Below are 55,766 nucleotides of genomic sequence, written 5' to 3' on the forward strand. Positions count from 1 at the left end.
GCGAGCCCGCGTCCTCCGGGTGCCACTGCACGCACCAGAGCGGCGCGGACTCGTGCTCAAGGGCCTCGACGGTGCCGTCGTCGGCGCGGCCGACCACGACGAGGCCCTCGCCGGGACGGTCGACGGCCTGGTGGTGGGAGCTGCGGACGTCGAGCTCGGCGGCGCCGAGGATGCGAGCGAGGGCGCTGCCCGGCTCGAGCGCCACGCGGTGGTCGACCATCCCCGACAGGTGCTCGCCGGGGACCGACCGGCCGACGTGACCCGCGCCGGGCAGGTGCTGCACGAGGTCGCCGCCGAGAGCGACGTTGACCAGCTGCATCCCGCGGCAGATCCCGACCAGCGGGGTCCGCGTCTCGACGGCACGGCGGACGAGCGCGATCTGCGCGCGGTCGGCGGCGGGGAAGGACTGGCCGCGGTGCGGGTCGTCGGGCCGGCCGCCGTAGAGGGACGGGTCGACGTCCTCGCCCCCTGTGACCACGACGGCGTCGGCGGCGGCGAGCCGGCGCTCGAGCTCGGCGGCGCCAGCCTGCTCGGCCGGGACGCGGTCGACCACGAAGCCCGCGGCGGTGGCGGCCGAGACGACGCTCGCGGTCAGCAGCTGCAGCTCGATCTCGAACTCGGGATCCTCGCGGCCGCCGTCGGCGACGTCGACGACGAGCAGGACGGGGCGGTCGGAGGCCATGCGGACATCGTGCCACCCGGCCGGCTCCTGCAGAACGTCGGCGGAGAGGAGGGCCTGTGCGTCGGCGGGCCAGGGATCGCGCTCTCGGCGGGCGTTCTGCACGAGCCCGCAGACCTCTCCCGGGGTCTGGTCAGGATCCGGTACCGCGATCTAGGATGTTCACTTTCACATCCCGTGCGAAGACGCACACCTCCGCGGCCCTGCGGATCGTGCCTCGACGCCGCACCCGATCACGAGGGCCTATCTGCATGAGACGATCACGATCGGCGGTGAGGACCGCTCTGGCGGTCGCGACCGTCGCCGCCACGGCGCTGCTCGGCGCCACGGTCCCCAGCTCCGCCTTCGGAGCCACCGAGACCCCGCTCCTCCACTACACGTTCGACACCGCCCCCACCGGCACCACGGTCGCCGACACCAGCGGCAACGGCTACAGCGCGACGCTGCGCGGCTCCGGGGCCCAGTTCCGCAACGGGCTCATCAGCCTCCCCGGCGGATCCGCCGCGGCCGCTCCCTACCTCGAGATCCCCACCGCCGGCCTCGTCGGCAAGAAGGACCTGACCTTCTCGACCTGGCTCGCCCACAAGGGCGGGACCGGCAACGTCGCCGCCGCGTTCGTCGGAGCGCCCGTCGCCTCCGGCGCCTCGTTCTCCTCCGGCTACTGGCTGCTCAACCCGAGCAACCTCTCCGGCTACACCAAGTCGGTCGTCACCAACTCGGTCAACGCGGGCGCTCCCTACAACACCGAGGTCGGAGCCGGAGCGACGGGCACCCCGACCGTCGGCGCGCGCACCCCCTCGGGCCTCTCGCTCTACACGACCGTCATCGACGGCTCGACCGGCAAGCTCACCGTGTACGTCAACGGCGCGCAGATCTCGCAGAGCACGATCGCCCGCGACGTCTCCTCGTTCGGCCCGTCGCTCGTCGCGTACATCGCGCGCTCGACCTACAACGACCCGGGCTGGAACGGCGAGATGGACGACTTCGCCGTCTACGACAGCGCCCTCAGCAGCAGCTCCGTGCAGGCGCTCTACTCCTCGCAGGCCCTCGACCGCGCCGTCGCGTCGGTCACGGTGCCCACGGAGGCGACCGCCGGCTTCACGGTGCCCACCACCGCCAGCGGCGTCGGCATCACCTGGACGTCGAACAGCGCGGCCGTGGCCATCACCGGCGGCACCGCGACCGTCACGCGCCCCGCCGCGGGGCAGCCGGACGCCACCGCCACCCTCACCGCCACCTACAGGGTCGGCACCGAGACCCGCTCGGTCGACTACGCGGTGCGCGTCGCCGCGCAGCTGGACGACGCGACGAAGGTCCAGCGCGACCTCGCCGCGATCGCCATCCCGAACGTCGGCGACATCCGGACGAACGTCTCGGTGCCCACCACCGGCACGCTCGGCTCGAGCATCGCCTGGAGCGTCGTCAGCCCGAGCGGAGCGACCGTCCGCGACGGCAGCGCCGCCGGCACCCGCACCATCGACGTCGACCGCCCCGCGACCGGGAGCCCCGCGATCGACGTGGTCGTCCGCGCGACCGCGACCAGCGGATCCACCACCCGGACCCGCGACTTCACCCTCCGGGTGCAGCCGCTCCCCGCCGGCACCGACGACACCGAGGCGTACGTCTGGGCGTTCTTCACCGGAGAGGGCGACGGCGCCGAGCGCATCAGCCTCGCCGCCTCGAAGGGCAACGACGCGCTGAGCTGGAACACGCTGAACGGCGGCAAGCCGGTCTTCACCTCGAACCTGGGGACGATGGGCCTGCGCGACCCGTTCATCATCCGCTCGCACGAGGGCGACAAGTTCTTCATGCTCGCCACCGACCTGAAGATCGACGGGCTCCCCGGCGGCTTCGACACCGCGCAGAAGTCGGGCTCGAAGTACATCGAGGTCTGGGAGTCGACCGACCTGGTGAACTGGTCCGCCCAGCGCCACGTCAAGGTCTCCACCGACTTCGCCGGCAACACCTGGGCCCCCGAGGCGTACTGGGACGACGAGCTCCAGACCTACGTCGTCTTCTGGGCCTCGAACATGTACCCGACCACGAACACGGCCGATCGCGCCTCCGTCACCTACAACCAGATGATGTACGCGACGACCGAGGACTTCACCTCCTTCTCGGAGGCGAAGCCGTGGATCGACGTCAAGCGCGGCGCCGGCAAGGGCACCATCGACTCGACGGTCGCGAAGGACGGCGACACCTACTACCGCTTCACCAAGGACGAGGCGTCGATGACCCTCCGCGAGGAGAAGAGCACCGACCTGCTGGCCACCGTCTCGGGCTCGCTGCCCGGCACCGGCGGACCGGCGGACGAGTGGTCGCTGGTCAAGGAGAAGGTGGCCTCGGGCCTGCCCAACGGCGAGCCCGGCAAGACCTTCACCAGCGGTGAGGGCCCCAACGTCTTCCCCGCCAACGAGGGCGACGTGAACGGCCTCGACTGGTTCCTCTTCATCGACCAGCCGAACTACCACGACGGGCCGAACCACTACATCCCGTTCGGCACCGACGACCTCGCGAACGGCGACTCCTGGCAGCCGCTCGGAGCGAAGCTCCGCACGGGCCTGCCGCAGAACGCCGACGGCGGCAAGCCGCGCCACGGCACGGTCATCCCGGTGACGCGCTCCGAGTACCAGAAGGTGCTCGAGGGCTACGCCCCCGGCCTGGCCGTCGCCTCGGTCGCTCCGCTGACCGCGACGACCACGGCCGGCACCGCGCCGGTCCTGCCCCGCGCCACGATCACGACCGCCGCCGGCACCACCAGCACGGTCGACGTGGCCTGGGACGCCGTCGCGCCCGCCGCCTACGCCACGGCCGGGACCTTCACGGTCTCGGGCGTCGCGCAGGACGCGTCGCGCATGCCGGCGCAGGTCACGGTCACCGTGCAGTCCTCGCTGAAGGTGAGCGCGACCGCCACGTCGCGCTGCGTCGCCGGCAAGGTCGTGCTGACGGTCGTCGGCAAGAACGGAGACACGGTGCCGATGGACGTCTCGATCAGCACCCCGGAGGGCGTGAAGACGATCGCCGGCGTGAAGCCGGGCGCCTCCGGCTCCGCCGCGTTCACGGTGCGCTCGACGCAGCTCGCCGCGGGCGAGGCGACGGTCACCGGCACGGCCACGGTCGGCGGCAAGACCGTCACGGCCACGGCCACCGCGCCCTACAGCGCGCGCAGCTGCGGCTGACGCACGGCACTCCTCGGGAGCCCGTCGCACCTCACCGGTGCGGCGGGCTCCCGTCGTCGTGCGGGGGGAGCCGGGAAACCGCCCTGACGCCGAGACGCCGCCGCCTCGGCCGCGCTTCGACGGACGGCGCGGCGCCTCGTCACGCGGGCGGGCCCGGGGCGGCCCGCCCGGCGTCATCCGGTGACGGCTGCCGGTCCGGCTTCGAGCAGGTCGCGGACGCTGCGCGGCTCGCGTCCGAGGAGGCGCCCGAGCTCGGGGCCGGTGCCCGCGAAGAAGCCGCGCTCGGCCGCCCGGTGCATCCCGAGGGTGAAGCGCACGAGGAACTCGGACTGACCCGCCGCGACGCGCGCGGCGACCCACTCGTCGTCGCCGAGGACGCGCAGCTCGACGGGCCGCCCGCCGACCTCGGCCGCGATCCCGGCGATCTCCTCGAACGTCGGAGCCTCCGTCGCGGTCAGCATGATCGGCCCGTCCTGCGGGCTCCCCGAGAGGAGGAGCCGGGCGGCCGCCTCCGACTCGTCCTCGCGGGCCGTCCACGAGACGCGACCGTCCGAGGGGACCTCGATCACGCCGGTCTCCCGCCACGGTCCGAGGAACAGACCCAGGCTGTGCGCGTAGAAGCCGTTGCGGAGCGACGTCCAGGCGAGTCCGGACTCGGCGAGCAGGCGCTCGGTCGCCGCGTGGTCCCGGCCCGGGCCGAAGGGGGTGTCGGCGGCGGCGCCCTGGTGACTCGTGTAGAGGACCCGTCCGACTCCGGCCGCGACGGCCGCCTCGACGGCGGTGCGGTGCAGGGCGACGGCGTCGGCCCGCGGATCGCTCGAGGAGACGAGGAGCAGCTGATCCGCTCCGTCGAAGGCGCCCGGGAGGGAGGCGGGGTCGGCGTAGTCGCCGACGCGCACCTCCACTCCGCGCTCCGCGAAGCGGGCGGCCTTCGAGGCGTCGCGGGCGACGACGGCGATCCCGGAGGCGGGGACGGAGTCGAGGAGGTGGTCGACGGTGGCGCCGTTCAGAGCGCCGGTGGCACCGGTCACGATGATCATGGGGAGAGCCTTCCGATGAGGGGTGTCAGCGATACCACGACGAAGATAACCACGGAATTCCCTTGATAGCAACCGTGCGCTACCGTCGATACGTGACCAGCCCCACTCCTCCGACCGACACGCGCCTGCGCATCGTCGAGGCGGCCGCCGGCCTCCTCCGCGATGAGGGCCCCGCCGCCGTCACCACGCGAGCGGTCGCCCAGGCGGCCGGACTGCAGGCTCCGGCGATCTACCGCCTCTTCGGCGACAAGGACGGCCTGCTCGAGGCGGTCGCGGAGCACGTGCTGGCCAGCTGGGTCGACTCCAAGGCGCGGACGGTCGAAGCGGCCGTCGCCGGCGGCGTCGACCCGGTCGAGGACCTGCGCGCGGGCTGGGCCGCGCAGGTGGAGTTCGGCCTCGCCAACCCCGCGCTCTTCCGCCTCCTCAGCGATCCGGGCCGCGCCTCCGGATCACCGGCCGCCCTCTCCGGGCGGCGGGTCCTCGCCGCCCGCGTGCAGCGCGTGGCCGCCGAGGGCCGCCTCCGAGTGCCGGAGGAGCGCGCCGTCGGCCTCATCCAGGCGGCGGGCACCGGCGTGGTCACCACCCTGCTCTCCACCCCCGCCGCCGACCGCGACCCCGGTCTCGCCGACGCCGCGCTCGACAGCGTGCTCGCGGGGATCCTCACCGACCCGCCCTCCCCCGGCGACGGCGGGCGGCTCACCGCCCTCGTCGGCGTCCGGGCCCTCGCACCGGAGCTCGCCGGCCTCACGCCCGCGGAGCGCCTGCTGCTCGCGGACTGGCTCGACCGTGCCCTCGCGGCGGCCGCGCAGGAGTGACGGGCACGCAGGAGTGACGGGCACGCAGGAGTGACGGGCGCGCTTCCACCACAGGAGCGACGAGCGCCGTCCCGCCGTGGAAACGAAGGCGCCTCCGTCCCGCAGAGACGCGGGCTTCGCGGCTAGGCGCGCTTGCCGTCGGGCGGGAGGATCGACGCCTGGATGAGCGGCACGGGGAAAGGAGGGCATGTTGAAGCTGTGGAGCGCGTCGAACGCGTTCCTCTACCTCGGCAGCGTCAAGGAGAACGACTTCCTGCAGAACGTCTCCGAGCTCGTCAGTGACTACGACCGCGAAACGACCTCCGCCAGCTACAACAAGGGCGTCCGCTCAACCTCGACCGCCTTGAAGCGCGAACGGATCCTGACCGTGGACGAGCTCGGAGCGATGCCCCGCGGCCGCGCCGTAATGCTCTCCACCGGATCGAGGGCCGCGCTGCTGCGCACCGTGCCCTGGTACGAGGGCACGAAGGAGAAAGTCGCAGCGATCAAAGCCAGACGTGTTCTCGGGCGCGGACCGGCTCGTCGCTGACGAATGTGCTTGTGCTACGCGCTGCGGCGGGAGATGAGCGAGTGCTCGACGACGATCTCGCTCGGGTGCGCCGGAGGGCCGTTCCGGATGCGCTGAGCGAGGAGGTCGACGGCCGTCTTGGCGATCTGGCGGCTGCCGGGATCGATCGTGGTGAGGGCGGGTATCGCGTAGGCGGCGGCGGTGACGTTGTCGAAGCCGACGACCGCGATGTCCTCCGGTACGCGGATGCCGCGAACGTGCAGCGCGTGCAGTGCCCCGAAGGCCAGGGTGTCGTTGAAGCAGAAGACGGCGTCCAGAGGGACGCGGGAGTCGAGCAGCTGCGTCATCGCGACGGCGCCGTCGGCGTGGTGCCACTCGGTGGCGACCGCGACGAGGGCGGGGTCGAACGGGATCGCGTTCGCCTCGAGGGCACCGCGGTATCCGTCCAAGCGGAGTGCTGCGGCGCTGACGGATCCGCCGGCGGGGTTGCTGCCGATCGCGGCAATGCGCCGGTGTTGGCGGTCGATCAGGTACTGCGTGGCGGTGGCCGCGGCGGCTGTGTTCGCCATGGTCACGTGATCGACCGGGCCGTCGAAGATCCTGTCGCCCAGGAGAACGAGTGGGCGGTCCCCGACGAGTACTTTCTCGTCTCCGGGGCCGAGTGCGTGAGGCTGGAAGATCAGTCCGTCCGACAGCTGGCGGCTGGAGCCGGAGAGGACGGCGATCTCGGCGTCTCGGCGCGCTCCGGTCTGCTGGATGATCACGGTCCAGCCGTGCCGCTCGGCCTCCGACATGATGACCGTCGCGAGCTGGCCGAAGTACTCGATCGCGAGATCCGGGATCGCGAGGGTGATGAGCCCGGTCTGGCCGGTGCGCAGTCCGCGCGCGGAGACGTTGAGTTGGTATCCGAGATCGCGGACTGCCTTGAGGACGAGATCGCGGGTCTCGGGTCTGACGTTGGCGTTGCCGCTGAGCACGTTGGAGACCGTGCGAGCGGTGACGCCTGCAGCAGCGCCGACATCGGCCATGGTCACCGGGCGGGTTCGCGATCGCGGCATCGGCATTATTCCTCCCATGAGCGTTCCCCGATCATCCCAGGTCGACGGTCGGCGAGAGGCGCACGGTCACCCAGGCGATGGCGGGGATCCGGAACGAGAGGACGCCGTCGGACAGCGCAACGGCGAGGAGTCGCGGAGTGACGGTGTCGGGGAGCTCCGCCGAGTTCGTCGCGAACGGGTCCTCGTGTCGGAGGATCAGCGCCTCCGTCACGGTGAGGGCGGGGAACGCGGTGAGGTCGACCGTGGTCTCCGTGACGCCGTCGGTCGCGCGGTTGACGATCATCAGGTCGAGGGAGCCGTCGGCGTGTGCCGCTGCGGCGAAGGCGAGGACGGGAGCGGAGTCCTCGCCCCCTCCCGTGCTGTCCGCCTCGACGACGGTCCGGAGCGCGGTCGCGCCGGCGGAACGCCGTGCCTGGGCGAACGGCCAGAAGGTGCTCTGCCGCCAGGCGGGGCCGTCCGGTTCGGTCATGATCGGACCGATGACGTTCACCAGCTGAGCCATGCTCGCTGCACGGACGATGTCGGCTCTGTTGATCATGCTGATGAGCATGTCGCCCACGACGACGGCGTCCGCTGCCGTGTAGCGGTCCTCGAGGAGTCGGGGCGCCTCCTCCCATTCGAGCCCTCCGGCGACGCGCTCGTCGTGGGCGACGAAGTCCCACACGTTCCACTCGTCGAAGGAGATGGCGATCGGACGCTCTGATCGCGTCTGTGCGCGCACCTGTCCGATCGTGTCGGCGATGGCGGTGATGAAGCGGTCCATCGCGACGCCGGAGGCGAGGAACGCGGCCAGGTCGCCGTCGTAGCGGAAGTACTGGTGGCAGGACACGAAGTCGACGTGCTCGATCGTGTGCAGCAGTACCTCCTGCTCCCAGGCTCCGAAGGTGGCCATCCGGTCGTTCGAGCTGCCGCAGACGATCAGTTCGAGGCAGGGGTCGAGTGCGCGCATGGCGGCGGCGGTGCGGGCGGCGAGACGCCCGTACTCGTCGGCGCTCAGGTGGCCGATCTGCCACGGCCCGTCCATCTCGTTGCCGATGCACCAGAGACGGATGCCGTGCGCCTCGTCGGCGCCGTTCGCGCGCCGCTCGTCCGAGAGAGTGGTGCCGCCGGGGTGGTTCGCGTACTCCAGCAGGTGCAGGGCCGAGCGGATTCCGTCGGTCCCGAGGTTCAGCGCCATCATCGGCTCGACGCGTGCCGCCCGGCACCAGCGGACGAACTCGTCGACCCCGAAGCGGTTCGGCTCGACGGTGTGCCAGGCAGGATCGAGCCGGACGGGACGGTCCTCGACCGGACCGATGCCGTCGCGCCAGTCGTACGCCGAGACGAAGTTACCGCCCGGGTAGCGGACGGTCGTGACCCCGAGCTCCTCGACGAGCGCGAGGACGTCGGTGCGGAATCCGTCGGCGTCGGCACTCTCGTGCGAAGGATCGAGCAGGCCGCCGTACACGCCTCGGCCCAGGTGCTCCACGAACGATCCGAAGAGCCGCGGATCGATCGTCCCGACCGTGAAGGCGGGGTGCACGATGCCGTGCGCTCGGTGGACGGGGTGCGAGGTCATGGCCATTCCGTTTCATCGATGAACTGGTGCGCACAGTATGCACGCCTCGACCAGCACACCGCGATCCAAAAGGGATGGTGTCGAATGTTGACGGGGTCGGCCCGGCGGCTCTACTATCGCCGACAGCGGTCCTCGATTTCATCGATGAAATGCCTGCACCAGGTGGCCGAGTCAATGAAGACAGTGAAAGCGAGGCACGTCGTGAGGCGTCACAGCACCCGGATCAGCATCGTCGCAGCGGTCACAGCCGCGACTGCGGCCCTTCTTCTCAGCGGCTGCACGCCGTCGTCCGCGGGAGGCGCCTCGGCCGGGAACGGCGGCGACACCTTGACCGTCTGGCACTACTACTCCGTCGACGGCCAGACCGCCGGACTCGAGGAGCTCGCGTCGGACTTCGAATCGACGCACGAGGGGGTCGCGGTCGAGAACGTCTACGTTCCGTTCGACCAGCTGACGAACAAGCTCGTGCAGGCCGCGGGAACGGGCACCGGCCCCGATGTGGTCGTCTACAACGCCGCCGATACCTTCACCCTCACCGAGGCGAAGGCCATCGAGCCGATGAACGAGTGGTGGGACCAGTACGCCGACGCCGGGCAGTTCCCCGACGCCGTCGTGCAGAAGGTCGGCGACGACGTCATGGGCGTGCAGGGCTTCGTGAACCTGATCGGCCTCTGGTACAACCAGGACATCCTCACCGAGCTGGGTGTCGAGGCTCCCACCACGTTCGAGGAGCTCGAGGCGGATCTCGCCTCGGCCACGGCCGCCGGCAAGGACGGCATCACGCTGACCGGCAAGGCGAACTCCGAGGGCGAGTGGCAGGCGTTCCCGTGGCTCTCGCGTGCCGGGTGGGACTACGCCGCACCCGAGCAGCAGCCTCTGCAGGACGCGTTCGCGATGGTGCAGGACTGGACCGCGAAGGGCTACCTGACCAAGGAGGCGGCGACGTGGGACCAGACGGTCCCTTTCCAGCAGTTCGCCGCGGGGAACACGGCCTTCGCCGTCAACGGCAACTGGCAGATCACCTCGGCCGAGAAGGACGCCGCGTTCGAGTACGGGGTCGTGCCGATCCCCGTCGGTGAGGGCGGCTCGGTCTACCTCGGCGGTGAGGTGCAGAACGTGGGCGCCTTCTCCGAGAACAAGGCGCTCGCGCAGGAGTACCTCGAGCAGGAGTTCTTCTCGAAGCAGGGGCAGCTGACGCTGCTCGACGCCTTCGGCTCGATCCCCGCCCGTGCCGATGCAGCTGCCGACGACAAGGTCGGCAGCGACCCGATCCTTTCCCAGTTCGCGGCGATCCTCCAGGACGACGGCCACACCTCGCCTGACCCGGCGATCCCGTCCGAGAACGTCGCGAAGGTGCTGCAGACCGTCGGTGAGTCCTGGAGCGCGGCGGTCGCCGGCAGCGGGACCCCCGAGCAGCTCTCGAGCGACCTGATGACGACCCTGACGCCGCTGCTCCAGCAGTAGCAGACCCCGACGAGAGAATGGAGCGACCGTGAGCAGCACCTCGACCACGACCCGGAGACGATCCGGCGTCGGCGGCGGCCGACTGGGCTTCGCCGCACCGGGAGGAGTGCTGCTCGCGGCGCTGTCGCTCTACCCCATCTACCTGCTGATGAGGATGAGCGTCAGCGAGGTCAGCTCCGGAACCCTCAACGGGGACTGGCCGTTCGTCGGCGTCCAGAACTTCCTCGCGCTGCTCGAGGGCTCCGACCTCGGCGGCGCCACGCTGCGCACCGGGGCCTTCGTGGTCCTGGTCACGGTCGTCGGGGTCGTCGGAGGACTCGGAGCGGCGATCGCCCTCCGGTCCTCCCGACTGGGCAGTGCCTTCCTCCTCGGGATGATGGTGTTCATCTGGGCCATGCCGCCCGTGGTGAACGGCAGCATCTGGAAGTTCCTCCTCGCCGATCAGGGTCTGGTCAACACGCTCGTGCGGGCGACCGGCCTCTCGGCGGAGGGCGTCCCCTTCCTCTACGACGCGAGGTTCGCGCTGCTCTCGGTCGCGATTGTGAACGCCTGGGCCGTCATCCCCTTCAATGCGCTGGTCTTCCGGTCGGCTCTGCTGGGCATCGACCCCGAGATCCTCGAGGCGGCCTCGGTCGACGGCGCGAGCCGCTGGCAGGAGATCCGGAGCATCCTCATCCCCGCGGCGCGGCCGACCGCCGTCATCCTGGCGATCCTGACCGTCGTCTACGCCTTCCGCAGCTTCGACTTCATCTACGTGATGACCGCCGGCGGCCCCGGAGACGCGACGTCCACGCTGCCCTACCTCAGCTACTCCCAGGCCTTCGTCCAGCACGACTACGGACTTGGTTCCGCGACGGGCATCATCGCCCTCGCTATCGTGGCGGTCCTCGCCGTCGTCTACGTCCGATCGACCAGGAGCGAGTCCTGATGAGCACCCTCACCGCCCCCCTGACCCGCCTGCGAGGCGGCGCTGAGACCCGCGTCGCGCGACCGTCCCGCACCCGGGAGCCGGTCGCCTTCACCGTACGCGTGGTGCTCTACGTCCTGTACGGGCTGCCCCTTGTCTGGATCGTGCTCACCTCCCTCAAGCGCCAGGGCGACGTCGTCGGCGGAGCGATCCTCTCGGCGCCCTCCTTCGACGCCTATGCGGAGGCGCTCGCGAACCCCGCCCTCGCGACGGCGCTCGCCCAGTCGGCGCAGATCGCCCTCGGGACCACTGCACTGGTGCTCGCGCTCGGCGTCCCGTTCGCCTACGCGCTGCGCCGCGTCGACGGCGTCGTCGCCGGTCTCGTCCTCGGGCTGCTGATCTTCCTGCAGATGGTGCCGCAGACGGCGAGCATCATCCCTCTGTTCGCGATCTTCAGCAGGCTCGGTCTTCTGGACACCACCGCCGGTCTCGTCCTCGCCGATACGGCGATGTTGCTGCCGTGGGCCGTGCTGCTGCTGCGACCGTTCTTCGCCGCGGTGCCCGACGCCATCGAAGAGGCCGCCTCCATCGACGGGGCCGGTCGGCTGCGCACCTTCTTCGCCGTCGTCGTCCCGATCGTTCGAAACGGCATGGCGACGGTCGGCTCGCTGATCTTCCTCGTCGCCTGGGGTGAGTTCCTCTTCGCGATCAACCTCTTCCCCTCTCCGGTCAACTACCCGATCAGCGCTCTCATCGCGCAGCAGACGTCGGGGTACGGGATCGACTGGCCCGGGCTGATGGCTCTCGCGGTCATCTCCTCGCTGCCGCTGCTGGCCGTCTACGTGCTGTCGTTCCGGCTGCTGCGTGAGGGCCTCGCCGTCGGCAGCGTCAAGTAGCAGTCGTCCTTCCTCTCGTCCCGCGCCACTCGTGAAAGATCCCGTCATGACCTTCTCCCCAGCCCTGCCCGTTGACCCGGCCGCCGGGACCCTGACACCCCTCGCCATCGACCGGGTCCAGCTGGACCCGGAGGGGTTCTGGGGACGTCGGGTCGCCGTCAACGCGACCGCCACCTTCGAGCACAACCTCGGCTGGCTGGAGCGCGCCGGATGGCTGCGCAATTTCGAGCTCGCCGTCGGGGGCGGACTCGCCGAAGGCCGTCGCGGACGCGAGTTCGCCGACTCCGAGGTCTACAAGACCCTCGAAGGGCTCTGCTGGCACACCGCCGGACGTGAGGACCCGGAGACCGAATCGATCATCCGCGCTCTCACCGCCCGCATCGTCAGTGCGCAGGAGAGCGACGGCTATCTCGGCACCCGCTTCGGCCGGCACGGTCAGGCTGAGCGTTACAGCGACCTCGAGTGGGGCCATGAGCTGTACAACGCCGGACACCTCCTCCAGGCCGCGGTCGCGCGACTGCGCACCCACGGTGAGGACGGGTTCACGCAGGCCGCGCGCCGTCTCGCCGACCACATCTGCTCGGAGTTCGGGGCGGACGGCCGCCAGACGGTCTGCGGACATCCGGAGATCGAGGTCGCGCTCACGGAGTTCGCCCGCGCCACGGGGGAGGAGCGCTACCTCGAGCAAGCCCGCGTGTTCTTGGACCGCCGCGGTCACCAGAGCCTGGAAGACGTCGAGTTCGGTCGCGCCTACTTCCAGGACGACGTCCCGATCCGCGAGGCCAAGGTCCTCCGCGGACACGCGGTGCGCGCCCTCTACCTCACGTCCGCGGTGGTCGACGTCGCCGTGGACACTGATGACGCCGAGCTGCTCGCGATCGTCGAGCGGCAGTGGGAGGCCACAGTCGCACGCCGGACCTACATCACCGGTGGAATGGGCTCGCATCACCAGGACGAGGCGTTCGGCGCCGACTTCGAGCTACCCAACGACCGCGCGTACTGCGAGACCTGCGCCGGCGTGGGCTCGATCATGCTCTCGTGGAGGTTGCTGCTCGCCACCGGCCGCCCGCGCTACGCGGACCTGATCGAACGCACTCTGCACAACATCATCGCCACCGCCGTGTCCGAGGACGGCCGCTCCTTCTTCTACGCGAACACCCTCCACCGGCGCGAGCCGGGCGTCGCGTCCTCCCCGGAGGAGCAGTCCAAGCGCGCGGACTCCAGTCAGCGGGCGGCGTGGTTCGACGTCGCCTGCTGCCCCAACAACCTCGCCCGCACCTTCGCCTCGCTGTCCGGCTACCTCGCCACCACCGATGCGAAGGGTGTGCAGCTGCACCAGTACGCGTCCGCCACGATCTCCGCCGCTCTCCTCCAGGGAGACGTCTCGATGGAGGTCTCCAGCGACCTGCCGGAGCGGGGGCGAGTCGCCGTGACCATCACGCGCACACCCGTCGAGCCGTGGACTCTGACGCTGCGGATCCCGACCTGGGCGACGAACGCGGACGTCGTCGTCGTCTCCGCCGACGGGGATGCTGCCGAGACGCCGACCGGACCGTTCCACGGCACGCTCCACCTCGAACGGCGTTTCCGCGTCGGCGACCGGATCGAACTCGACCTCCCCTTCGAACCCGTCCTCGTGCAGCCCGACGAGAGGATCGATGCCACCCGCGGCACCGTCGCCGTCCAGCACGGACCGGACATCCTCTGCCTCGAGTCCGTCGACCTCCCCGCCGGCGCCCACGTCGACGACATCGCCCTGGACGCCGGAGCGGTCCCGATCGCACGAGAGGGGCGTGTGACGCTCGCCGGCAGCGTCGCCGAACGCGACGAGCACGAATGGCCCTTCTCCAGAATCCCTCGAACCCCGCACCGACGGCCGTTGACCGTGGCGCTCACCCCGTACCGGTCGTGGGGATCCCGAGGTCCCGTGTCGATGCGCATCTGGCTTCCCGTGAACCACTCCTGATTCCCGGGCGAGCTCCCACCGCCGGGCGGATCCTCGCTCCTCTGCGGCGGCCGCCGGTCACCGCATCCGCACTTCGACGAAGAAGGCAGGACATGTCCCTCCTCTCACGCAGAGCCTCTCGGCTGCTCGCGGCACTCACGATCGGCGTCATCGCCGCAGCAGGATCGGTGGTGGTCGGCCAGACCGCCGACGCCGCCACCAGCTACCCCTACACGCTCGCCTCCGACAAGATCCGCGCGAGCTTCGCCGCGGACGGGTCGATGCAGTCGCTCAAGATCGTCGGCGACCTACACGACACCGAATACCTGATGAACCCGGACAGCGCTCCGGAGCAGGCCCGCGAGACGAACAGCAAGTACCGCCAGTGGTTCGGGAACCTGATGTTCTCCTACGCGAACGGCACGGGAGCAGTGTCGACCACCGGTGTCGGCGCGAACCCCTGGAAGACCGCGTGGACCTCCCAGTCGGCCGACGGCCGCACCGTCTCGGCGACGTCGAGCAGTGTGACGGTCACCCACCAGAACTCCACCAACGCGGAAGGCGTGAAGGGCTTCACCGTCACCGAGACGTACTCTCTCGCCTCCGACGGCTCCCTGGTCTGGAAGCAGGACGTCAAGAACACCGCGGCCACGCAGCTCGTCATCGGCGACTGGGGTGTCCCCGTTCCCGGCAACGAGCTATGGAGGCAGGGCGACTCGATCTACGAGACCCGGGTCCTCACACACTCCTACGTGGGTAAGAACGGCTCCTACGTCACTCTCGAGCGTCCCAGCGGCCAGGGCCCGTTCATCGCCATGACCGCCGACACCGCATCCGGCTCCGGCTTCGAGTACCAGGACCGCTGGCGCACCGAGGAAGTCGGCAACACCTCCTGGGCCTGGAACTCGGCGAACGAGAGCTCGAACATCAAGGGCCTCAACATCTACTACCCGCACTCCACCGCGATCCAGAAGACCAACCGCGGCTACCTCAGCTCCACCAGTGTCGCCATCGCGCCGGGCGCGACGAAGAGCTACACCTATCGCATCGGCAAGGTCGATGACGACGCAGCACTCAAGCAGACGATGTTCGATCGAGGGCTGCTCGACACCACGGTCGTCCCCGGACTCATCGTGCCCATCGACCGGCGCGTAGAGATGGCGTTCCGGATCAAGGGCACCATCACGTCAGTCACCGCGCGCAACCGCAACGACCTCAAGGGGTCAGCGCCCACGAACCCCGTCGTGACGTTCTCCCGGAGCAACGGCGACTACCGGATCTACGGGATGACCTTCGACCGCACGCAGCTGGGCGCCAACGACGTCACCGTCTCGTACACGGACCAGACCGGCGCCGCGCGGCAGTCCGTCCTCCAGTTCTCCGTGATCGACAGTGTCGCGGGACTCCTCGACACGCATGCGAAGTTCATGGTCGAGAAGACCCAGTGGAAGCCGTCCGACGGACTCTCCGCGAGCGACATCCGCAACTACACCTTCGACGACTGGATGATGAACGCCCCCGACGGCAGCCTCGCCACCACGACGAACGCCCCTCAGTGCCGCCGCAACGAGTACGCCGGCTACTACGGGCTCGGCGACGACTGGGGACTCCCGCACGGCCAGTTCCTTGCGGAGAAGCTCGTCGCCCTGCCCGACGCCACCCAGATCAAGGCCCTCGACGACTACCTCCAGAAGGCCGTCTGGGAGAACCTGATGGGGAACACGTCGCCCAGCGCCGCGCCGAAGTACACCGTCTACGACTTCTGGGAGCAGGGGAAGCCCGGCAGCCTGAACACCACGCCCGGCTACCGCGGCTACGCCTACCCGCACGTCTACAACACGTTCTTCGGCATGTACAACATCGCCAAGCAGAACCCCTCCGCGATCGCCTACGCCCACCCCGCTCAGTGGTACCTGACGACGGCCTACGGGATCTTCAAGGAGCTCTACGAGGGACCCGTCGCCTACAACTGGGAGACCGGACTCATGGGTGAGCTCTCGACACCCGATCTCATCGCCGCATTGCGCGCCGAGGGACTGGACACGCAGGCCAACGACATCGAAGCGAAGATGGCGATCAAGTACGCCAACTTCTCCTCCAACGCCTACCCCTACGGCTCCGAGTACAGCTACGACAACACGGGGGAGGAGGCGGTCTACACCCTCGCCAAGCTCAATGTGAACGACGACAAGACGAACGCCCTGCGCGTCATGCGCGACATCGTCGCCAAGACGGAGGCCGCCCGCGGACGCATGCCCGTCTGGTACTGGTACTCCGACCCCACCACCATCACGGGCGAGAACTGGTGGCAGTTCCAGTACAGCGCCTCCCTCGCCGGCTACACGATGGACGACTACATCAACCACACCGCAGCACTCGAGACCGGAACCACGGCCATCACCGCCGCGCGCCGCGCCGAGCTGCAGCGCCTGAACTACGCCGGCAAGGTCGCAGGACTCGCGACCATCAACTCCGGCCAGATCAGCAACGCGCCGGCCAACATCGGAGCCGCATCGTGGTCGTACCAGGCCGAGCGCGGCAACCTCGGCACCCTCGGGGTCGGCGGAGGCGCGAACGTCAAGCTGAACAACGGCTGGCGGGGCATGACCGGCGAGAGCGATCTCGGACTGTGGGGCACCCTGCAGACCCTCAGCGCCGACGTCGTCACCGATGACCCGATCTTCGGAGTCGTCGGATACGGAGCGGACGTCTCGCGGGACGCCTACTCCACCACCGTCATCCCGAAGGACGGCCTGCAGCGCCGCCTCAACCTGGTGACCCAGCAGCTGTCGGTCGACCTCGAGAACGACGCCTACTCGCAGGCGATCGTCGGCTCGAACAGCGCCGACCTGCGCCTGGACATGCTCAACCGCACCGGCACCGCACACTCCGGCATCGCTGAGGTCAGCGGCCTCGCGCAGGGCAGCTACGCGGTCATCGTGAACGGCGTGCGCCAGCGCACCGTCAACGTCTACCGGCCCGCCTCTCTCGCGGGAACGCTTCCCGCGCCGGTCCGCGTCCCGTTCGATGCGCCCGCCGGCAGCACGTACATCGTCCACCTGGTCTCGACCGCCCCGGGCGCGAATGCGGCGCCGACCGTCAACGCCGGACCCGACCAGGCCGGGCTGTCCCTCGGACTCGATCCGATCCAGCTCAGCGGATCCGCCTCCGACGACGGACTCGGCTCGCCGAACGGAACCCTGACGACGCAGTGGAGCGTGCAGTCTGCTCCTGCCGGTGCCACCGCGACCTTCGCGTCGCCGACTGCTCGCCGCACGTCTGCGTCGGTGAGTACCGCCGGCAGCTACGTGTTCGCACTCCGGGCAAGCGACGGCGTCCTTGCGACCACCGACACGGTGTCCGTGACCGTTCAAGCCCTGCAGCCGCTCCCGGCCGACTGGGTGACCTACACCTTCGACTCATCGTCGAACGGCACCGTCCCCGACGCCTCCGGCAACGGCAACGCGCTCGCGCTCAAGGGGACGGCGGCAACCGCCACCGACGGCACGGCGAGCGTGCTGCGGCTGAACGGAAGCGACGGGGCCTTCGCCCAGCTGCCGTCGGACATCCTGTCACGCTCGAAGGACCTGACCATCTCGATGAGGGTGAAGGTCGATTCGATCTCCACCTTCAGCCGGCTGTTCGACTTCGGCAGCAGCACCCAGAAGTACGTGTTCCTCACGCCGAAGTCGACTGACGGGAAGCTAGGGCTCGCCCTCACGACCTCCGGTAATGGAGCGGAGACACGGATCTCGACGAACTTCACGATGCCCGCTGGGCAGTGGACCGACATCAAGGTGACCTTCAAGGCGAATACGAACGGCACGACGACGGGAACGATCTTCGCCAACGGAGTGCAGGTCGGGCAGAACACCGCCATGCCGCTCGCTCCGAAGGACCTAGGCCGCACCAGCGGCAACTTCCTCGGCAAGTCACAGTTCCCCGACCCGTACCTCGCCGGCAGCTTCGACAGCTTCGAGATCGACGGAGTCGTGCGCTAACGACACCCGAAAGACCAGCGCTGAACCGCTCGTCGCCCCCTCCTCACGCGGCGACGAGCGGTTCAGCACCTCTTCCCGCGCACAACTTCTGCGCATCAGCCCTCGCCCGCTGGCGCCACCGAGGGGCGAGCTGGTTGAGGTTGCTCGAGACGTACCCGATCGTGCTGCGGATGTTCATCAGATCCGCGGCAACTGACTTGAACTCCGCGTCCGTGATGACCGCGTCCTCGGCCGTCGCGGACTCGAACGGGGAAGTGCGACGCCCGCAGCGGGTCGAGCAGGCTGTCGCCGGCGACTACTCGCCGTCCTTCGCCCTCGCGCTGATGCAGAAGGACGCGGGGCTGATCCAGACCTACGCGGACAGCGTCGGTGCGCCCGTCCCCGGCGTCGCGACGGCCCGCCACTACATCGACGAGGCGATGGCCGCCGGCTTCGGCGGGGAGAACGCCTCGGCGCTGATCAAGGCGATCGCCGCGGAGGCCGACGTCGACCTGACCCGGCGCTGACCCTCCGCCCCGGGGTGCCCCTGCCCGGCCGTGACGGCCGCCGCAGGGGCTCCCCCGGCACCCTCCCCGTCCCGGCCGCGCCGCGTGCTTCACTGGAGGGATGACCACGCGTGACGACCACATCGCCGACTTCGCCGAGTTCCTGACCGCCTCCCCCTCCTCGTACCACGCGGCCGCCGAGGCGGCACGGCGCCTCGAGGGAGCCGGATTCACGGGGCTGGACGAGACGCAGGCGTGGCCCGCGGGGCCCGGCCGGTACTACGTCGTCCGCGACGGCGCGATCATCGCCTGGCACCTGCCCGAGGGCTCCGGGGCGACCACGCCCTTCCGCATCCTGGGCGCCCACACCGACTCCCCCGGCTTCATGCTCAAGCCCCGGCCGACGATCGGTTCGAAGGGCTGGCTGCAGGCCGGCGTCGAGATCTACGGCGGCCCGCTGCTCAACTCCTGGCTCGACCGCGAGCTCGAGCTGGCCGGGCGCGTGGTCACCCGCGACGGCTCGACGCGCCTGCTCCGGACCGGCCCGCTGCTGCGGATCCCGCAGCTCGCGATCCACCTCGACCGCACGGCGAACGAGGGCCTCACCCTCGACCGCCAGAAGCACACCGTCCCCGTGTTCGGCATCGGCGACGCCTCCGAGGTCGACCTGCTCCAGCTGCTCGCCGCGCACGCCGGGCTCGACGACGCCTCCGACATCGCCGGCTACGACCTGCTCACCACCGACACGCAGGCGCCGCGCCGCTTCGGGCTCGACGAGATGTTCCTCGCCGCCGGGCGGATGGACGACCTCAGCTCCGTGCACGCCGGCCTCGTCGCGCTCCTCGCGGCGAGCGCCGATCCCGCGGCGCCGCCCGCGCACATCAGCGTGCTCGCCGCCTTCGACCACGAGGAGCTCGGCTCGGCGAGCCGGTCCGGAGCGAGCGGGCCGTTCCTCAAGGACGTCCTCTCGCGCATCGGCACGGCCCTCGGCGCCGGCGTCGACGAGCGCGCCCGGGCGATCGCCGCCTCCTGGTGCCTGTCGGCCGACGCCGGCCACTCCGTGCACCCCAACTACTCCGAGAAGCACGACCCGTCGAACCAGCCGGTCGCCGGGAAGGGGCCGCTGCTCAAGATCAACGCGACGCAGCGCTACGCGACGGATGCGCGCGGCGCGGCGATGTGGGCGGGCGTCTGCGAGCGCGCCGGGGTCGGGTACCAGGAGTTCGTCTCGAACAACTCGGTGCCGTGCGGATCCACGATCGGCCCGCTGACCGCGACCCGGCTCGGCATCTCCACGGTCGACGTGGGAGTGCCGCTGCTCTCGATGCACTCGGCGCGCGAGCTCGCCCACGTGGACGACCTGGTCGCCCTGACCGCGGCGATCGAGGCGTTCTTCACTCCCTGAGCCGGGTCGGGCGCGACCGGGGCACCGCGGCCTGGCGCACCCGCCGGACGGACCCCCGGCTCCGCTCAGTCGCCGGGCGGCCGCCGGCGCTGCTGCTTCGTCTCGGAGCGCTGCTGCTTCGCGGCGAGCCGGCGGCGGGTGGAGCCGCGCGTGGGCCGGGTCGGGCGCCGCGGGGCGGAGGGAGGCGCGAGGGCCGCGGTGATGATCCCGCGGAGCAGCTCGAAGGCCGTCTCGCGGTTGCGCAGCTGCGAGCGCTCCTGCGCCACCGTGACAGTGACCGCTCCGGAGACGAGCCGCCGCCCGAGGCGCTCGAGCAGGCGCGAGCGCTGCTCGTCCGAGAGTGCCGTCGACTCCTCGACGCTCCAGGTGAGCTGCACGCGGCTGTCGGAGGTGTTCACGTGCTGCCCGCCGGGCCCGGAGGAGCGCGAGAACCGCCACTGCAGCTCCGATGCGGGGACGACGAGCCCCGGCCGCACCTCGAGATCCATGCGGCAAGCCTGGCACGCGCCCACCCCGGAGCGGCAGCGCCGACGATCCGCTCCCGGGTGCGGTGTCCTCTTGCGGACGTGTCCGCTACAGGCTCTTGTCCCCGCCGTGGTCACGTCCCGACACTGGAGAGGTGCCCGGGCGGGCGCATCGGCCGACTCCTCAGTGCCACCCGAAGGCGTCGAGGGGTCGGCCGCACGGCTCGGTCCCGCGGGAGCTCAATCGCGCGGCACCGTCTCGGCGAGGTCGATCTCACCGTCGTCCAGCGCTCCCGGCTCGAGCGCCTCCGGATCATCGAGCACCGGCTCTCCGGCACCGGCGTCGCCGTCGCGGGTGCGCGAGTCCGCCGCCCACGCCGTGCCGAGCGCGAAGAGCGTCGCCACTCCGTAGTGCTCCATCGCGGCGGCCACGCGGCGGCGGCCGGTCCGCGGATTCATGCCGAGCCGGTGCGACGCGGTCTCGAGCGTGACGCCCTGGCGCATCAGCCGGAGCAGCGGCAGCCAGCTCTGGTCGACGGCTCCGATCGGAGCGGCCTGCCGCCACAGCACCTCGAAGTACGACTCGACCAGACCGGCCAGCGCCGCATGGCGCACGCCGAGCACACTGGTCGGCTTCGTCTCGCCCCACTCGAACGGGACGGCGAGGTGGTCGCCGTCGACCCAGAACCAGCTCGGCGGGCTCTCGAGGAGCCGGTACTCGACGCCCGCCGCCTGGTACGCCTCCACCCGGGCGAGCACCCGCGGGTCGCGCGCGCCGGCGGCCGGCATGATGACGCGCACCCGGTCCTTCGCCGCGAGCGCGTGCCCGAAGCGGATCGCCCGCTCCGTCGGCGGGTCGAGGAACCGCTCCACGTTCGGGAGCACCGCCACGAGCGAGCCGGAGTCGCGGCGCACCAGGTCGAACCAGAGGTCCTCGGAGGCGTGCGGCCCGTGGCGGAGGAGGGTCGGCACGGGATCCGACGTGTCCTCGCCGACCCGCCAGGCGCCGAGCAGCATCGGCAGGCCCGCGACGACGCGCTCGATCCCGTCCAGGGACTCCCTGCCCGCCCGCCGCGCCGACTCCGTGTGCCGGGCGATGGCCGCGGCCGCCCACTCCATCGGCGCCGGGAAGTCGAGCTGCTCGCCCTCGCCGCCCATGAGCCCCCGGCCGCGGAGCCGCTCGATCGCCGCGGCGACCTCGGCCGCGTCGATGTGGGTCAGCTCCGCCGCGTCGGCCAGCGTCGCCGGCCGTCCCCGCAGCAGCGCAGCCAGGAGTCCGTCGTCGTCCATGCGTCTCCTTCGCCGTGGGCCGTCACCCGAGGGTGCCGTCTCCGCGGTCGAGGAGCAAGGGACGCGCGGCGGACGGCGGGGAGCGGCCAGGCGGGGGCGGGGGATGAACTCGTGACGGGCACGGACCTCGGCTCACCTGAGGACTTCCAGCGGAGACCTTCTTCTTCGCTCTCGATCGCACTCTTTCGCCGTGGCGGCTCGTCACCGGGAAGGCGGTGGTCACTGCGGACGTCCGGGATCGATCAGGAGCGCGGTACTGCGGTCACTCGGACAGCAGCGGGATCGAGCGGCCCACGCGCCTGCCGTACTCGGCGATGGCGCGGCCGACGGGGAGCCGCTCGGCCTCGTAGCGCTGGAGCGCCTCGTCGACCGGGTGCCGCGCGAGGGAGCCGGCGAGGGCCAGCGCGTCGCCCGCCGCCTTGGCCGCGCCCATGGCCGTGTGCGGCCGCACCGTCACGGCGGCGTCACCGAGGAGGGCGACCCGGCCGCGGACCGTCCGCGGCGGGACGTAGTCGACGATCGCCTGCAGGAAGGGCTGCGGCTCGGCCAGGACGGCGGCCGCGAAGGCCGGCGGCAGGCGGTCGAGCGCGTCCTCCTCGAGCCGGCGGCGGAGATCGGGAGCGAGGTCGCCGGGCGCGAGGGACACGCTCTCCGGTGGACGGCCGGACGCCGTCATCACTCCGCGGAGGGCGTCCTCGGAGAGGGGCCGGTACCAGACCCAGTTGTAGCGCCGTCGGCCGGGCTCCACCTCGCCGGCTGGTCCGGGGACGAGGTAGCCGAGCATGTGCTCGCCGGGCGCGGTGTAGAAGGCGAAGCGTCCGAGCAGAGTCGCCGCGGCCTCGGCGGAGAGCGCCGACTCCGGGATCAGCCCGCGCCAGGTCGAGTAGCCGGCGTAGCGGTTCCCCGGCGCCTCGGGCGCGACCGCCGCGCGCATGACGGATCCGAGGCCGTCGGCTCCGATGACGACGTCGAACTCCAGGCCGCTCCCGTCGCGCAGCTCGACGACGACCGGGTCCGTCCCGGTCGAGGGGCGCACCCCGGCGACGGCGTGACCGAGGAGGTAGCGGTCGGCGGGGAGCCGCGAGCGGAGCGTGTCGTCGAGGTGGTCCCACGACACCTGCGTCTGCGGGGAGGGGTCGCGGCCGATCACGCGCCCGGAGCGGTCGAGGGTGATCCGCTCGTGCGCGACGACGCCGACCCGCGCCTCGTCGTCGCGGCCGATCGCGTGCAGGAGGTCGATCAGGTCCTGCTGGGCCACCAGCCCGGCGCCTCCCGCGACAGGCCCGTCGCCGACCGCTCGAGGACCGTCACGCGGTGCCCGTCGCGGACGAGCAGTGCCGCGGCGAACAGTCCGCCGATCGAGCCGCCGACGATCCCGACGTCGAGCGGGCGCACCGCTCCTCCTGCTGCCATGAGCGCGACCGTACCGGCGAGCGCGCGGCGCCCGTTCCTACAGACGGCGGAACAGCGCGGCCTCAGGTGCGGTCGTCCGCGCGCAGCGACCGGATCATGCCGCGGAGCAGGCGCGCCGCCGCCTGCCGCTCCTCCTCCGCGAGCCCCTCCAGCATCCGCAGCTCCACCCCGCGGACGGCGGAGGAGGCCTCGGCGAGGCTGCGGCGTCCGCGCTCGGTGAGCCGGGCGGGGAGCGCCTTGCCGACCGGAGCCGCGTCGGGGCGGGTGACGACGCCGTCGCGCTCCAGAGTCTGCAGCAGGACGTTCATCGACTGCCGGGTGACGAAGGCGCCCCGCGCGAGCTCCGAGTTCGAGAGGCCCGGCCGCTGGGCGAGGAGCTCGAGGCAGGAGTAGTGGGTGACCGTCATCCCGAGCGGGCGGAGCACCGCCTCCATCGCCGCGCGCAGGGCGCTCGAGGCCTCCTTGAGGAGGTAGCCGAGCGAGGTCTCGAGGTCGATGCCGTCTTGACTCATGTCAGTATTCTGACATACGCTCCAATGTGTCAGAAAGCTGACACAACCGAGGAGGAACCCCATGCCCGTCACCGGCCCCGACTTCGTCTCACTCCAGGTCCGCGACCTCGCGGCGTCCCAGGCGTTCTACGAGCAGTACCTCGGCCTGGTCCGCTCGCCCGCCGGCCCGCCGCACGCCGTCGTCTTCGCGACGACTCCGATCGCCTTCGCCCTGCGCGACCTCGCGCCCGGCACCGACCTCGACTCCGCCTCCCGCCCCGGTATGGGCGCCGCGATCTGGCTGCACGCGACCGGCGTGCAGGAGATCCACGACGCGCTCGTCGCCGACGGGCACCCCGTCGTCGCGGCTCCCATCGACGGCCCGTTCGGGCGCACCTTCACCTTCGCCGACCCGGACGGCTACCACGTCACCCTGCACGACCGCGCCTGAGCGGGACGGTGCGGACCGCGCCTGAGCTGAGCGGGGCGGAGCGGACGGGACGAGGCCGGGCGCCTCAGCCCATCGCGCGCAGCTGAGCCGCGAAGAGATGCAGCGAGCGGTCGACCTCGGGCAGCGCCGGCGTCCGATTGAGGTGCCCGTGGGGCATGCCGGCGGCCAGGTGCCCGGTCACGGCGACGCCCGCCTCCGCGAGCTGGCGCAGGAGCAGCTCCGCTGACCCCCGCAGCTCGTCGTACTCGTTCACGAGGACCGTGACCGGAGGCAGACCCGCCAGCGGCGCGGAGCCGGGCAGCGCCTCGACGGGGAGGTCGGAGATCCGCCCGAGGTAGGTGCGCACCATGCCCTCGATGCTCGACGGAGGGAAGCGGAGGACCGGCGGCAGCTCGCGCAGCTCGGCCGCGATCGCGTCGTCGACGGCGGGGTTGGGGAAGTGGGCGAAGGGGTAGGCCAGGAGCACGTGCTCCGGCAGCCGCGCACCGGCGTCGCGCTCGCGGAGGACCGAACCGAGGGCCAGGGCCGCTCCCGCGCTCGCGCCGCCCATCGCGACGGGTGTGGATCCGGACTCCGTGCTGCGGAGGTGCCGCCAGGCGGCGTGCACGTCGTCGAGCGGGACGGGGTAGCGGACGTCGGGGCCGGCGAGCCGGTAGTCGACGGAGACGACCCGGGCCCGCGCCCGGTGGGCGAGCTCCGCCGCGACGACGTGCGACTCGCGCATGTCGATGCTCCCGGCGGCGAACCCTCCTCCGTGCACCCAGAGCAGAGCGCGCTCGGGCGCGGCGGGCGAGTACACGCGCAGCGGGACCGGTCCGTGCGGGCCGGACGCGGTCTCCGTGACGACGTCGATCCCCTCGGGCAGCGACCAGGCCCCCGGATCCTCCTCGAACGCGGCCATGCGGGCGGCCTGCTCGGCGTCGAGCGGATACGCGAGGCCGGCCAGGAGGGGCAGCCGGGCGGCGAGGTACGGATCGAGCGGCATCGGCGCCTCCTGCGGGGTCGGGGTCGCGGACCACGCTAGCCCGGCCGCGGGTCCTCGAGCGGCGCCTGCTCAGCCGCGTCGCTGCAGGAGCATCACGCCGTCCAGGAGCACGGCTGCCGTGCCATCGGGAGCGGTCACGGCGCGCTCCCTCGTCTCGACGAGCTCCGCGGTCCACTCGGCGGGGTCGAGGGCCAGCTCGGCGAGCTCCTCCTCGGGGCCGAGGAGGTGCATCTCTCCGTGGCGGTGATCGTCGCCGCTCGCCCACGGCGGGGGTGCGGCGTGCGAGACGACGGCGAGGCGGCCGCCGGGAGCGACGACGGAGGCCGCCCGCCGCAGCACGTCGATCCGCGGGAACTCGGCCATCGAGTGCAGGAAGCTCGCCGTCACCAGATCGAACTCCCCCACGACCGGCCAGTCCTCGGCGAGGTCGGCCTGCACGAAGTCCACATCGGCGCCCCGCTCGGCCGCGGCCGCGCGCGCCCGGCCCAGCGCCGTCTCGGAGAGGTCGAGCCCGGTCACGCGCCAGCCGAGCGACGCCAGCCACAGCGCGTCCGCCCCCTCACCGGCGCCGAGGTCGAGGGCGCGGCCCGGCGGCAGCGAGCCGACCAGCCCGACCAGCGTCGCGTTCGGGCGGCCTGACCAGATCCGATCGGAGTCGGCGTAGCGCGCCTCCCACTGCTCGCGTGCGGTGCTCATGCTGCTCCTCGTCCCCGGGCGCAGGGGGCACCCGCGTCGAGGATGCCGCGCCGCCGCTCCGGCCGCCAGCCGTCGTGCCGAACCGGCACGGGCACCCGTCCCGCGGACGACACGGCCGGACGGAGCCGCGGCGCCGCGCGGACCCGCCGGACGCACTTCCCCGACACGCCCCGCGCCGATTAGCGTCGGTGCATGGCCCTCCGACTCGAAGAGATCATCGTCGACTGCACCGACTTCCGGACCCTCGGGCACTGGTGGCAGGAGGCGCTCGGCTGGGACGTCGTGGACGAGGACGAGGACGGCATCGAGCTGCTCGCCCCGTCGGGCCGCGGGCCGAGCCTCCTCTTCCTCGACGTACCCGAGCGCAAGACCGTGAAGAACCGCCTGCACCTGGATTTCGTGCCGGACGACCAGGAGGCGGAGGTCGCGCGGCTGGTCGGCCTGGGGGCGACGCGGTCCGATGTCGGGCAGGGCGAGCAGTCCTGGGTCGTGCTCGCCGACCCGGAGGGCAACGAGTTCTGCATCCTCTCGGCGCGGGAGTGAGAGCGCTTCCACTTTCCAGGACGGTTGTCGGGAAAGCGCTTCCATGCGCACGCATCGAAAAAGATTCCGAGAAGTCAAGGGTAGAACGATCGTTCTCGACTCCCTAGCATCGCCTCCGACGCGTTTCCCGACCGGGAGCGCGCGGAGCCGAGGAGTCACCGTGACCACCTACGACAGACCCGTCGCCGCCGTCGGCATGACGCAGTCGCAGCAGCAGGGCGAGCTGCTCGCCGGCCGCGCCCTCGAGAACCGCGCCCTCGGCCTCTACGCGTACGCCTACCGCCTCACGCTGTCGGACTCCGCGGCGAGCGCCGCCCTCCGCCACGCGGCGGTCACCGTCCGCAGCGGACGGCCGCAGGGACTCGACGACACGGGCGCCCTCGACCTGATGCGCTCCGAGGTCGGACGCGCGAGCGTGCAGCGCGGCGGCTCCGCGATGGAGCGCGCCGAGCAGGCCCCGCCGGCGATCCGCGAGGACGACCTGCTGCGCTCGGGCTTCCACCGCCGCCTGCACGCCCTGCCGACGCTCGAGCGCCAGGCCTGGCTGCTCCGGCACACCGGCGGCCACGACGTCGACGCGATCGCGGCGATGCTGCAGGAGCCAGCGGAGCGCATCCGCTCGGCCCTCGCCTCGGCCGCCCGCACGCTGGTCGAGGGCGAGCTGGCCGAGAGCGAGTCCGCGGAGTAGCGCGGCACGAGGTGCCCGAGAGACGCCGGGTCCAGCCGGCGGCGCCCCTCAGGCGTCTGGGACCCGGCCGCGACTCGGCGCGACCGGGAGGACGGGGTCAGTCGAGGTAGTCGATGTCGTCCCACGGCTGGTGGACGTCACCGGTGTCGCGGTCGTCGTCCGGCACCTCGAGCTCCTCGAAGATCACCGGAACACCCGTCGAGATCAGGACGCTGACCTGGCGGTTGCCCACGATCACGAAGTCGACGAGGCCTCCTCCGGCCTGCGTCGCCTCGGTCGCCGACCGCTTCAGCTCGGCGACGTCGGTCCCCTGGGACAGCCCGTAGGTCTTGCCCTCGATGGTGACGGTGGTGCGGATCATGTGGCGCTGCTGCTCCTCGGCTCGATGGGTTCAGCGTACGAATCGCGACAGAGCGCTGCCAGGCCTTGCGGTGGACGCCCGCGGCTGCCACGGGTGAAGGGGCCGGCTGAGGCGAGCGGCGTCCGGAGCCGAGGCCGGAAGCAGCGTGACGGGCCGCTCGGGCGGATCCGCCGCTCCTGACCTCGGTTCCGGACACCGGGCGGCGGAGTCAACCGGGCGCGCTCCACGGAGCTCCCGCCGTAGCGTGGAACCTGTCCGCACGTTCCGCATCCAGCGACAAGGAGGATCCGATGACCGAGAAGAACACTCCCGAGGACCCGCAGACCACCGACCCCGAGCACGTCGACCCCGAGACGGCCACCGACCCCGAGGGCGACCCGGTCGAGAACCCGTCGGGCTGACGCCCGCACCGGAACGGCCCGCGGCCACCGGGACACCGCTGAAAAGGCGGAGTCCCGGGGGTCGCGGGCCGTTCCCGTGTCCGGCGCCGCCATACTGACGGAGTGCAGGCCGAGGACGACGAGCGCAGGGATCTCGAGCGGATCCTGTCGGCCCGACCCCGCGACGACGGCGCCGACCGGGACGAGCGGCGCGAGGCGCTGCGACGGCTCGGCGAGCTGGAGGCGGAGGACGCGCCTCCCGGAGTGACGCGGTCCGGCGCGCAGACCGGCGCCGCGCCGTCCGGAGCGCAGCCGGCCGCGGCGCATCCCGCGACGGCGACCGACTCGCGCGCCCCCCTGCCGGCGACCGCACTCCCGCTGTCGGCGACCGCCGGCTCCGGGACTCCGGAGTCGCCCGCCGAGCACCCCGACGGGCCGGCCCCGCGGACGCCGCACCCCCGCCGCCGCCGCCTCGTGCTCGCCGCCGCGATCGTCGGCGGAGCCGCGGTCGGCGCGATCGTCCCCACCGCGCTCCTCCTCCCTCCGCCCGCGGACCCCGTCGCCCCGCCGACCGCCTCCGCGGATCCCGCCGACCGCTTCGCCGCGCTCGTCGAGGGCTGGGAGCCGACCACCGACGTCCCGCCGGGCCTCGCCCTGCTCGCCGGGGAGGCCACGGTCTACGGCTCCGGGTTCGACACCGCCGAGAACGACCGCCTGCTGATCACCGAGCCGAACGGCACCACGGTGTGCCTCGCCGTGCAGCGCCCGGACGCGTCCTTCTTCGCCGGCTGCACCGGCTCGGAGGCGTTCTTCGCCGGGGAGCCCCTCCGGGTCAGCGGCACGACGCTCCGCAGCGGCGCCCCGGTGTACACGCAGATCCTGCTCCGCCCGGACGGGACGATCGAGGGCGGCTACCAGCTGGTGCCGGAGCCGCCGCAGCCCGAGGCGGAGGAGTCCGGAACGGTGGAGTCCGGGTCACCGGACCCCGCGACCAGCGAGCCCTGAACCGCCGGGCCCGCGACCAGCGAGCCGTGAGCCTGCGGCCGGCGAGCCGCTAGGCGCGCGTCGCCTCCGCCGCGTCCGCGATCACCTCGGCCGCGGACGCCGTCCGCTCCCACACCGCGCGCTGCCGCTCGGCGCCCGTGCCCCGCGCCAGGACCCGCTCGACGCCGCACGCCGCGACCTCCTCGTCGCCCGACTCCGCCAGCGCCCGACCCGCGTGGTCGAGCAGGCGCGCCAGTACCGCGGAGGCGGGGGCCGGGCAGCCGTCGACCGGATCGATGAGGTCGCCGGTCGTGCCGTGGCGGCTCGCCAGCCACGAGGAGACGGCGATCACCGGAGTCGGCAGCGGCACGGGCGGGACCCCGGCGCCCGCGTCGCGCACGGCCGTCTCGGCGAGCGCCCGGATCAGGACGGCGATCAGCGCCGAGTCCTCCGCGTGCAGCGGGACGTCGGCGATGCGCACCTCGACGGTCGGGTGCGCACGGGAGAGACGGGCGTCGAAGTAGAGCATCCCCTCGTCCAGCAGCACGCCGCAGGAGGTGAGGGAGGCGACGACGCTCCGGTACTGCTCGAGGTCGCCCCAGATCCCGACCGGGCCGGCGGTGGGCCAGCGCCCCCACGACTGGTAGCGCCAGCTGGCGAAGCCGGTGTCGACGCCGGCGCTCAGCGGGGAGTTGGTGCTCAGGGCGAGGAGGGCGGGCAGCCAGCCGCGCAGCCGGTCGAGGACCGCGATCCCCTCCTCCGGCGACCCGATCCCGACATGGACGTGCAGGCCGCAGGTGAACTGCTCGCGGGCGACGAGGCCGAAGCGCTCGGCCATCCGGTCGTAGCGCTCGTCGGCCGAGAGGTGCGGCTCGAACGCGGCGGGGCTGGTCGCGACCGCGACGGCGCGGGCACCGACCTCGCGGGCGGAGTCGTCGGCCAGGCGGCGGCCTTCGCGCAGTCCGGCCAGCAGCGCGTCGTGCGTGCGGGCGGGCGAGCCGACCGCCTCGATCTGCTCCGCCTTGAGCTCGGCGGCCAGGGCGACCGCCGCGGAGCCGCGGACGGAGCCGAGCAGCAGCGGCGCCGCGGGCGTCGGGAGGAACGTGCCGGCGTCGACGAGGAGGTACTCCTCCTCCACCCCGAAGGTGCGGGCGCTCATCGGAGCGCCTTCCGCCCGAGTCCCCCGCCGCAGCCCACCCGGTCATCCCACCGTGCCGGGCGCCCGCCGGGCAACCGTCCTCGGCCGATGTTCAGCGTCGGGACGCCCGCGACGCCGGTCCGCGGGCGGGCTGTCAAGGCCGGGTGCAGCGGGGCGCGGAGCGGCAGGATCGGAGCACACCCAGAACCGGAGGTCCCCGTGCCCGACAGCACTCCCGAGCAGGCCGAGTACGACGTCGCCGTCATCGGCGCAGGACCCGCGGGGACGGCCGCCGCCCTCCGCGCCGCGGAGCTGGGAGCGCGCGTCGTCGTGCTCGAGGCCGCGCGCGTCGGCGGCACCTGCGTCAACACCGGATGCGTGCCCACCCGCGTCCTGGCGAAGACGGCGCGGATGATGCGCGAGACCCGCTCCGCCGGCGACTACGGGATCGAGATCGGCACTCCCGTCCTCGACTGGGCCGCGACCGTGCGCCACGTGCACGAGCGCGTCGACCTGGTGCGCTCGATCAAGCGCGAGGCGCAGCGGTTCGAGGAGGCGGGGGTCGACCTGATCCACGAGGGCCGCGCCCGCTTCGTCGACGAGAGCACCCTCGTGCTCGACAGCGGGCGGCGGATCCGCGCGCGCTCGATCATGGTCTGCGTCGGCGGGCACTCGCGGCGGCTGCCGATCCCGGGCGCCGAGCTCGCGACCGTGCCGGAGGACGTGCTCGGGCTGACCGAGCTGCCGCGCCGCGTCGCCGTGATCGGCGGCGGCAACACGGGCGCCCAGCTCGTCACCGTCTTCAACGCCTTCGGCTCCGAGGTGACGCTCCTCGACGTCGCCCCGCGGATCCTGATGACCTCCGACTCCAGCATCTCCGAGCACGTCGGCGCCGCCTTCGAGCGCCAGGGCGTCCGCGTCCGCACCGGGATCGAGACGGTGTCGGGCATCGAGCGGCAGGACGACGGCTCGCTCGCGATCGCGTGGCGCGAGGGCGGCGAGGACCGGACGGCCGAGGTCGACGTGGTGATCATGGCCACCGGCTGGCCCGCCGACGTCGAGGACCTCGGACTCGAGAACGCGGGCATCGAGGTCGTCCGCTCGGCGATCCCCGCCGATCAGTACTTCCGCACGGTGGTGCCGCACATCTTCGCGGTCGGCGACGCGAACGGGCGCGACATGCTCGTGCAGGCGGCGCAGTTCGAGGCGGAGGCCGCCGCCGAGAACGCGGTGCTCGGCGCGAACCGGCGCACGCCCCAGTTCCTCCTGCCCGCGGGCGGATTCACGGACCCTGACTACGCGGGCGTCGGCTTCACGCAGGAGCAGGCCCGCGAGCGCGACCCGCAGTGCGTCGTCGCCTCGGTGCCGTTCTCCAATTTGGACCGCGCCGTCATCGACGACCGCGAGAACGGGTTCCTCACGCTGATCGCCGACCGGCGCCGCGAGCTGCTGCTCGGCGCGCACGCGGTCGGCGAGAACGCGATCGAGGTCGTGCAGTCGGTGACCACGGCGATGGCGGCCGGAGTCGACCTCGCGACCCTCGCGAACGTCCGCTTCGCCTACCCCACCTACAGCGCGGTGATCGGGATGGCGGCGCGCGCCCTGCTGGCCGAGCCGGCGCGCCCGACCGAGCTGGACTGACGCGCTACTCGATCCTCGGAGGCGGCGCCAGCCCCGAACCGGCGGCCCGCCGCCTCCGAACCACTGGAGACGGGCACTCCGCCCGCCCCGCCGAGAGGAACCCCTGTGCCGATCCCCGCTGTCGACTACAACCACGTCCGACTCACCGTCCGCGACATCGCCGTCTCGCGCCCCTTCTACGACTCCGTCTTCGGCTTCGACGTCGCCTTCGAGGCGCCGCCGGCCGACGCGTCGCCGGAGGAGAAGGAGCAGCTGGCGTTCGTGTTCGGCGGGGTGATCTACCAGTTCCCGGGCGGACTGCTCGGCCTGCGCCCCGTCGCGCCCGGCGACGACCGCTTCGACGAGGACCGGGTCGGACTCGACCACGTCAGCTTCACCGTCCCCGACCTCGACGCGCTGAAGGCGGCCGCGGCCGTGCTCGACGACCTCGGCATCGCCCACGAGCCGATCAAGGACGCCGGCGGCATGAGCCTCCTCGAGTTCCGCGACCCCGACAACATCGCGCTCGAGATCACGTCCCCGAGCTGATCGGAGCAGCGCGCGTATCGAGATCTCCACGCACGAACGGGCAGGTCTCGATACGCCGCTTCGGGCTACTCGACCAGCAGAAGTCCCCGACATGCTGATCGAGTAGCGCGCTCAGCGCGCGTCTCGGGATCCCCGCGAACCCACGGAGCGCGGACTACGGACGACGTCGACGGTACGGAGTCGTCGTCGACACCCGGACCAGGCCCGCGCGCTCCAGGATGGACCGCGAGTACTCGGTCGAGTCGCTGTGCACGAGGGTCTTCCCGAGTGCCTGTGCGGAGGCGGCGCGGGCGGCCGTGACCAGGCCGTAGAGCCCGCGTCCGCGGTACTCCGGCAGCGTCGCTCCGCCCCAGATGCCGGCGAAGGCGGTGCCCGGGACGGGCTCGAGCCGGCCGCCGGACGCCATGCGCCCGTCGACCTCGGCGACCCACAGCTCCATGCCGTCGCCGCGCGCCAGGCGGGCGACGAGCGAATCGGCGATCGACACGTCGACCTCCTCCTCGAAGGCGGCGTCGATCATGGCGCTGAACGCGCGGACGTCCGGCTCGTCGACGACCCGCCGCAGCACGACCCCCTCCGGGACCGGCCGGTCCGAGAGCAGCGCCTCGACCGGGCCGATCATGATCGACTCGGCCTCGTCCGGCGCGAAGCCGTTCGCGACGAGCGCGTCGTGCAGGCCGGGGGCCTCGTCGTGGCCGCGGGTCTTCCACTCGACGCGGGTGACGCCGGGATCGGCGTCGAAGTGCGCGCAGGCCGCGGCGACCAGGCGGGCGATCTCCGCGGAGGAGGCGCCGGCGAGGTCGCGGTAGGTGACGAAGCCGCGTCCGCCGGCGAAGGTCACCAGACGCAGAGGCCCTTCGCGCGTCACGGAGACGGCGCTCGGGGTCTCGGCGTCGGAGCGGAGCTGGTCGTCGTAGGCGCGGAGGTAGTCGGAGCTCATCGCCCCGACGCTACCCCCGGACCCGGGCGATCAGGTCCTGGATGAAGGGGATGACGTCCTTCGCCTGGTCGACGCTGGCGAATCCGGTCGCGACGAGCGGCCAGATCGAGCCGATGAGCGTCGCGATGACGGCGGCGACTGCAGCGACCCAGGCGAGGGCCGCGTTGCGGGAGAGGAACGCGACGGCGAGGCAGGCCAGGCCGACCGCGTAGCTGAGGACGATCGAGAGGACGATCGCGCCGACCGGGACGTCGAGCGCCCCGGCCGTGGTGCCGTCGGCCGCGCCGATCAGCCCGAGGACGGGCAGCAGCACGGCGACGACGACCACGAACGAGAGCACGACGCCCGTGCCGAGCGCGATCCAGGCCGCGCGCGGCTTGCGTCGCGCGCCGTACGAGCGGGTGCGCACGGGACTACTCCCGACCGGCGGCGGACGACGCGCGGTCGTCCTCGGAGCGGTGGGCGTCGGCGTCGTCGGACGCGGCGTCGCGATCGGCCGCGGCCTCGTCGCGCTCGACGTGCTCGGACTCCTCCGCCGGAGCGACCTCGACGGTCGCGGTGCGGGGGTCGCCGTCGTCGTCCACCGGCTCGACCTGGACGCGGACCACGAACTCCGCGGTCTCGACGACGGCCGGAGCCGCGTGCGTCTCGACGCGGGGGTCGTCCTCGTCGCGCTCGGCGGCGCGCTCGTCGTCGGCCGTCTTCTGGGCGGCTGCGCGCTCGTCGCGCTCGTCGGCCGCACGGTCCATCGCGTCAGCGGCGTCGTCGGCGGCGTCCGCCAGACGTCCGCGGGCGGAGTCGACGGCACCGGAGACGGCGTCGCGAGCGTTCCCGGCGGCCTCCTTGGCGGAGTCGCGGGCGTCGGACGCGGCGCGCTTGGCGGTGTCGACGAGCGGCTCCTTGTCCTCCTCCGGCTTCTCGATCGGGTCGAACGGGCCGTGGACGTCGGTCGCCTCGACGTTGACGACGACGTGGCCGCCGGCGACCGGCTCCGCCACGCGCTGCACCTGATCGCGCACGGCGTCCAGGACCTCGCGGACGGGGTGGGGGTACTCGACGACGAGGTCGATGTCGACGGTGGTGACGCCGTCGGCCTTCGAGACCGTGACTCCAGGGACGGTGCTGGTGCCCAGCACGCGGCGGGAGGCGCGGTCGAGGCCGCGGGCGACGGCTCCACCGAGGTGGTGGACGCCGGACACGCGCTGGGCGCTCTCGCCGGCGGCGGTCGCGACCCGGCTCTCGGTCGACTCGGGCTCGGACGGCTTCCCGTCGCGGCGGGCGGACTCGCGCCGGCTCTGCTCGTTCGGGGTCGGCTGCTCATCGGTGCGGATGAGCTCGACGGTGCCGGGCTCCATCGGATCGGACATGGGGTGCTCCTTCAGAAAGACTTCCATCCCGCCTGAGCGGGGCTCTCCGGCCCTCCCGATCGGGAGGGCCGGACGGTGGTGCCGGCGGCTACTGCACGCGGGCGGTGCCGCTCATCTTCGTCCGCAGACCACTGACGATCTGAATGACGACGGGCGTCTCCTCGCCGAGGAGGGCGTCCCACTGGCGGACGGCCTGGTCGACCGTCTGCCGGGTGCGGGCGGGCGAGGCGCCGCGGCGGGTGTGCGCGGTGACGCGCAGCACCTTCTGGTGCTTGATCTCGAACGCGGTCACGTCGACCGCGACGATGGACGGCTCCTGCGACAGGGCCTCCTCGAGGACCTGCTCGGCGACCTTCGCGTCGATGGTGACGGAGCCGCCCGTGGGCGTCCCCGCTCCCTCTCCCGAGCCGACGCGCAGCAGCGTGGAGGTGCGGCCGCGGCCCTGGCGCACGATGAAGCGCACCAGCAGCAGGATGAGGACGAGCGCGACGACCGCGATGGCCCAGAGGATCCACGGGGTGCCGCCCGAGAGGGCCTGGCTCGTGGGGTCGGCCGCGTCCTGCGCGGCGGTGGACACGTTCTCCTGGACCTGCGGGAGCAGCGACCCCACCGCGACGGCGCCGCCGGCGAGGAGGAGGACGAGGCCCACGACGAACAGGAGCAGCCGGTTGAGGAATCGGTTCGTGGTGGTCATCAGCGGACCGTTCCCTTCTCGGACAGGCGCACCTTGGAGCGCAGGCGCGGGGTGCAGTCGAACGTGGCGAGCTCGGCGTCGACGGCCTCGCGGATCGGCGTGACGTCGACGCTGCGGCCGGAGGTGCGGGAGACCGTCACGTCGACGACGCGGGATCCGACCGACACCGACACGTTGTCGGGGTCGACGTCACCGGCGTAGCCGGCGGTGCGGGCGACGGCCTGAGCGATGACGCGGTCGTCGACGATCGCCGCGGTGCGGTCGGTGCTGACGGCGCGACGGCCGCGACGGCCGGGCTTGAGCGACACGACGATCAGGACGAGCCCGATCAGCGCGAGCACGGCGCCGGCGGCGGCGGTCAGCGCGATGGGCGCCGCGGCCGCGTTGAGCAGCGAGGACGCTCCGTCCTGCGGGGCCACGAGCAGCGCGGGCTGGCCGAGGACGGCGAGGACCGCCTCCGTGCCCAGCCACGCGAACAGGAGGATGAGCAGGACGGCGAGGACGATCGCCGATCCGGAGCGGGACGAGTGCGTCTCGCGCCGCACCAGGCGCGGGTAGAGCGCCCGTCCGGCAGTGGTGGGAGTCGTCACGACACCCTCCTTCGTTCTCGGAGGTCGGCACCGGTGATCCGGAGGTCGACCCGGCCGATCGTGGAGCCCGTCAGTTCGAGGCAGCGCGAGCGGATGGTCGTCTGCGCCCGGCTGAGTCGGTCCAGCAGCGTCCCGGAGGAGCGGCGGCCCGTCTCGCCCAGGGGCGTGACGTGGATGGGGGCGTGCGCGACGACGTGGAGGCGTCCTCCCTCGTCGTCGAGCTCGACGGACACGTCGGACGAGTTCACGTCCAGCGCCTCCGCGGTGACGGCCGACACGACTCGGCGCACGGCGCGCGAGCTGATCGTCGTGCGGCCGTGGCTGGCCTCGTCGGCCATCACCGCCGCGGTCACGAGGACCGCCGCCCGCGGAGGGTGTCGCCGAGGGAGCGCAGGTCGAGCTTGCCCTCGACGACCCGCCCGACGCCGTAGCCGATCGCCATGGCGAGCGCGACCCAGAGGAGCGCCCAGAAGCCGAAGACGAGGGCGGTCAGCGCGAGGACCGCGCCGAGGACCAGGCCGATGTGGGACGGAGTCACTTGACGCGGCTCTCGGTCTCGTCGTCCTTGTCGTCCGAGGGGATGAAGACGTCGGAGATGGTGACGTTCACCTCGGCGACCTCCATGCCGACGACCGAGGAGATGGCCTCGGAGACGGCGGAGCGGATGCTGTCGGCGAGCTTCTGCAGCGCGACGGGGTACTCGGCGACGACGGTGATGTCGGCGGCGACCTGCTTCTCGCCGACCTCGACGGAGATGCCCTGGCCGCGGTCCTGCGCGTTGATCGCGTTGCGGATGGCGCCGATGGCGCGGGCGGCGCCGTTGCCCAGGTCGTGCACGCCGGGGACCTCGCGGGCCGCGATGCCGGCGACCTTCTCGACGACGCCGTCGGCGATCGTGTTCTTGCCGGCCTTGGTGGCGGTGCCGTGCTTGGCCGAGGAGGCGTTGGCGAGGCTGGTGGGGGTGACGTTGGTCATGATCTTCTCCAGATGGTCAGAGGTCGTGGCCGGGGCCGCGGTGCTCACGATCCGTGGCACATGATGAAGACGTGGCCCGGGGCCCGGACGTCCCGGTGGCTCAGCCAAGGTGCAGGGAACGTCGAGCGGAGATGCGTTTCGCGGCCACCGGCGTCCACAGGCCTCGGCGGCGCACTCGCTGAGCGGCCAGCGGAGTGCACAGCCGCGTCAGGCCGCGGTCGCCGTCCCCGCGGGGAGCCGGCGGTCGCGCCGGCGGGTGAGGGCGCGGCGCCAGGCGGGGCTCCACCGCTCCTCGGCGACCGCGTTGAGGCCCCAGGACAGCAGGAGGACGACGACGAAGGCGACGAGTCCTGCTCCGTCGCGGCCGATCAGCGGCCAGAGCGCGCTGACGATCGCGCTGCCCACGACCAGATGGAGGATGTAGAGCGAGTAGCTGATCCGCCCGAGCCAGAGCAGCGGCGCCCATCGCAGCACGGCGGTCCGGCGCCGCATCGCGACGACCGCGACGGCCGCGCAGACGCCGAGGACGACCGCTCCGTCCGGCCCGCCGTGGAGGAGCTGGGCGTTCAGGGCCGCGATCAGAGCCGCCGGCACGGCGAGGAGCTCGAAGCGCCCCTGGCGTCGCGAGAGGAACAGCAGCATCCCGACGCAGAAGAGCGGTCCGTACTCGGCCAGCGTCAGGTTCGCCAGGACCCGGACGGCGACCGGCGCCGAGACGACGTCGACGCCTCCCGAGGCGAGGTGAGCGGCGACGGAGGCGGTCACGGCGACGCCGAGCCAGACGACCACCAGCACGCGGACCAGCCGATCCGTGAACCGGCACTTCGTGAGGACGAGCACGAGCAGCACCAGCAGGTAGAACTGCATCTCGACGGCCAGCGTCCAGAACGCGCCGTTCACATTGGGTACCAGCAGCAACCGCTGCACCATGGTGAAGTTGAGCAGCAGCTCCAGCGGCGTGAGGTCGGTGCCGGGGACGCGGGCGAGAGCGCCGACGACGATCGAGACGACCACCGCGATCCAGTAGGCCGGGTAGAGGCGGCTGACGCGGGAGATCGCGAAGTCCGACGGCCGCCGCGCGCGGTCCGCGGACATCAGGATCACGAAGCCGCTGATGACGAAGAAGAGCTGGACGCCGAACTCGCCGAACGGGAGCGCGAAGGATCCCGGCGGTGCATCGGGATGATCGAGCGAGAACGCGGTGGTGAAGTGGTAGACGACCACGCCGAGGGCGGCGAGGCCGCGCAGACCGTCGAGCTCGACGAAGCGTGACGCCACGGCTCCCCCGCTCCGGAGCCCCCGCCCCTCGCTCGAGTGTTCCAGAGCGCTCCGGCCGCCCGCGCGTCGTCCTTCCGTCGTTCCGCGCCCGGCACCCGCCTCGACCCGCATCCCGTCGGCGGAGGCGCGGAGAGGGCGGCGCTACGCTCCCGGGATGGATGCGGAGCGCGCGGGCGAGGGTATGCCGAGCGGTTCGTCGCGGATGCGATCGCGTCGGCCTCGCGCATGACCGAGCGCGGGCTCCTCCCCGCGGAGGAGCAGCGCGTCAGGCCGAGTGCAGGTGACGGTCGAGCGTCATCCAGTTCTCCCGGCTGAGGCGGGCGGCGCCGTCGGTGTCGCCCGCGCGGAGGGACCCCACGATCGCGCGGTGCTGCTCCACGGATCCGCGGGCCGCGAGGGAGGCGAAGCGCTGGCGCTCGGCACGGCGGATGAGCGGAGTGGCCTGCTCGAGCACGTCCTCGATCATCCCGTTGCCGCTGAGCCCGGTGAGCACCGCGTGGAACGCGTCGTCGGAGCGCAGCGCCAGCTCGACGTCGCCCTCCGCCAGCGCCCGCGCGAAGTCGTCGTTCGCCGACTCCATTGCGGCGAGCGCCTCCGGAGTGACGGCCGGGCCGGCGAGGCGCGTGGCGAGCTCGTGCATGGCGGCGGCGATCTGCTGGGCGTCGCTGATGCTCTCGGCCGTGGCGGGGGTCACGATCGTCGCCCGGCCGGGCTTGGCCGAGACGAGGCCGACGCGGGCCAGCCGGAGCAGCGCCTCCCGGATCGGCGTCCGGCTGACCCCGAGCCAGGCCTCGAGCTCCTGGTCGCGGAGGCGCTCCCCCGGCTCGAACGTCCCGTCGACGATCGCGTCGCGCAGGGCGCGGTAGACGTCGTCGCGGAGGAGTGACCGGGGGGTGACGGCGGTCGTCGTCGGGATGGGCATACGGCGACGATAGCACCGCGCGATATATTGCATATGCCACTCGACCGCCGCCACCGGTGTCACTCCACCGACACCGCACCCGCTCCGCTCACCGCGAGCCGGGTGTCGAGCGGGAGCGGCTCCCACCGGTCGCCCGAGCAGAAGTCGGCGCGGTCCCGGTCCAGTCCGCTCGTCGACACGACTTCGCCGCCGTCGAGCACGACCAGCGTCTGCACCCCCTCGTCCTCGGACCGGTCGGGCCCGGACCAGGAGATCCCGGTCCGCTCCTCGACCGACTCCGGCGACTCGTAGGGGCAGACGACGAGGAAGTCCGAGCCGTCGACGCCGTCCACCTCCGCGAGGGCGAACGATCCGCCCTCCGCGGCCTCGGCGGCGTCCTCGACGGCGGGGCCGGGATCCGCCGCGCCCGCGCAGCCGACGAGCAGCAGCGCCGACGAGAGGACGACCGCGGCAGCCCGGGTCCGGCGGCCGGAGGCGGCTCCTCGGCCCGCCCGCCCCGTCACCGCGTCGCCCGCACCGCGTCGAGGATCAGCTCCGCGACCGCGTCCGGCTCCGAGACCGTCACGGCGTGCGACGCGTCGATCTCGACCGCAGTGGAGCGGGCGCGCTCGGCCATGAACCGCTGCGACTCGGCGGGGACGGCGAGGTCCTGACGCGTGATCAGGGTCCAGGAGGGGATGCTCCTCCACCCGGCCGCAGTGGCCGAGTCCTCGAGCGCGGCGGCCGCGATCGGCCGCTGGGTCGCGGCCATCAGAGCGGCGGTGGGCTCGTCGACGTCGGCCGCGAAGACCTCGCGGAACCGGTCCTGCTGGATGTAGAGGTCGTCGCCGGAGAACCCGCCGGACGCGAAGGGGACGGGGGTCAGGGCGGGGCCGAGCTCACCGCCCGGGAACCTCCCGGCCAGCTCCCCGGTGCTCTCGCCCGGCTCCAGGAGGAAACTGGCGACGTAGATGAGCGCCCGGACGTTCGCCGCGCCCTCCGCCGCCTCGCTCGCGACGGAGCCCCCGTAGGAGTGGCCGGCGACGACGACGGGTCCGTCTATCCCGTCGAGGACGCTGCGGAGGTACTCGGCGTCGGGGGCGAGCCCGCGGAGGGGGTTGGCGACCGCGAGGACGGGCAGTCCCTCGGCGAGGAGCCGGGAGGCGACTCCGTTCCAGCTGGACGACTCGGCGAACGCGCCGTGGACGAGGACGACGGTGGGCCGGTCGCCCTCAGGGGTGAACGCGGACGTGGACATGGCTGCTCCTTCGGGATGAGGTGGTCGGACGACTGCATGCAATATATTGCATGCAGGTAGAAGAAGGCGAGAGAGTGGCGGGAAATTCCCGAGGTGAATGAACGAAGTGGTCCGGTCGCCTGGTCGGGGCCTCGCGCCCTCCCGGCGAGCCGAGCGGTCGGCTCCCGTCGTCATCGACCTGCGCATGCGCGCCGAAGTCGCCCAGGGCGAGACGCTCTCGACGGAGTGAATGCCTCCTGCCGGGCCGTTCCTGCGTGGAGGCGCGCGGACACGATGCCCCCACCGGCGCCGGAGAAGCCTCGCGCTCCTCGATGAGCGAGAGGACATAAGCTCCCACACGTGGCAGCCGGCGCAGTGATGTACAACTTCGCGATACAGCTGGCTGATGTGGACCGCGGTGTCTACGAGGACATCACGTTGCGGGCCGCTCGGCACCCCTCCGAGACCGACGCGTACATGATGACGCGCGTGCTCGCGTACTGCCTCGAATACGTGGAGGGCATCACCTTCAGCGAGGGGATCTCGTCGACAGCGACCGAGCCGGCGGTGCTGGTCCGCGATCTCACCGGCAGGCTGACCACGTGGATCGAGGTGGGCGCGCCGGACGCCGAGCGACTGCACTTCGGGAGCAGACTGGCCGACCGCACGACGGTCTACACGCATCGCAACCCGGAGAAGGTGATCGCGGCGTGGTCCGGCAAGCGCGTCCACCAGCTCGAGCAGATCTCCGTGCAGAGCTTCGACCAGGGGTTCCTGGATGCCGTGGTCGCGGTACTGGAGCGCCGCAACACGCTGACCGTGTCGGTCGTCGAGGGGCAGCTGTATCTCGAGTTCAACGGCGTGACGTCGAGCAGCGACATCCACGTGCATCAGCCGGGCTGAGCCGGCGCCGAGTGTCACGAGGCTCGTGTCCGGAGGACCGGTCGGAGGACACGATGGAGCATGACGGCAGAGCACTCGCCGCCGACGAGACCGATGTGCATCACCGGCCCTCACCTGTCGCGAGCGTGCACGTCAGGGCGGTGGTGACCTGGCTGGCGATCTCTCCTCTGGTCACCATCGGGATGACAGTGCCGGCCCTCGTCGCGGACGAGTGGCCTCCTGTTCCGCGGGCCTTCGTCCTGACCGCCGTCGTGGTGCCGCTCGCCGTCTACCAGGTCGTGCCGCGGCTGCTCCTCCTGCACGGCCGGATCGTCGCCTTCCGCGGACGTCGCCGAGCGGCCCGAGGCTGAGGTCGGACGCTGACGACTCCGGACGCCGAGGGGCTCGAGGCCGCTCCTCGTCGAGTGGGGTCTCGGCGAGCCGGTCGCGGGCGATGGTCGCGGGGGATGCCTGCTCCTCGACGCTGCGGGTGTTGAGTCCGAGGAGTCCCTCGGGGGGTGAGTTCGGCGCTGATCGAGTTGATGATCCAGCGACCTCTACTCCTCCTACGCGGAGGACATGGGGCGGCTCCGCGACTACCTGAGTCGAGTGGACCCCGCCGATCGCGCGACCTGGGCGCACGCAGCCCGCGAAGCATCCGGCGCCTCCGCCGCATGGTCGAGGCGCCTCGAGCCGTCACCCGCCGCTCGCTGAAGCGTCACGGACCCTTGCTCGCTCCGCGCATCTGCGTGCGCACGAGTCGACGCCGCGGCCGACGGGGATGCCGTCGATGGCCGGCACGACCATGCTGATCCTCGCGACCGCCGGGAAGCGCAACAAGGCCGCCGAGGAGGCCATGCTGTTGCGCCAGATCGTGCGCACCACGCGAGCGATCATGGACGCCCACAAGGCCGCCGGCGACGCCCGCCGCACGCGCGAGCTCGCCGGGACGATCCGGAACCAGCTGAAGACGGTCCACGCGGGCTACAGCGCGCAGATCCAGAAGAACGCCTGGGATGCCCTGCCCGAGGACACCCGCCGCGCGCGCGAGACGGTGCAGGCGAGCTTCGCGACCGGCACCCCGGTCCCGACGAAGCTCACGAAGGCCGAGCCGAACGTGACCACGACCGCGGCCCCGCAGCGCGGCACCGAGCCGCGCGAGCGCGACGGACACGACCGCTAGACCGACACCAGTGAAGGGGAGGAATCACTATGGCTGACGACGACGGAGGCGTGGAAGAGTCCATCAACTCATCCGCGCGGATCGCGCTCACCATCGCGATCCAGCTCGGCGAGAAGCTGGCCCGCGCATACCAGGACGCGATGCGTGAAGCGCAGCAGCGCAGCGCGATTGAGGCGCGCGAGCTCGCCGCTCGCTACGAGGGCGAGCGGGCGTCCGCACGGCGGGCGGTGTCGGTCGTGAACGATCCGCAGTGGTGGGATCAGGCGAGCGTGCACGACGTCGCCCGCGTCGCGGAGACCGCGGCCGCATGGAAGGACGCCGACCCGCAGATCGCGTCCGCCAGTGCGCTGATCGCGTCAGAGGCGAAGGAACGCTACGGCGTCGACGTGGCCACGCTACAGGGCATCGCGCGCGACACCCCGACCGAACTGGACCTTGCGAAGCAGTGGGCCACCGCTGCGGCGCCCGAGGGGTATCACCGGCACGACGATGACCGCCTCACCATGCCTGTCGGCGACGCCCGCGAGCCCAATCCTTCGGCCGAGCGTGCGCTCATCGAGGACTACCGCGCAGCGGTCGCAGGCGACATTCCCGCGATGCACCTGAGCCTCGCCGAGGAGTGGAAGCGCGCCAACGATCCGGTCGGCTACCAGGACTACCGCGTCGAGACAGCCGTCGCCTTCGATGACGACGGACGGGTGCATCCCGCGGACACCGCCGCGGTCGAAGCCGCCCGCGCGGCTCTCGTGCAGGAGTGGCGCACGGACCAGGCTGGCCCAGCCGTCGACGCGGTCGACGCCGAGCGGGGACAGTCTCAGCGCGACGTCACCGAGGCTCAGGTGATGATCGCGGAGGCCGACCGTCTCGATCGCGCCAACGATGCCTCAGCCCAGGTCATGCCCACCGAGATCCCGAGCGATGCTGCGCGTCGTGCCGACGAGCTCGAGCAGCAGGCCGCCCGGTATGACCGCGATGCGGAGGCCGGCGGGACGCCCACGCAGAGTCCCGAGGAGCTACGTACCCTGGCCGAGGACGCTCGATCCCAGGTCGCCCTATACCGCGACGACAACGACGTCCAGAGCGCCCCTGAGGGCGGTCCCGCGGCGACACACGAGGGACGCGCAGCCGCGGCCCACTCCGAGGGGGAACTCGCGTACGACAGCGCCGAGCGCCGGGCTCATACCGCGAACGCGATGCAGGCCCAGGACGTCCCGCAGGAACAGATCAACGCGCGGATGACTGTGGACGCCTCCTTCGTGACTCCCGCTCGCGGAGCGGACCCCGCAGCGCGCACACGGGTTCCGTCGACGCGGGGCGGACGCGGGCCGGGTCGCCAGATCGAACGGTCCGAGCCCGGTCGCTAACGCCGAAACAGGAAAGGGCCTGCGACACCGAGTGGTTTCGCAGGCCCTTTTTCGTTCCATTTTTTAGAACACGCACCCTGCAGAGCGGACCGTGAATTCCTTCGCGTTGCCGAAGAACTGGTTTCCCCAGTTGCCAATGAAGGGCCAGTTCGTCGGCTTGTCGGGTGCGAAGTCGTAGTCGTCCTTGATCATCCAGCAGTGGTCGGACGTTCGCGCGACGGAGAATGCGCCAGAGGCCCAGTAGACCTCACCGTCCGAGGCGTCTGATGTGTACTGGCGACCGATTGAATCGGTCGGCAGTGTTTTCGCGAAGTCCATGAGGCGCTGGTCGGCGGAGTAGAACGCGAAGTCGACCTGGACCGTGCCGCCGGCGGAAGAGTAGTAGTGGTCCAGGAGAGCCTTGTAGACGTTGTCGTTGGGAATGTAGGCGATGGCGTCGATCGGTTCAGGCGCCTCATTCGGCTGAGCAGTGAGCGCGGGCTGATCGCACCGCGGAACGTCACTGAAGCCGTCGGTTCCCGTGTCCACGAACACGTTAGGAATCCAGCCGACAGTTGTTTGTTCCCAGATGTCGGAGGTTCCTGCGTCACTCGTCTCTGTGGTCCCGGTCGCTTCGCAGATCACGGACACGACGGTGCCGTCGCTTAGCGCAGGGCCTTGTCTGTTGTTGCCGTCCATTGACGGTGAGTTGCGCGGAAAAATCCCGATGTGGGTCCACGCGATCGGGAACGAGGTTTCGCTCGCTTCGGCGGCCGGGGCGGTGGCCAGAGCGGTGATCACCAGCCCTGCTGCCAGCGTGCCGGCGCTGAGCGCCTGGGTGATCTTCCGAGAGGGCATGTCGACATCCTTCGCTGTGGTACGGGACGATGAACTCACTCATGGGGAACGTCACTACACCCCGGAACACATCGTGAGGCCGTGCGCGGTCTCGCAAGTCGTCGGGCCGAAAATTTGGGTCAGATCTGGGTGACGGCGCCAGCAGAACAGCAACAGACGGAGGAGTTGGTTGTGGAGGATCGCGTGGTGCTCGGTAGCGCCATTCGTCACGCTCGCCGCCAAGCCGGGCTCTCCATTGCGGCGGCCGCACGTCTTGCCCTGCTCTCCTCGTCTTCGCTCCAACGCATCGAGACAGGAGGGCGCCGGCTCGAGGTTGAAGAGGTGGCACGCCTCGACGCGGTGCTCGGCGCAGGCGGTGAGCTAGAGGCCTTCCACGCCTCCCTTCGAAGCGGCCACGAACCCCCATCTCACTCAGCTAAAAGGTCCATCACGGAGGCGAGCCACCGGTGGCCGGCTGCGTGGGCCGGAGTCGTATGGATCATGGTCGAAATGCCAGCTCCGTCCGAGCCTCTCACCCAGGTCCAGCTTCGCTGGGGGCCCTGGCAGGTCGAGACCACCATTCAGCAGCCCACGATCTTTGAGACGTTCAAGGCGCCGGATGACGTCAGTGTGCCGATCCGTGTCAACACATCGCAGATAGCAAACATCTGGTTCGGGGCCGGGCAGCCGCCGGAGTCGCGGCACTCACTGGAAGACATACGCGGTCGGTGGGTCCATGTGAGGGGCACATCATGACTGGCCCGTTCACCCGCCACTGAGGCATCGGTGCTGTGGTCGGTTCCGCGCCGAGATGGCCCACACGCTCGGCGGCCGTGCCCCGTAAGCGGGGAACACTCGACCGTTTCTAACGGCCGCCTCGCATTGCGCGGTGGGTCGGGACCGATCCTCCATACTCGAGGAGTGCATCTTTGCTACGTAGATGACTCCGGGGACTCGAGGCACGGTGTGACGCTCACCGGGCTGATCGTCGAGGATCGTGAGTGGTCGGGCCTCCTTGACGCATGGCTCGCCGGCCGCCGCGCGATTCATCGTGAGTTCGGCGTTCTAAAGACAGCTGAACTCCATGCGACAAAGCTGTACAAGGGACGCGGTGAGTTCTGCGAGACTCCGGCGCAGAACGCGTCGTTCGGTACTGGCAAGCGGGCGGCCGCGGGTCGGGTCATGCTGTCCGCCCTCGCGAAGCATCCGCGGTTCGAAGTGGTCACTGTCGGTATGGCTGACCGGTCAAAACCGGTAGCGTACGCCCGCTTCATCGCTTGGCTTGAAGACTGGGCGGCGCGTGAAGGCACGTACGTGATGGTGCTGTACGACGGTCAGCAGGGCCTCGGCGATCCCGGCGAGCAGCTCGAGCCGCCAAGAGATCGGGAGCTCTGGGAGACCGCCATCCGTGATGCCGCTCCATATCGCGAGGTGCATCGATCACTCGAGATCCAGAGTCGTCGCGTGGTGGAGGACGTGATGATGCAGGACAGCCGATACAGCCAGCTCATTCAGGCGGCTGATCTCGTCGCATACGGCGCCTACCAGAAGCATCGTCAGGAGCATCCTGAAATCTGGGGCAGCGACGGCAAGCCCTCCGCCGACGCGATCATCGCCTACATGCGCCTCGCTGCCCGGTGGCCAGAGGACTCGGACTTCGGCGTTCACTGGCTCGATTAACGCAAGAACCCCCAGCCGAGGCTAGGGGTTCGCGGGGTGCAAGACCCCCTGGTCGATCACAGAGATCGCATAGGGCCTTGCGGGAACAGGATAGCAGCGCACGAGTGCACGTGCAACGCTCGACCGGTAGCGCTTCGGGCCCTTGGGCGCTGGTCGAGGCGAGCGACCAGGGCGTCAGAGCGAGGGTGCAGTACCCCCTGATCTGACGCCCTGGTCGCCGCTCTGCAGTGCCGGGGCTCAGTTACTCAACTTGTTGATGGCGCGGAGCAGGAAGGTTTCGAGGAGTGCGAGAGCGCGGAGCTTGAGCGGGTGTGTGCGCGCGGACCGTGATGCGACGGTTTCCCGCCACCCGTCGCGAGCTTCTGCGATCGGAGTCCGCTGGTCTCCGACGGCGAGCTCGTTCTCGAAAGGGCAGTAGGGCCCGGACTCGGCACTGGAGTGCTGGAGTGAGTGGGTAGAGAGGACGTAACGGAGCGGGCGAGGTACTCCGCGACGTCCGGGCTGTGCGGTCAGGCTGACGAACTGAGCGAGCAGTGCAGCGCTGACGCTGGCGGAGAGTGTCGCAACGTTCTGCCGCGACGGTGCTTCCCGGTGTGCACCGGCGATGTACTCCGGGTCCTCGAGGAGCCCCTGCTTGTCGAGGGGAACGTCGCCCACGGCGAGCTGACCAAGGCACGCCATGCACGGGCGTCCGGGAACGAGCGTGTGAGCACGCCAGATTCCATTACGCATCCGGCCTTCGGGGAAGGTGTCAAGCGCAATGCCTCCGTCGATGACCGGAATCAGGTCGGCGTAGGCGATCGCGTTGAGGACCGCACGCGGCCATGGGCCGTCGACGCAGGAGAAGATTACGTCGTAGTCGAGCGCGATGCTGACGCCGACGGGGTCGGTGATGCTGACCTCGTGGCGCTTCACGTCGAAGTGCGCGGCGGTCGCTGCCGACCTCATCAGGCGTGCAGCAACGTCGACCTTGGAACGGCCAAGAGCTGCGTCCAGGCGCGTGGCCCCGATCATGCGGTCGAGATTGACCGTCTCCACGGCGTCGAAGTCCATGACTCCGACGGTGGCAAGACCGGACGCGGCGAGTCGCTGCGCCACGTCCAGACCGACGCTGCCCCCGCCTACGACGAGGACACGCATACGAGCGATGGACGCCTGGCTCCGCTCTCCCCAGGACGAGACGGTGCGCTGCTGCGACCGGGTCACCTTCGGGATCCGCCGGAGTTCGTCATTCCAAGTCACCGTCAGCTTGTCCGAGACGGACCTGACCGACTCGGCCCAGGTGGGGGTGCCGCGGTTAAACCAGAACCGAGCGGACCAAGAGGTGTCGCGGCCTCCGAGGGTCATTCCGAGAAGGGGCATCTTGGTGATCGAACGGGCGACGCGCTCGTACTCCGACTCTGTCTCGTGGTCCATCGTGCTGAGGAACTGCCAGCCGCGGGCGCCCGGGTGGGAGTGCAGCAGGACCACGCCGTGGCCGTTCTGACGAGCCTCGGTAGAGGCGCGGAGTACGTACTCGCCGGTGAAGGAGGCGGTGCCGTGGATGAGGCGTTCACCCTCGCGAGGGAAGATCACCGACCTGATCAGCGCCGTCGTACGCTCGACGCCCGTGGACAGCACATAGGTTCCGATGAGCACGTCCTCTTGACCGTCGTTGCGGATGAGGTGATCGCGCATAGCTGCTTCGAGATCGCCGGCCATCGCTACGGAGTACCGCATATCAGGCCGCCTTCGGGAGAGCGATGGTGAGCAGCCCACGGACGTGGCGGAGCCATGAGAGGGCGGGGGCGACAGACGTGTCCGTGTAGTTGTAGTCGCGCGAGTGCCGCTTCCAGCCGGGCGGGCAGTCGGTCACGTCCTCGTTGGTCTGCTCGAATGCGACGAAGTCGGGGAGGTGCACCCAGTGAGGAGGGACCATCGGCCAGCTCTGAACCTCGGACAGGCTCACCCCTGTCGTGATGACCTGCCCGGCGAGCGGGCCGGCGACGGCGCGGACGTCGTAGAGGATGCGCGGCCCGTCGACCCGAGCGGGAGCGCCCGCAGCGGTCATGTCATCGACGAACTTCCGAGCCGGAAGCGAGAGCTCGTCCAGCTCGCTCATGCGACGCCTCCGACGTGCTTGGTGGTGACGAACTCGTCGCCGTCCGAGAGCGTGACGATGGTGTCATCGCTGAAGGACTCGGTTGCACCAGTCGGCAGGATGCGTGCGAGGTCGTAGCCGGCCGGATCGACTCCGGCGAGGCGGAGCAGCGCGGCAGCGGTCTGGTCGTCGTCGTAGGTGTCGAAGGTCTCGCCGTCAATGGTGAAGCGGACGCGCTGGCGGGTCACGAACCGCTCGTCGTCCTTGAGGTTGACGATCTGGCCGTCGCGGATCATCTCCTCGACGCCGTTCTCCCCGAGGACGAAGAGGTCGAACGTCCTGGGGTCGCGGCCGGCGAGGCGCAGCAGCGCAGCAGCCTCCTGGTCGAGGTCGCGCGTGGAGAAGGACTTGTCGTCGATGAAGACGCGAATGGCGGTGGGGGACTTGACGATGGGGGACATGAGCTTGTGCTCCTAGATCGGTTGAGCGCTCGACAGTTCGAGCAGGGCTAAGATAGCACGATCGCTCGAGATGTCGAGCATCTGGAAGGGAAGAGCATGGATGAGGACACATCCGCCGTCGACGTCAGGGCGCTGCATGCGGCACTCGATGCGACAAGAGCCGAACGTGACTTGTCATGGCGGCAACTGGCGAAGGAGCTGGGTGTCAGTGCGTCGACGATCTCGCGCATGGCGAACGGGCTACGCCCCGACGTCGAGGCCTTCGCGGCCATGACGACGTGGCTTCGGATGCCGGCCGAGGCGTTCTTCAGGAAGGACGTTGCAGACGAACAGCCGGAGTTAGTCGCTCAACTTGCACCGCTGCTTCGCGCGAGGCGCGATCTGGACAGTAAGGACGTCGAGTACCTCGAGCAGATCATCGGCGCCGCAGTACAGCGGTTCCGATCGGAGCGACGGGAGGGCTGAGCGATGCGTTGGACGCAGGAGCGCATGCGCGAGGTCGCGAGCGAGGAGAGGACCGGGCTCGGGCTTGCTGCGAAGGATCCTCTCGACCCCTATGACCTCTGTGTCGAACACGGAATCCCCGTCTACCCTCTGACTGATTTCGTCGACAGTCCTGAAGCTGTGGCGCACTTCAGCCAGCACCGAGTGAAGGCCTGGTCGGCTGCTCTTGTGCCTTTTGGGAGCGGTCGCATCATCATCGAGAACGACCGTCACCCACCGGTCCGACGACGATCCAGCATTGCTCACGAGCTAGGGCATCACCTACTTGAGCATCACTTCGAGGGCGTCGTTCTCGGAGACGACCACGCGCGTCAGTTCGACCAGAAGCAGGAGAAGGAGGCAACCTTTCTGTCAGGAGAACTGCTCATTCCGCTCGCGGCTGCCACGCGGATGGCGTACGACGGTTGGAAAAACGCGCAGGTGGCTGAGAAGTACGGCGTGAGCATCCAATTCGCGCAAATGCAGATGAAGGGGCCGCGAGTCCGGGCTGCTCGCGCCGAAGTCAAGTTCAGTCAGCGCTGGTCAACGAGCTGACTTCGGTTGGTAGGTGTCGTCTGCTGGGTACGACGGCGACTGCTCAGCTGTGTCTGCCGACGGCGCCATCTCCAATATCCGATAATTGCGATTATGTCAGCTAACTGCCGGATGCGCGTCCGATGACGCTTCCTCTAGGTCAGGTGTGCTCCAAGTGGCCGTCAGGGAAGCGGCGCCAGTCTCCGCTGCGGTGCTGAGGCCCCTGCAAGAGTCGGGGGGCTCCTTGTTCCCGAGGTTGCTGAACGCAGATTTCGTCAGCGACCGAGCAGGCCCGCGCTAGGGAAGTCGCGGTGGCGCGATCAGTTCGAGGAAGCCGCCGAGCGCACCCTCGAGGTAGACGATGCGCGTACCCGCTCGGGCGCCACTGGTCATCCGGTGGGGCCGACCGACCGGCCGCCAACCGTGCACAGCACACAGGCCCAGCACCCGGTCGAGGTCCGAGACCGTCAGGGCGATGTGCACCGAGCCGATGTCCGCGGGTGAGCCGGCTGCTCGAGCCGACCGAGGGGGGTCGTACTGCAGCAGCTCGACTCGGTGGTCTCCGAGTGTCACCACCGCTCCCCGGATCGTCGTTGCGTCGACGCCCGTGGTCGCGACCGTGCTGTCCGCATCGAGCGTGAAGGTGCGTTCGAGTGTGAAGCCGAGACCGGAGCAGCACGGTTCCACCGAGTCGTCGAGATCGGTCACGGTGAGGCCGGAGTGAGCGACGGCCGAGACGAGTGGTGATGTCATCCCATGAGTATCCGGCTCGACTCGGCGGCCCTTCGAGAACGGGGACCGGGCGTACAACTATCGATGCATCGAGCAACAAATCGCCGATAGTTGAGATTGTGTCAGGTCTGAGTGAGGGGCTCGTTTACAAGCACAAGCAAGAGGCTCGCTGCGTTAGCGCAGCCTTTCCAGAAACGCGATTACAGGCGCTCGATCCGCGAGGCTTGTGGTGGGGCTGCTCACCCCGGAAGGTTTTCCCGTCGCCGCCGCTGCCGGGATTACTGCGTATGACCAAGGACGACATCACTGCGATAGCTCGAGCGCGAGCACCTCGCCCCGTCGTCCATCGGTGACGATCAGACGGTCGTCGTCCCAGGCGACTCCGGTCGCGAGGACATCCGGTTCGAGTCTTACCACCCGGCGCTGTCCGCTCTGGAAGAGCAGCACAGGACCCCATCCGGAGCTGTCCATGGTGCTAACCGCTACCGCTCCGTCATCACGAATAGCCACATCTGTGGGAACCAGCCCAAGCCGAGAGAGGTCGCCGTCGCAGCGGGCGTCATAAGCAAGGTCATCATCACAACCGATCGTGTAGACCACATCCCCCGTAGCGCCGCCCTTCAACACGCCGGAGGGATCGAAAAGACGAATGCGAGAGACGCGATCGGTGCCGAACGTACCTTCCTCTGCGAAGGCTACGACCTTCTCGCCTTTGACGGAGACCGCATCTACTGCGACCGGCCTTACGGAGATCTGCCCATCGCTGTGAGCATCTCGCGCAGCTTCCACGACGTCGCCACATTCCGGCGGGTCCGACCAGCCGACGACCTGTCGCTGCGGATCGCCGAGGAGGACGCTGAACGCCTCAGCCGGAGGGGAGAACCACCCCGATGTGCTCTCGTCGGCGCCGAGCTGGGCCTCATCGAACGAGACGACGGCGTCGCACATCGCCAGAATCACGGTATCGGAGTCGCCCTCTGCGCCTCTAACCAGAGCGATGTCGCGAGTCGCGCTAATCGGGACCTCGAACGTCGGTTCATTCAGCGCATTCCTGTCGATGACGATCTTGGTGCGGTTCGCATCGAACTCGAGTTTCGCCGAGGTGATGGCAGACCAGTCATAGGTGGTCATCTCCCCCACGGTGGCGGTGGGAGCCGCCACCTCGGTAGCGTTGCCGGCTCGGTAGGAGTTCGTCGGTCCAGAGCGCATCGTGTGCTGGGAACCGGAGTCTTCGACAACGCGAGAAAGCCCTGCGCCCAGCCACGAGATGCCGCCGTCACTGACGTTAGGTGTACTTGCGAACATCGTCACAGACGCATCGCTGGCGACTCGGCTGACCGAATCGATACCGCCGACCGGTACCCAAGTCGTCTCTGTCTTCGACAGCGACCAGACGATAGGGGTGCACTGGTAAGCGGCACTGCTGACGACATAGATCGTCCCGTTCCCATCGACGGCCAATGGCTTTGCGGGCCATTCGCGGTAATCGAGCGTCTGACGTCCGGCCCGGGGCGGGGTACATGAAGTCGATTCCACTTCGGGGATGCCTGCACCTGAGTCGCTTTCGGAACTCTCTGCCTGCTCGTCGAGAGGTCGCACGTCGGCTCCGATGAACCCCGCCGAGCTCGTCTCCTCCCGGCATTCGTCGTCGTCGGGCGCGGCGGTGTACCAGGATTCTTCCGCCACGGTCGGAAGGGGCAGAGTCGCGTCGGGGAGCGCAAATCCCATCAGGCACCCCGCGATGTTAACGATCATTCTCCCGTCCGCCGCCACGGCCTCTCCGAATCCGAACCGCTCGTCCATCAGGCGCTGGGCGGGCCGATCATCGAGTGGCCGGAGCGTCAGGAAGTACTCCACAGCGTCATGGGTCCGTTCGATCACGGCCGGGCCATCGGGTCCGTCGACGATGTGCCACGTGTTCCTCCTGCAGTCTCCGGCAGGACTCGTCCACCGCAGTGGCGAGATTTTCGCGCTGTCCGCTGAGAGATTCGAGACCCGGACGATGTCCGGTTCGATGCCCTCGTTCTGGTCGCTGTCGGAACAGGCTGGGAGGCTCGCCCATTCGTTGAGCCGATCGGGGTGTATGGACGTGAACTGAGCCTGATCAAATCCGTCGACAAGCAGGTCGTCTCCGACGGAGACGACCTCGGTGTAGGTCGCCTCCTGTCCCACTCGCACACCGGCGTCGACCGTGCGAGCGACAGGTCCTTCTTCCGTGAGATCGATCACGGATATCCCTTCGTTCCCGATAACGGCGAGCCGTTCAGGACTCACGAAATCGAAGGCTCCTACTGAGGTGATCCGATCACCCGAAGGCACAGCAGATCCAGGAAGGGCGAGAAGGTCCACGAGAGACGTGCTCGGTTCTTCTTCCCCGAGTCCCGCGGGCAAGGGATCGTCGGGCCGGTTGTGCGGCACACGGACCCGAGGCGTCCAGCTCGATCGCGGTTCCTTGATCCACACAACATCGACCTCATCGCTATACCGCTCGAGTAGCCCCAGTGTGCCGTCGTCGGCAACTGCGAGATCCTCGGGATTGAGGAATAGAGGCTCAGACCCAGACAGACCCGCACTGATCGTGTCGAGGGATGCGGCAACGCTCACCGACGCCATCGGGGCCGGCACCACACTGAGCGCGGTCAAAGACACCACGGCGATCGTCGCGACCGCGGTGGCTGCGGACGCCGTCGTGTTCCAGAGGGAGCGATGGCGGCTCACGGAGGAATACCTGTCGACCAGCGTGACGATGAGCGCGTTCACCGAGGCCGCAGCAACGGCCGCAGCCAGTCCAACGATCTCACCCCGTGGCCCCACGACGCTCGAGAGCTGCGGAGGAGCCCAGAGGGACGTCGACGACCAGAGGCTGATCGTCATCCACACCGCGAGGAACGCCACGACTCCGGCGAGGGGAGACCACCGCGCCAGCACCCCGCTGCGGCGACTTCTCGGAATTCCCCGTCCTGCGTACCACGCGACGACGGACGCGACGATCCCGACCGCTGTCGCCCCGATGGCCACGACCAACGAATGGACGAGCTCGTCGCGGGGTACTTGCAGCTCGGCCGACGGAAGACGGACGAGGACGATGAGGGCGATGCCGACGATGATTCCTGCCGCGATGGCCCCACTGGACTGGAACAGGGAGTGCGGCGAGAACATCTTCCGCAAGACTTCTCTCGCGTTCCGGGACCGCCTGGCCTTCCCTTCTTCGAAACCGAAGACACCCAGCGGCGGAGGTGGGAGCGGCATCCACCCTCCGTCGCGAAGATTCGCGGCCGCGCGGCCCACGTCGGTGAACGCCATCTCCCGCGCTAACCCCTGCCACGGGAAGGTCCTCGCCCGCAGAGTGCCCTGGCCTGAGGCGACGTCGTCGCCCGCCAGGACGGCCGCGTCGAGTGCCGGGCTCCAGAGGTACTCGGCGTCATCGCCCTCCTGCGCCCCGCGGAGGATCATCTCGCGAGCCAGTTCATGCGCGTCCGACGTCTCGCTCGTCTGACCGGCTCCTTGGCTGTGCACTGCGCACATCCCCGTCTGGTTGCAGTCATCGAAGTCGGTGAGGCGGGCGTCATCGCTCGAGGGGACGGTCGGGTCGTCCCTCCGGAGAGGACGACCGGATCCGGAGCGCATCGGGACGTGTCCCGCGTGCAAGAGCTCCCACAGGGCGAGGCCGCCGGAGGCGAGGTCCGACGAGGGCGGAGTCGACGCGCTTCGCCTCGACAGAGTCGATGACCCCCAGTCCCCGACCACGACGGTAATCACCCCGTCCCGCTCTACCGCGAGCAGGTTCTCGAGCCGTAGGTCACCGTGCGCTGCCTGCCGCGAGGAGGCATCGAGGTCGTTGAGGGCTCGGAGGGTCTTCGCGATCGTCGCGGCGGCGAGCGTCGACATCGTCATGATCAGCTCGGTCGAGAAGCGGTCCACCGTCTGAGCGAGCTCATCCGTCTTGCTTGAGGGCCGTGCGACGAGCAGCGCATCCAGGGAGAAGAGCGCGCGTTCGATGACTAGGACGTCCTGATCGCGTCGCTTGGCGTGACCGAACATCCGAAGCACCGGGATCGTGCCGGGGCCGTGGGACTCGATCCACCTGTACGCGCGGGCTTCATTCCTCAGTTCCGACCGCGCTTGACCGTCTCCATCCGCCAGCTTCACTGCGACATGGACGGGGCTGCTACCTGGCGCTTCGAAAACCCCCTCGACGATGCGAGTGTGAGCGGAGGTCTCCCTGTGATTGTCGATCCTGTATTCGTCGGAGTCGATGTAGTGGACCGTTCCCGCCGCTCCGAGTCGGACCGCCGCGGTCCTCGTGCTGCTCGCGCCGACCATCTATCTCTGCTTCCTCGGTCGCACCTCGAGTACGGCGACCGTCGCATTGTCGGCGTCTTGGGCAGCGGATGCCCTTGCCGCGCTCATGATCGCGGTGGAGAGGTCATCGAGCCGCAGACGGGCCCGGCTAATCACGTCAGCCATCCTCCAGAGCGGAAGCGCGTCGTCGATCCCGTCGCTGGCGACGACCACGACGTCCTCGGGCTCCACTCTCCAGCAGAGGATCGATGGTGGCCCCCCGGATCCGTCCGGCGACAGCCAGCGCGTCAACCAGGCCGCATCACGGTCCGTCTCCGCAGCGATCGAACCGGACGCCACCTGCATCGAGACGGAGTGGGGGGTCGTCGACTCGATGACGCGGCCGCCTCGGATCAGCGTCACTCGACTGTCTCCGAGCGTCAGCACCCAGCACATCCGCCCGAGGACCACCGCTGCGGCGAGAGTCGATTGCGCGGCAGGATCGAGACGGCCGTCCGCGACCGCCGCCCGGAGCTCGTCGACGACACAATCTACCGTCGCATGCAGGAACGGCCCGGAAGCGCGGTGCCGGAATGCGAAGACCTGCAGATGATCCCGCGCAGCTGCTGACGCGAGCCTGGCGCAGATCCCGGCGGTCGGCGAGCTACCCACTCCATCGCAGACCACGACGATACCGAGGCGGGCGCTCGAGAAGACGGATGCCGAGTCCTGCTGTTCGTCCCGCGTACCGCGCACGCTGCGCGGGCCGCTGATCCTCGTCCGCATCTCAGTCCTGCGGCTTCAGGAGATGCTGGAGATCCTCTGCCGTCAGCGCCCCGGACGAGCTCAGCGCGGCAGCCAGACCGACCAGGTCCGAAACGTGGGATCGGGTTCGATACTCGACCTGCCGTGGGTCCTCTTGATCGTCCCCGGGATTCAGAGCGATCGCGTCGACCTTCGCGAACCTCAGAGCTCTGGCCCAGTCGGAACGATCGGGAATGCCGCGTTTGGGCGGCGTGGCACCCACGCACCAGATGCAGACCTTGCGGAAGAGGTATCGGACGCCGTCCTCGACGCCGCTCACCGACGGGTCCTCCTCCAGGAGCCTGCTGAGGGAATGGGTGATCTCGGCCAGCGATTCGCCTCGACGCTCTCCCTCCTCGTACTCACGCAGGGCGAGGGACATCAAGTGTCCGGAGTTCCCCCTCTTCCGCAGCTCGGGGACCAGGTACTTTCGCAGCACGTCGAGTTCGGGAACACCGACCGTCTTGGTGGGGCGAGAGGTCACTGGTCCG

The 55,766-nt window shown here is 70.5% G+C and carries 57 protein-coding genes (1 of these 57 running past the window's edge); 24 read left to right on the forward strand and 33 right to left on the reverse strand.

Annotation, left to right across the window (positions count from 1 at the left end; all coding sequences use genetic code 11):
- Positions 1-682, reverse strand: a 682-nt coding sequence (locus C5D09_RS13855; protein ID WP_146085642.1) for a gamma-glutamyl-gamma-aminobutyrate hydrolase family protein, incomplete at its 3' end; no start/stop codon positions are given.
- A 269-nt stretch (positions 683-951) separates the two neighbouring features.
- Here C5D09_RS13855 and C5D09_RS13860 point away from each other — a divergent pair.
- Positions 952-3,858: an immunoglobulin-like domain-containing protein gene (locus C5D09_RS13860; protein ID WP_181135054.1), complete on the forward strand. Its 2,907-nt coding sequence runs from the start codon at positions 952-954 to the stop codon at positions 3,856-3,858.
- Between the two features lie 173 nt (positions 3,859-4,031).
- On the opposite strand, the gene C5D09_RS13865 is transcribed toward C5D09_RS13860, so the two are convergent.
- Positions 4,032-4,898: an NAD(P)H-binding protein gene (locus tag C5D09_RS13865; protein WP_104269557.1), complete on the reverse strand. Its 867-nt coding sequence runs from the start codon at positions 4,896-4,898 to the stop codon at positions 4,032-4,034.
- Positions 4,899-4,990: 92 nt separating this feature from the next.
- Between C5D09_RS13865 and C5D09_RS13870 the strand changes: the two genes are divergently transcribed.
- Together C5D09_RS13870 and C5D09_RS13875 are read left to right on the forward strand one after the other, a co-directional pair.
- Entirely contained in the window at positions 4,991-5,713 is a 723-nt protein-coding gene (locus tag C5D09_RS13870; protein ID WP_104266500.1) for a TetR/AcrR family transcriptional regulator, read from the forward strand.
- Positions 5,714-5,900: 187 nt separating this feature from the next.
- On the forward strand, positions 5,901-6,242 hold the full coding sequence (locus tag C5D09_RS13875) for a TraM recognition domain-containing protein (protein ID WP_104247249.1): 342 nt from the start codon (positions 5,901-5,903) through the stop codon (positions 6,240-6,242).
- A gap of 14 nt (positions 6,243-6,256) precedes the next feature.
- Here the strand turns inward: C5D09_RS13875 and C5D09_RS13880 are convergent, their stop codons facing one another.
- Positions 6,257-7,279: a LacI family DNA-binding transcriptional regulator gene (locus C5D09_RS13880; protein ID WP_104224058.1), complete on the reverse strand. Its 1,023-nt coding sequence runs from the start codon at positions 7,277-7,279 to the stop codon at positions 6,257-6,259.
- 31 nt (positions 7,280-7,310) lie between these two features.
- Positions 7,311-8,837: an alpha-N-arabinofuranosidase gene (locus C5D09_RS13885; protein ID WP_104247258.1), complete on the reverse strand. Its 1,527-nt coding sequence runs from the start codon at positions 8,835-8,837 to the stop codon at positions 7,311-7,313.
- Positions 8,838-9,038: 201 nt separating this feature from the next.
- Between C5D09_RS13885 and C5D09_RS13890 the strand changes: the two genes are divergently transcribed.
- The 7 genes from C5D09_RS13890 to C5D09_RS13920 all read left to right on the forward strand — a co-directional run bounded on the left by C5D09_RS13890 (position 9,039) and on the right by C5D09_RS13920 (position 19,940).
- Entirely contained in the window at positions 9,039-10,301 is a 1,263-nt protein-coding gene (locus tag C5D09_RS13890; protein WP_181027149.1) for an extracellular solute-binding protein, read from the forward strand.
- A gap of 28 nt (positions 10,302-10,329) precedes the next feature.
- Complete coding sequence (locus C5D09_RS13895; RefSeq protein WP_104269559.1) at positions 10,330-11,229, forward strand: carbohydrate ABC transporter permease; 900 nt, start codon at positions 10,330-10,332, stop codon at positions 11,227-11,229.
- Positions 11,229-12,104, forward strand: coding sequence for a carbohydrate ABC transporter permease (locus tag C5D09_RS13900; protein ID WP_104269560.1), 876 nt, complete (start codon positions 11,229-11,231; stop codon positions 12,102-12,104). Before C5D09_RS13895 ends, C5D09_RS13900 begins: the two co-directional genes overlap by 1 nt.
- A 46-nt stretch (positions 12,105-12,150) precedes the next feature.
- Positions 12,151-14,070, forward strand: a complete 1,920-nt coding sequence (locus C5D09_RS13905) for a glycoside hydrolase family 127 protein (protein ID WP_104225865.1) — start codon at positions 12,151-12,153, stop codon at positions 14,068-14,070.
- 92 nt (positions 14,071-14,162) lie between these two features.
- The gene (locus C5D09_RS13910) at positions 14,163-18,050 is read left to right on the forward strand and encodes a DUF5695 domain-containing protein (RefSeq protein WP_104269561.1); all 3,888 of its coding nucleotides are present in this window, start codon (positions 14,163-14,165) and stop codon (positions 18,048-18,050) included.
- A gap of 170 nt (positions 18,051-18,220) precedes the next feature.
- Positions 18,221-18,556 (forward strand): NAD-binding protein, encoded by a 336-nt coding sequence (locus C5D09_RS13915; protein ID WP_146084462.1) that lies wholly within the window; start codon positions 18,221-18,223, stop codon positions 18,554-18,556.
- Between the two features lie 100 nt (positions 18,557-18,656).
- A complete protein-coding gene (locus C5D09_RS13920) occupies positions 18,657-19,940 on the forward strand; it encodes a M18 family aminopeptidase (protein ID WP_104269563.1) in 1,284 nt (427 codons plus the stop codon).
- A gap of 65 nt (positions 19,941-20,005) precedes the next feature.
- On the opposite strand, the gene arfB is transcribed toward C5D09_RS13920, so the two are convergent.
- The 5 genes from arfB to C5D09_RS13940 all read right to left on the reverse strand — a co-directional run bounded on the left by arfB (position 20,006) and on the right by C5D09_RS13940 (position 23,619).
- A complete protein-coding gene (arfB, locus tag C5D09_RS13925; protein ID WP_104269564.1) occupies positions 20,006-20,428 on the reverse strand; it encodes an alternative ribosome rescue aminoacyl-tRNA hydrolase ArfB in 423 nt (140 codons plus the stop codon).
- A 216-nt stretch (positions 20,429-20,644) separates the two neighbouring features.
- Positions 20,645-21,694 carry a hypothetical protein gene (locus C5D09_RS13930; RefSeq protein ID WP_104269565.1) on the reverse strand — a complete coding sequence of 350 codons (1,050 nt, stop codon included), beginning with the start codon at positions 21,692-21,694 and terminating at the stop codon, positions 20,645-20,647.
- 262 nt (positions 21,695-21,956) lie between these two features.
- Positions 21,957-22,952, reverse strand: a complete 996-nt coding sequence (locus C5D09_RS13935; protein WP_219813076.1) for an FAD-dependent monooxygenase — start codon at positions 22,950-22,952, stop codon at positions 21,957-21,959.
- Positions 22,934-23,107 (reverse strand): NAD(P)-binding protein, encoded by a 174-nt coding sequence (locus tag C5D09_RS17730; RefSeq protein WP_219813077.1) that lies wholly within the window; start codon positions 23,105-23,107, stop codon positions 22,934-22,936. The genes C5D09_RS13935 and C5D09_RS17730 overlap by 19 nt, the downstream gene beginning before the upstream one ends.
- Positions 23,108-23,169: 62 nt before the next feature.
- Complete coding sequence (locus C5D09_RS13940; protein ID WP_104269566.1) at positions 23,170-23,619, reverse strand: MarR family winged helix-turn-helix transcriptional regulator; 450 nt, start codon at positions 23,617-23,619, stop codon at positions 23,170-23,172.
- A 61-nt stretch (positions 23,620-23,680) separates the two neighbouring features.
- On the opposite strand from C5D09_RS13940, the gene C5D09_RS13945 reads away from it, so the two are divergent.
- Positions 23,681-24,049: a VOC family protein gene (locus tag C5D09_RS13945; RefSeq protein ID WP_104269567.1), complete on the forward strand. Its 369-nt coding sequence runs from the start codon at positions 23,681-23,683 to the stop codon at positions 24,047-24,049.
- Positions 24,050-24,113: 64 nt separating this feature from the next.
- Here the strand turns inward: C5D09_RS13945 and C5D09_RS13950 are convergent, their stop codons facing one another.
- Both C5D09_RS13950 and C5D09_RS13955 read right to left on the reverse strand, forming a co-directional pair.
- Positions 24,114-25,034, reverse strand: coding sequence for an alpha/beta hydrolase fold domain-containing protein (locus C5D09_RS13950; RefSeq protein ID WP_104269568.1), 921 nt, complete (start codon positions 25,032-25,034; stop codon positions 24,114-24,116).
- Positions 25,035-25,103: 69 nt separating this feature from the next.
- Positions 25,104-25,730, reverse strand: coding sequence for a class I SAM-dependent methyltransferase (locus C5D09_RS13955; RefSeq protein ID WP_104269569.1), 627 nt, complete (start codon positions 25,728-25,730; stop codon positions 25,104-25,106).
- A 192-nt stretch (positions 25,731-25,922) separates the two neighbouring features.
- On the opposite strand from C5D09_RS13955, the gene C5D09_RS13960 reads away from it, so the two are divergent.
- Positions 25,923-26,273, forward strand: a complete 351-nt coding sequence (locus C5D09_RS13960; protein WP_104224051.1) for a VOC family protein — start codon at positions 25,923-25,925, stop codon at positions 26,271-26,273.
- A 160-nt stretch (positions 26,274-26,433) separates the two neighbouring features.
- A complete protein-coding gene (locus tag C5D09_RS13965; protein ID WP_104224052.1) occupies positions 26,434-26,961 on the forward strand; it encodes a hypothetical protein in 528 nt (175 codons plus the stop codon).
- A 97-nt stretch (positions 26,962-27,058) separates the two neighbouring features.
- Here the strand turns inward: C5D09_RS13965 and C5D09_RS13970 are convergent, their stop codons facing one another.
- Positions 27,059-27,322, reverse strand: a complete 264-nt coding sequence (locus C5D09_RS13970; RefSeq protein WP_104224053.1) for a hypothetical protein — start codon at positions 27,320-27,322, stop codon at positions 27,059-27,061.
- Positions 27,323-27,825: 503 nt separating this feature from the next.
- Here C5D09_RS13970 and C5D09_RS13975 point away from each other — a divergent pair.
- Positions 27,826-28,707 carry a hypothetical protein gene (locus C5D09_RS13975; protein ID WP_104269570.1) on the forward strand — a complete coding sequence of 294 codons (882 nt, stop codon included), beginning with the start codon at positions 27,826-27,828 and terminating at the stop codon, positions 28,705-28,707.
- A gap of 49 nt (positions 28,708-28,756) precedes the next feature.
- Here C5D09_RS13975 and C5D09_RS13980 read toward each other — a convergent pair whose 3' ends face one another.
- Positions 28,757-29,845 carry a glutamate--cysteine ligase gene (locus C5D09_RS13980; protein ID WP_104269571.1) on the reverse strand — a complete coding sequence of 363 codons (1,089 nt, stop codon included), beginning with the start codon at positions 29,843-29,845 and terminating at the stop codon, positions 28,757-28,759.
- Between the two features lie 198 nt (positions 29,846-30,043).
- Here C5D09_RS13980 and C5D09_RS13985 point away from each other — a divergent pair, with 198 nt between their 5' ends.
- Both C5D09_RS13985 and C5D09_RS13990 read left to right on the forward strand, forming a co-directional pair.
- Complete coding sequence (locus C5D09_RS13985; RefSeq protein WP_258063244.1) at positions 30,044-31,465, forward strand: NAD(P)/FAD-dependent oxidoreductase; 1,422 nt, start codon at positions 30,044-30,046, stop codon at positions 31,463-31,465.
- 105 nt (positions 31,466-31,570) lie between these two features.
- On the forward strand, positions 31,571-31,993 hold the full coding sequence (locus C5D09_RS13990) for a VOC family protein (RefSeq protein ID WP_104223996.1): 423 nt from the start codon (positions 31,571-31,573) through the stop codon (positions 31,991-31,993).
- A 154-nt stretch (positions 31,994-32,147) separates the two neighbouring features.
- On the opposite strand, the gene C5D09_RS13995 is transcribed toward C5D09_RS13990, so the two are convergent.
- From C5D09_RS13995 to C5D09_RS14050, 12 genes are all read right to left on the reverse strand, one after another.
- Entirely contained in the window at positions 32,148-32,933 is a 786-nt protein-coding gene (locus C5D09_RS13995) for a GNAT family N-acetyltransferase (RefSeq protein WP_104269572.1), read from the reverse strand.
- Positions 32,934-32,943: 10 nt separating this feature from the next.
- Positions 32,944-33,342, reverse strand: a complete 399-nt coding sequence (locus C5D09_RS14000) for a hypothetical protein (RefSeq protein ID WP_104223994.1) — start codon at positions 33,340-33,342, stop codon at positions 32,944-32,946.
- 4 nt (positions 33,343-33,346) lie between these two features.
- Complete coding sequence (locus C5D09_RS14005) at positions 33,347-34,300, reverse strand: Asp23/Gls24 family envelope stress response protein (protein WP_181065705.1); 954 nt, start codon at positions 34,298-34,300, stop codon at positions 33,347-33,349.
- Positions 34,301-34,388: 88 nt separating this feature from the next.
- Positions 34,389-34,994: a hypothetical protein gene (locus tag C5D09_RS14010; protein ID WP_104250494.1), complete on the reverse strand. Its 606-nt coding sequence runs from the start codon at positions 34,992-34,994 to the stop codon at positions 34,389-34,391.
- A complete protein-coding gene (locus tag C5D09_RS14015) occupies positions 34,994-35,584 on the reverse strand; it encodes a DUF6286 domain-containing protein (protein ID WP_104269574.1) in 591 nt (196 codons plus the stop codon). Before C5D09_RS14015 ends, C5D09_RS14010 begins: the two co-directional genes overlap by 1 nt.
- Positions 35,581-35,937, reverse strand: coding sequence for a hypothetical protein (locus C5D09_RS14020; RefSeq protein WP_244230558.1), 357 nt, complete (start codon positions 35,935-35,937; stop codon positions 35,581-35,583). The genes C5D09_RS14015 and C5D09_RS14020 overlap by 4 nt, the downstream gene beginning before the upstream one ends.
- On the reverse strand, positions 35,934-36,122 hold the full coding sequence (locus C5D09_RS14025; protein WP_104223990.1) for a DUF2273 domain-containing protein: 189 nt from the start codon (positions 36,120-36,122) through the stop codon (positions 35,934-35,936). Before C5D09_RS14025 ends, C5D09_RS14020 begins: the two co-directional genes overlap by 4 nt.
- Positions 36,119-36,559, reverse strand: a complete 441-nt coding sequence (locus C5D09_RS14030; protein ID WP_104269575.1) for an Asp23/Gls24 family envelope stress response protein — start codon at positions 36,557-36,559, stop codon at positions 36,119-36,121. The genes C5D09_RS14025 and C5D09_RS14030 overlap by 4 nt, the downstream gene beginning before the upstream one ends.
- A gap of 207 nt (positions 36,560-36,766) precedes the next feature.
- Positions 36,767-37,837, reverse strand: coding sequence for an acyltransferase (locus tag C5D09_RS14035; RefSeq protein WP_181135055.1), 1,071 nt, complete (start codon positions 37,835-37,837; stop codon positions 36,767-36,769).
- Between the two features lie 265 nt (positions 37,838-38,102).
- Positions 38,103-38,759, reverse strand: coding sequence for a GntR family transcriptional regulator (locus C5D09_RS14040; RefSeq protein WP_104269577.1), 657 nt, complete (start codon positions 38,757-38,759; stop codon positions 38,103-38,105).
- Positions 38,760-38,818: 59 nt separating this feature from the next.
- Positions 38,819-39,262: a hypothetical protein gene (locus C5D09_RS14045; protein ID WP_104269578.1), complete on the reverse strand. Its 444-nt coding sequence runs from the start codon at positions 39,260-39,262 to the stop codon at positions 38,819-38,821.
- On the reverse strand, positions 39,259-39,996 hold the full coding sequence (locus C5D09_RS14050; protein WP_104269579.1) for an alpha/beta fold hydrolase: 738 nt from the start codon (positions 39,994-39,996) through the stop codon (positions 39,259-39,261). Before C5D09_RS14050 ends, C5D09_RS14045 begins: the two co-directional genes overlap by 4 nt.
- Positions 39,997-40,335: 339 nt before the next feature.
- Here C5D09_RS14050 and C5D09_RS14055 point away from each other — a divergent pair, with 339 nt between their 5' ends.
- The 4 genes from C5D09_RS14055 (at position 40,336) to C5D09_RS14070 (ending at position 43,404) form a co-directional block, all read left to right on the forward strand.
- Positions 40,336-40,878, forward strand: a complete 543-nt coding sequence (locus tag C5D09_RS14055) for a YaeQ family protein (RefSeq protein WP_104269580.1) — start codon at positions 40,336-40,338, stop codon at positions 40,876-40,878.
- Positions 40,879-40,931: 53 nt separating this feature from the next.
- Complete coding sequence (locus C5D09_RS17885) at positions 40,932-41,228, forward strand: hypothetical protein (RefSeq protein WP_104269581.1); 297 nt, start codon at positions 40,932-40,934, stop codon at positions 41,226-41,228.
- A gap of 419 nt (positions 41,229-41,647) precedes the next feature.
- Entirely contained in the window at positions 41,648-42,040 is a 393-nt protein-coding gene (locus C5D09_RS14065; RefSeq protein ID WP_146085643.1) for a hypothetical protein, read from the forward strand.
- Between the two features lie 29 nt (positions 42,041-42,069).
- A complete protein-coding gene (locus C5D09_RS14070) occupies positions 42,070-43,404 on the forward strand; it encodes a hypothetical protein (RefSeq protein ID WP_104269583.1) in 1,335 nt (444 codons plus the stop codon).
- Between the two features lie 63 nt (positions 43,405-43,467).
- On the opposite strand, the gene C5D09_RS14075 is transcribed toward C5D09_RS14070, so the two are convergent.
- The gene (locus C5D09_RS14075) at positions 43,468-44,241 is read right to left on the reverse strand and encodes a hypothetical protein (protein ID WP_104269584.1); all 774 of its coding nucleotides are present in this window, start codon (positions 44,239-44,241) and stop codon (positions 43,468-43,470) included.
- 81 nt (positions 44,242-44,322) lie between these two features.
- On the opposite strand from C5D09_RS14075, the gene C5D09_RS14080 reads away from it, so the two are divergent.
- Positions 44,323-44,976 carry a helix-turn-helix domain-containing protein gene (locus C5D09_RS14080; RefSeq protein WP_104269585.1) on the forward strand — a complete coding sequence of 218 codons (654 nt, stop codon included), beginning with the start codon at positions 44,323-44,325 and terminating at the stop codon, positions 44,974-44,976.
- A gap of 165 nt (positions 44,977-45,141) precedes the next feature.
- On the forward strand, positions 45,142-45,900 hold the full coding sequence (locus C5D09_RS14085; protein WP_104269586.1) for a DUF3800 domain-containing protein: 759 nt from the start codon (positions 45,142-45,144) through the stop codon (positions 45,898-45,900).
- Positions 45,901-46,137: 237 nt separating this feature from the next.
- Here C5D09_RS14085 and C5D09_RS14090 read toward each other — a convergent pair whose 3' ends face one another.
- The 3 genes from C5D09_RS14090 to C5D09_RS14100 are packed head-to-tail and all read right to left on the reverse strand — an operon-like array spanning position 46,138 to position 48,441.
- Entirely contained in the window at positions 46,138-47,601 is a 1,464-nt protein-coding gene (locus C5D09_RS14090) for a ThiF family adenylyltransferase (RefSeq protein ID WP_181135056.1), read from the reverse strand.
- Positions 47,602-47,620: 19 nt separating this feature from the next.
- Positions 47,621-48,001, reverse strand: coding sequence for a hypothetical protein (locus tag C5D09_RS14095; protein WP_104269588.1), 381 nt, complete (start codon positions 47,999-48,001; stop codon positions 47,621-47,623).
- On the reverse strand, positions 47,998-48,441 hold the full coding sequence (locus tag C5D09_RS14100; RefSeq protein ID WP_104269589.1) for a multiubiquitin domain-containing protein: 444 nt from the start codon (positions 48,439-48,441) through the stop codon (positions 47,998-48,000). Before C5D09_RS14100 ends, C5D09_RS14095 begins: the two co-directional genes overlap by 4 nt.
- A 96-nt stretch (positions 48,442-48,537) precedes the next feature.
- On the opposite strand from C5D09_RS14100, the gene C5D09_RS14105 reads away from it, so the two are divergent.
- Positions 48,538-48,906, forward strand: a complete 369-nt coding sequence (locus tag C5D09_RS14105) for a helix-turn-helix transcriptional regulator (protein ID WP_104269590.1) — start codon at positions 48,538-48,540, stop codon at positions 48,904-48,906.
- 3 nt (positions 48,907-48,909) lie between these two features.
- Complete coding sequence (locus C5D09_RS14110; protein ID WP_104269591.1) at positions 48,910-49,479, forward strand: ImmA/IrrE family metallo-endopeptidase; 570 nt, start codon at positions 48,910-48,912, stop codon at positions 49,477-49,479.
- A 276-nt stretch (positions 49,480-49,755) separates the two neighbouring features.
- On the opposite strand, the gene C5D09_RS14115 is transcribed toward C5D09_RS14110, so the two are convergent.
- The 4 genes from C5D09_RS14115 to C5D09_RS14130 form a co-directional block, all read right to left on the reverse strand.
- Positions 49,756-50,211 carry a VOC family protein gene (locus tag C5D09_RS14115; protein ID WP_104269592.1) on the reverse strand — a complete coding sequence of 152 codons (456 nt, stop codon included), beginning with the start codon at positions 50,209-50,211 and terminating at the stop codon, positions 49,756-49,758.
- A gap of 282 nt (positions 50,212-50,493) precedes the next feature.
- Positions 50,494-54,513 (reverse strand): hypothetical protein, encoded by a 4,020-nt coding sequence (locus tag C5D09_RS14120; RefSeq protein WP_104269593.1) that lies wholly within the window; start codon positions 54,511-54,513, stop codon positions 50,494-50,496.
- A complete protein-coding gene (locus C5D09_RS14125) occupies positions 54,514-55,257 on the reverse strand; it encodes a PP2C family serine/threonine-protein phosphatase (RefSeq protein WP_104269594.1) in 744 nt (247 codons plus the stop codon).
- A 1-nt stretch (position 55,258) separates the two neighbouring features.
- A protein-coding gene (locus tag C5D09_RS14130) for a hypothetical protein (RefSeq protein ID WP_146085644.1) crosses the window boundary here: on the reverse strand, positions 55,259-55,766 show its 3' portion. Its footprint extends 398 nt past the window's final position; the window shows 508 of its 906 coding nt (coding positions 399-906); the start codon falls outside the window, past its right edge — the gene reads right to left on this strand; the stop codon is at positions 55,259-55,261.

Source organism: Rathayibacter sp. AY1C9 (assembly GCF_002932315.1).
Classification (GTDB): Bacteria; Actinomycetota; Actinomycetes; order Actinomycetales; family Microbacteriaceae; genus Rathayibacter.

Coding starts and splice junctions, on each gene's coding strand:
- C5D09_RS13865 (WP_104269557.1), bottom strand. CDS start 4,898: ATGATCATCGTGACCGGTGCCACCGGCGCTCTGAACGGCGCCACCGTC.
- C5D09_RS13875 (WP_104247249.1), top strand. CDS start 5,901: ATGTTGAAGCTGTGGAGCGCGTCGAACGCGTTCCTCTACCTCGGCAGC.
- C5D09_RS13880 (WP_104224058.1), bottom strand. CDS start 7,279: ATGCCGCGATCGCGAACCCGCCCGGTGACCATGGCCGATGTCGGCGCT.
- C5D09_RS13885 (WP_104247258.1), bottom strand. CDS start 8,837: ATGACCTCGCACCCCGTCCACCGAGCGCACGGCATCGTGCACCCCGCC.
- C5D09_RS13900 (WP_104269560.1), top strand. CDS start 11,229: ATGAGCACCCTCACCGCCCCCCTGACCCGCCTGCGAGGCGGCGCTGAG.
- C5D09_RS13905 (WP_104225865.1), top strand. CDS start 12,151: ATGACCTTCTCCCCAGCCCTGCCCGTTGACCCGGCCGCCGGGACCCTG.
- C5D09_RS13910 (WP_104269561.1), top strand. CDS start 14,163: ATGTCCCTCCTCTCACGCAGAGCCTCTCGGCTGCTCGCGGCACTCACG.
- C5D09_RS13915 (WP_146084462.1), top strand. CDS start 18,221: ATGTTCATCAGATCCGCGGCAACTGACTTGAACTCCGCGTCCGTGATG.
- C5D09_RS13920 (WP_104269563.1), top strand. CDS start 18,657: ATGACCACGCGTGACGACCACATCGCCGACTTCGCCGAGTTCCTGACC.
- arfB (WP_104269564.1), bottom strand. CDS start 20,428: ATGGATCTCGAGGTGCGGCCGGGGCTCGTCGTCCCCGCATCGGAGCTG.
- C5D09_RS13930 (WP_104269565.1), bottom strand. CDS start 21,694: ATGGACGACGACGGACTCCTGGCTGCGCTGCTGCGGGGACGGCCGGCG.
- C5D09_RS17730 (WP_219813077.1), bottom strand. CDS start 23,107: ATGGCAGCAGGAGGAGCGGTGCGCCCGCTCGACGTCGGGATCGTCGGC.
- C5D09_RS13940 (WP_104269566.1), bottom strand. CDS start 23,619: ATGAGTCAAGACGGCATCGACCTCGAGACCTCGCTCGGCTACCTCCTC.
- C5D09_RS13945 (WP_104269567.1), top strand. CDS start 23,681: ATGCCCGTCACCGGCCCCGACTTCGTCTCACTCCAGGTCCGCGACCTC.
- C5D09_RS13950 (WP_104269568.1), bottom strand. CDS start 25,034: ATGCCGCTCGATCCGTACCTCGCCGCCCGGCTGCCCCTCCTGGCCGGC.
- C5D09_RS13955 (WP_104269569.1), bottom strand. CDS start 25,730: ATGAGCACCGCACGCGAGCAGTGGGAGGCGCGCTACGCCGACTCCGAT.
- C5D09_RS13960 (WP_104224051.1), top strand. CDS start 25,923: ATGGCCCTCCGACTCGAAGAGATCATCGTCGACTGCACCGACTTCCGG.
- C5D09_RS13970 (WP_104224053.1), bottom strand. CDS start 27,322: ATGATCCGCACCACCGTCACCATCGAGGGCAAGACCTACGGGCTGTCC.
- C5D09_RS13980 (WP_104269571.1), bottom strand. CDS start 29,845: ATGAGCGCCCGCACCTTCGGGGTGGAGGAGGAGTACCTCCTCGTCGAC.
- C5D09_RS13995 (WP_104269572.1), bottom strand. CDS start 32,933: ATGAGCTCCGACTACCTCCGCGCCTACGACGACCAGCTCCGCTCCGAC.
- C5D09_RS14005 (WP_181065705.1), bottom strand. CDS start 34,300: ATGTCCGATCCGATGGAGCCCGGCACCGTCGAGCTCATCCGCACCGAT.
- C5D09_RS14010 (WP_104250494.1), bottom strand. CDS start 34,994: ATGACCACCACGAACCGATTCCTCAACCGGCTGCTCCTGTTCGTCGTG.
- C5D09_RS14030 (WP_104269575.1), bottom strand. CDS start 36,559: ATGACCAACGTCACCCCCACCAGCCTCGCCAACGCCTCCTCGGCCAAG.
- C5D09_RS14040 (WP_104269577.1), bottom strand. CDS start 38,759: ATGCCCATCCCGACGACGACCGCCGTCACCCCCCGGTCACTCCTCCGC.
- C5D09_RS14050 (WP_104269579.1), bottom strand. CDS start 39,996: ATGTCCACGTCCGCGTTCACCCCTGAGGGCGACCGGCCCACCGTCGTC.
- C5D09_RS17885 (WP_104269581.1), top strand. CDS start 40,932: ATGGAGCATGACGGCAGAGCACTCGCCGCCGACGAGACCGATGTGCAT.
- C5D09_RS14065 (WP_146085643.1), top strand. CDS start 41,648: ATGGCCGGCACGACCATGCTGATCCTCGCGACCGCCGGGAAGCGCAAC.
- C5D09_RS14070 (WP_104269583.1), top strand. CDS start 42,070: ATGGCTGACGACGACGGAGGCGTGGAAGAGTCCATCAACTCATCCGCG.
- C5D09_RS14075 (WP_104269584.1), bottom strand. CDS start 44,241: ATGCCCTCTCGGAAGATCACCCAGGCGCTCAGCGCCGGCACGCTGGCA.
- C5D09_RS14090 (WP_181135056.1), bottom strand. CDS start 47,601: ATGGCCGGCGATCTCGAAGCAGCTATGCGCGATCACCTCATCCGCAAC.
- C5D09_RS14095 (WP_104269588.1), bottom strand. CDS start 48,001: ATGAGCGAGCTGGACGAGCTCTCGCTTCCGGCTCGGAAGTTCGTCGAT.
- C5D09_RS14100 (WP_104269589.1), bottom strand. CDS start 48,441: ATGTCCCCCATCGTCAAGTCCCCCACCGCCATTCGCGTCTTCATCGAC.
- C5D09_RS14105 (WP_104269590.1), top strand. CDS start 48,538: ATGGATGAGGACACATCCGCCGTCGACGTCAGGGCGCTGCATGCGGCA.
- C5D09_RS14110 (WP_104269591.1), top strand. CDS start 48,910: ATGCGTTGGACGCAGGAGCGCATGCGCGAGGTCGCGAGCGAGGAGAGG.
- C5D09_RS14115 (WP_104269592.1), bottom strand. CDS start 50,211: ATGACATCACCACTCGTCTCGGCCGTCGCTCACTCCGGCCTCACCGTG.
- C5D09_RS14120 (WP_104269593.1), bottom strand. CDS start 54,513: ATGGTCGGCGCGAGCAGCACGAGGACCGCGGCGGTCCGACTCGGAGCG.
- C5D09_RS14125 (WP_104269594.1), bottom strand. CDS start 55,257: ATGCGGACGAGGATCAGCGGCCCGCGCAGCGTGCGCGGTACGCGGGAC.